Origin of the sequence: Blastococcus saxobsidens (assembly GCF_002938435.1) — a bacterium.
Lineage (GTDB): Bacteria > Actinomycetota > Actinomycetes > Mycobacteriales > Geodermatophilaceae > Blastococcus > Blastococcus saxobsidens.
Genome location: NZ_POQT01000008.1, coordinates 57672 through 114279 on the forward strand (window position 1 = coordinate 57672; position 56608 = coordinate 114279).

General features: G+C 73.6%; 54 protein-coding genes and 2 pseudogenes (2 of these 56 only partly in view). 27 read left to right on the forward strand and 29 right to left on the reverse strand.

Annotated elements, in window-relative coordinates:
- Positions 1 to 170, forward strand: the 3' end of a protein-coding gene (locus C5507_RS07065; protein ID WP_104527823.1) for an aromatic ring-hydroxylating oxygenase subunit alpha. Its footprint begins 952 nt before the window's first position; the window shows 170 of its 1122 coding nt (coding positions 953–1122); its start codon lies beyond the left edge, outside the window; it ends in the stop codon at positions 168 to 170.
- A 230-nt stretch (positions 171 to 400) separates the two neighbouring features.
- Here C5507_RS07065 and C5507_RS07070 read toward each other — a convergent pair whose 3' ends face one another.
- On the reverse strand, positions 401 to 1930 hold the full coding sequence (locus C5507_RS07070) for a M20/M25/M40 family metallo-hydrolase (protein ID WP_207225663.1): 1530 nt from the start codon (positions 1928 to 1930) through the stop codon (positions 401 to 403).
- Between the two features lie 429 nt (positions 1931 to 2359).
- Between C5507_RS07070 and C5507_RS07075 the strand changes: the two genes are divergently transcribed.
- The 3 genes and pseudogenes from C5507_RS07075 to C5507_RS23485 all read left to right on the forward strand — a co-directional run.
- Positions 2360 to 4051: a flavin monoamine oxidase family protein gene (locus tag C5507_RS07075; RefSeq protein WP_104527825.1), complete on the forward strand. Its 1692-nt coding sequence runs from the start codon at positions 2360 to 2362 to the stop codon at positions 4049 to 4051.
- A gap of 11 nt (positions 4052 to 4062) precedes the next feature.
- Complete coding sequence (locus C5507_RS07080) at positions 4063 to 4872, forward strand: carbon-nitrogen hydrolase family protein (protein ID WP_104527826.1); 810 nt, start codon at positions 4063 to 4065, stop codon at positions 4870 to 4872.
- Positions 4873 to 4890: 18 nt separating this feature from the next.
- Positions 4891 to 5084, forward strand: a pseudogene (locus tag C5507_RS23485) (transposase); the annotation flags it as partial.
- Between the two features lie 795 nt (positions 5085 to 5879).
- Here the strand turns inward: C5507_RS23485 and C5507_RS07085 are convergent.
- The gene (locus C5507_RS07085) at positions 5880 to 6956 is read right to left on the reverse strand and encodes an alkene reductase (RefSeq protein ID WP_104527827.1); all 1077 of its coding nucleotides are present in this window, start codon (positions 6954 to 6956) and stop codon (positions 5880 to 5882) included.
- A 195-nt stretch (positions 6957 to 7151) separates the two neighbouring features.
- Here C5507_RS07085 and C5507_RS07090 point away from each other — a divergent pair, with 195 nt between their 5' ends.
- From C5507_RS07090 to C5507_RS07100, 3 genes are all read left to right on the forward strand, one after another.
- Positions 7152 to 7796 carry a TetR/AcrR family transcriptional regulator gene (locus tag C5507_RS07090; protein ID WP_104527916.1) on the forward strand — a complete coding sequence of 215 codons (645 nt, stop codon included), beginning with the start codon at positions 7152 to 7154 and terminating at the stop codon, positions 7794 to 7796.
- A 568-nt stretch (positions 7797 to 8364) separates the two neighbouring features.
- Entirely contained in the window at positions 8365 to 9327 is a 963-nt protein-coding gene (locus tag C5507_RS07095) for a phospholipase D-like domain-containing protein (protein WP_242611355.1), read from the forward strand.
- A gap of 90 nt (positions 9328 to 9417) precedes the next feature.
- The gene (locus C5507_RS07100) at positions 9418 to 11007 is read left to right on the forward strand and encodes a molybdopterin-dependent oxidoreductase (RefSeq protein WP_207225664.1); all 1590 of its coding nucleotides are present in this window, start codon (positions 9418 to 9420) and stop codon (positions 11005 to 11007) included.
- On the opposite strand, the gene C5507_RS07105 is transcribed toward C5507_RS07100, so the two are convergent.
- Positions 10974 to 11900: an alpha/beta fold hydrolase gene (locus C5507_RS07105; protein ID WP_104527830.1), complete on the reverse strand. Its 927-nt coding sequence runs from the start codon at positions 11898 to 11900 to the stop codon at positions 10974 to 10976. The two genes, C5507_RS07100 and C5507_RS07105, sit on opposite strands and share 34 nt — an antisense overlap.
- Before the next feature lie 102 nt (positions 11901 to 12002).
- On the opposite strand from C5507_RS07105, the gene C5507_RS07110 reads away from it, so the two are divergent.
- Genes C5507_RS07110 through C5507_RS07120 form a run of 3 tightly spaced genes read left to right on the forward strand, consistent with a single transcriptional unit; the run spans position 12003 to position 14505 of the window.
- On the forward strand, positions 12003 to 13256 hold the full coding sequence (locus C5507_RS07110) for a cation:proton antiporter (RefSeq protein WP_242610955.1): 1254 nt from the start codon (positions 12003 to 12005) through the stop codon (positions 13254 to 13256).
- Positions 13253 to 14059, forward strand: a complete 807-nt coding sequence (locus tag C5507_RS07115) for a TIGR02587 family membrane protein (protein ID WP_104527832.1) — start codon at positions 13253 to 13255, stop codon at positions 14057 to 14059. Before C5507_RS07110 ends, C5507_RS07115 begins: the two co-directional genes overlap by 4 nt.
- Positions 14060 to 14070: 11 nt before the next feature.
- Positions 14071 to 14505 carry a hypothetical protein gene (locus C5507_RS07120; protein WP_104527833.1) on the forward strand — a complete coding sequence of 145 codons (435 nt, stop codon included), beginning with the start codon at positions 14071 to 14073 and terminating at the stop codon, positions 14503 to 14505.
- A gap of 213 nt (positions 14506 to 14718) precedes the next feature.
- Here the strand turns inward: C5507_RS07120 and C5507_RS07125 are convergent.
- Both C5507_RS07125 and C5507_RS07130 read right to left on the reverse strand, forming a co-directional pair.
- A pseudogene (locus C5507_RS07125) lies at positions 14719 to 14952 on the reverse strand (OsmC family protein); the annotation flags it as partial.
- Between the two features lie 21 nt (positions 14953 to 14973).
- Positions 14974 to 15174, reverse strand: coding sequence for a hypothetical protein (locus C5507_RS07130; protein ID WP_104527835.1), 201 nt, complete (start codon positions 15172 to 15174; stop codon positions 14974 to 14976).
- 143 nt (positions 15175 to 15317) lie between these two features.
- Here C5507_RS07130 and C5507_RS07135 point away from each other — a divergent pair, with 143 nt between their 5' ends.
- The 6 genes from C5507_RS07135 (at position 15318) to C5507_RS07160 (ending at position 21464) form a co-directional block, all read left to right on the forward strand.
- Positions 15318 to 16328 (forward strand): iron ABC transporter substrate-binding protein, encoded by a 1011-nt coding sequence (locus tag C5507_RS07135; RefSeq protein WP_104527836.1) that lies wholly within the window; start codon positions 15318 to 15320, stop codon positions 16326 to 16328.
- A 101-nt stretch (positions 16329 to 16429) separates the two neighbouring features.
- Positions 16430 to 17932 (forward strand): ABC transporter permease, encoded by a 1503-nt coding sequence (locus C5507_RS07140; protein ID WP_207225665.1) that lies wholly within the window; start codon positions 16430 to 16432, stop codon positions 17930 to 17932.
- Positions 17929 to 19002: an ABC transporter ATP-binding protein gene (locus C5507_RS07145; RefSeq protein WP_104527838.1), complete on the forward strand. Its 1074-nt coding sequence runs from the start codon at positions 17929 to 17931 to the stop codon at positions 19000 to 19002. Before C5507_RS07140 ends, C5507_RS07145 begins: the two co-directional genes overlap by 4 nt.
- Positions 19003 to 19123: 121 nt before the next feature.
- The gene (locus C5507_RS07150; protein WP_104527839.1) at positions 19124 to 19939 is read left to right on the forward strand and encodes an aldolase/citrate lyase family protein; all 816 of its coding nucleotides are present in this window, start codon (positions 19124 to 19126) and stop codon (positions 19937 to 19939) included.
- The gene (locus C5507_RS07155; RefSeq protein WP_104527840.1) at positions 19936 to 20787 is read left to right on the forward strand and encodes an NAD-dependent epimerase/dehydratase family protein; all 852 of its coding nucleotides are present in this window, start codon (positions 19936 to 19938) and stop codon (positions 20785 to 20787) included. Before C5507_RS07150 ends, C5507_RS07155 begins: the two co-directional genes overlap by 4 nt.
- Complete coding sequence (locus tag C5507_RS07160) at positions 20784 to 21464, forward strand: glycosyltransferase (protein WP_104527841.1); 681 nt, start codon at positions 20784 to 20786, stop codon at positions 21462 to 21464. The genes C5507_RS07155 and C5507_RS07160 overlap by 4 nt, the downstream gene beginning before the upstream one ends.
- A 10-nt stretch (positions 21465 to 21474) precedes the next feature.
- Here the strand turns inward: C5507_RS07160 and C5507_RS07165 are convergent, their stop codons facing one another.
- Positions 21475 to 22920, reverse strand: a complete 1446-nt coding sequence (locus C5507_RS07165; RefSeq protein WP_242610957.1) for a glycosyltransferase family 39 protein — start codon at positions 22918 to 22920, stop codon at positions 21475 to 21477.
- A 104-nt stretch (positions 22921 to 23024) separates the two neighbouring features.
- Between C5507_RS07165 and C5507_RS07170 the strand changes: the two genes are divergently transcribed.
- Positions 23025 to 23372, forward strand: coding sequence for an ArsR/SmtB family transcription factor (locus tag C5507_RS07170; protein WP_104527842.1), 348 nt, complete (start codon positions 23025 to 23027; stop codon positions 23370 to 23372).
- A complete protein-coding gene (locus tag C5507_RS07175; protein WP_104527843.1) occupies positions 23369 to 23860 on the forward strand; it encodes an SRPBCC family protein in 492 nt (163 codons plus the stop codon). Before C5507_RS07170 ends, C5507_RS07175 begins: the two co-directional genes overlap by 4 nt.
- A 46-nt stretch (positions 23861 to 23906) precedes the next feature.
- Here the strand turns inward: C5507_RS07175 and C5507_RS07180 are convergent, their stop codons facing one another.
- The 12 genes from C5507_RS07180 to C5507_RS07235 all read right to left on the reverse strand — a co-directional run bounded on the left by C5507_RS07180 (position 23907) and on the right by C5507_RS07235 (position 35516).
- Entirely contained in the window at positions 23907 to 24554 is a 648-nt protein-coding gene (locus tag C5507_RS07180; protein WP_242610958.1) for a cyclodeaminase/cyclohydrolase family protein, read from the reverse strand.
- A gap of 13 nt (positions 24555 to 24567) precedes the next feature.
- Entirely contained in the window at positions 24568 to 26499 is a 1932-nt protein-coding gene (pabB, locus tag C5507_RS07185) for an aminodeoxychorismate synthase component I (protein WP_104527845.1), read from the reverse strand.
- Complete coding sequence (folD, locus tag C5507_RS07190; protein WP_104527846.1) at positions 26499 to 27359, reverse strand: bifunctional methylenetetrahydrofolate dehydrogenase/methenyltetrahydrofolate cyclohydrolase FolD; 861 nt, start codon at positions 27357 to 27359, stop codon at positions 26499 to 26501. Before folD ends, pabB begins: the two co-directional genes overlap by 1 nt.
- Positions 27360 to 27370: 11 nt before the next feature.
- Positions 27371 to 28282 (reverse strand): formyltetrahydrofolate deformylase, encoded by a 912-nt coding sequence (purU, locus tag C5507_RS07195; protein ID WP_104527847.1) that lies wholly within the window; start codon positions 28280 to 28282, stop codon positions 27371 to 27373.
- 67 nt (positions 28283 to 28349) lie between these two features.
- Entirely contained in the window at positions 28350 to 29213 is an 864-nt protein-coding gene (locus C5507_RS07200) for a methylenetetrahydrofolate reductase (RefSeq protein WP_104527848.1), read from the reverse strand.
- A gap of 36 nt (positions 29214 to 29249) precedes the next feature.
- A complete protein-coding gene (locus tag C5507_RS07205) occupies positions 29250 to 30107 on the reverse strand; it encodes a class III extradiol dioxygenase subunit beta (protein ID WP_104527918.1) in 858 nt (285 codons plus the stop codon).
- A complete protein-coding gene (ligA, locus tag C5507_RS07210; RefSeq protein ID WP_104527919.1) occupies positions 30100 to 30465 on the reverse strand; it encodes a protocatechuate 4,5-dioxygenase subunit alpha in 366 nt (121 codons plus the stop codon). Before ligA ends, C5507_RS07205 begins: the two co-directional genes overlap by 8 nt.
- Positions 30466 to 30515: 50 nt before the next feature.
- Entirely contained in the window at positions 30516 to 30797 is a 282-nt protein-coding gene (locus C5507_RS07215) for a muconolactone Delta-isomerase family protein (protein WP_104527849.1), read from the reverse strand.
- 1 nt (position 30798) lies between these two features.
- The gene (locus C5507_RS07220) at positions 30799 to 31536 is read right to left on the reverse strand and encodes an alpha/beta fold hydrolase (RefSeq protein ID WP_104527850.1); all 738 of its coding nucleotides are present in this window, start codon (positions 31534 to 31536) and stop codon (positions 30799 to 30801) included.
- A gap of 176 nt (positions 31537 to 31712) precedes the next feature.
- Positions 31713 to 33074 carry an aminomethyltransferase family protein gene (locus C5507_RS07225; protein ID WP_104527851.1) on the reverse strand — a complete coding sequence of 454 codons (1362 nt, stop codon included), beginning with the start codon at positions 33072 to 33074 and terminating at the stop codon, positions 31713 to 31715.
- Between the two features lie 227 nt (positions 33075 to 33301).
- Positions 33302 to 34513 carry a cytochrome P450 gene (locus C5507_RS07230; RefSeq protein ID WP_104527852.1) on the reverse strand — a complete coding sequence of 404 codons (1212 nt, stop codon included), beginning with the start codon at positions 34511 to 34513 and terminating at the stop codon, positions 33302 to 33304.
- 25 nt (positions 34514 to 34538) lie between these two features.
- The gene (locus C5507_RS07235; RefSeq protein WP_104527853.1) at positions 34539 to 35516 is read right to left on the reverse strand and encodes a PDR/VanB family oxidoreductase; all 978 of its coding nucleotides are present in this window, start codon (positions 35514 to 35516) and stop codon (positions 34539 to 34541) included.
- 77 nt (positions 35517 to 35593) lie between these two features.
- Between C5507_RS07235 and C5507_RS07240 the strand changes: the two genes are divergently transcribed.
- From C5507_RS07240 to C5507_RS07250, 3 genes are read left to right on the forward strand one after another with little or no spacing between them, the layout of a single operon-like run.
- On the forward strand, positions 35594 to 36364 hold the full coding sequence (locus C5507_RS07240) for an IclR family transcriptional regulator (protein ID WP_104527854.1): 771 nt from the start codon (positions 35594 to 35596) through the stop codon (positions 36362 to 36364).
- 49 nt (positions 36365 to 36413) lie between these two features.
- Positions 36414 to 37283, forward strand: a complete 870-nt coding sequence (locus C5507_RS07245; protein WP_104527855.1) for a patatin-like phospholipase family protein — start codon at positions 36414 to 36416, stop codon at positions 37281 to 37283.
- A gap of 1 nt (position 37284) precedes the next feature.
- Complete coding sequence (locus tag C5507_RS07250; RefSeq protein ID WP_104527856.1) at positions 37285 to 38337, forward strand: lysophospholipid acyltransferase family protein; 1053 nt, start codon at positions 37285 to 37287, stop codon at positions 38335 to 38337.
- Here C5507_RS07250 and C5507_RS07255 read toward each other — a convergent pair.
- From C5507_RS07255 to C5507_RS07300, 10 genes are all read right to left on the reverse strand, one after another.
- Positions 38324 to 39190 carry an alpha/beta fold hydrolase gene (locus C5507_RS07255; RefSeq protein WP_104527857.1) on the reverse strand — a complete coding sequence of 289 codons (867 nt, stop codon included), beginning with the start codon at positions 39188 to 39190 and terminating at the stop codon, positions 38324 to 38326. The two genes, C5507_RS07250 and C5507_RS07255, sit on opposite strands and share 14 nt — an antisense overlap.
- 38 nt (positions 39191 to 39228) lie before the next feature.
- The gene (locus C5507_RS07260) at positions 39229 to 39516 is read right to left on the reverse strand and encodes a 2Fe-2S iron-sulfur cluster-binding protein (RefSeq protein WP_242610959.1); all 288 of its coding nucleotides are present in this window, start codon (positions 39514 to 39516) and stop codon (positions 39229 to 39231) included.
- Between the two features lie 156 nt (positions 39517 to 39672).
- A complete protein-coding gene (locus C5507_RS07265; protein ID WP_104527859.1) occupies positions 39673 to 40335 on the reverse strand; it encodes a response regulator in 663 nt (220 codons plus the stop codon).
- Positions 40332 to 41933, reverse strand: a complete 1602-nt coding sequence (locus C5507_RS07270; protein ID WP_242610960.1) for an ATP-binding protein — start codon at positions 41931 to 41933, stop codon at positions 40332 to 40334. The genes C5507_RS07265 and C5507_RS07270 overlap by 4 nt, the downstream gene beginning before the upstream one ends.
- Before the next feature lie 329 nt (positions 41934 to 42262).
- Entirely contained in the window at positions 42263 to 43951 is a 1689-nt protein-coding gene (locus C5507_RS07275; RefSeq protein WP_104527860.1) for a thiamine pyrophosphate-binding protein, read from the reverse strand.
- Between the two features lie 78 nt (positions 43952 to 44029).
- Positions 44030 to 45022, reverse strand: coding sequence for an ABC transporter substrate-binding protein (locus C5507_RS07280; protein WP_104527861.1), 993 nt, complete (start codon positions 45020 to 45022; stop codon positions 44030 to 44032).
- An 82-nt stretch (positions 45023 to 45104) separates the two neighbouring features.
- Entirely contained in the window at positions 45105 to 45887 is a 783-nt protein-coding gene (locus C5507_RS07285; protein ID WP_104527862.1) for an ABC transporter ATP-binding protein, read from the reverse strand.
- A gap of 21 nt (positions 45888 to 45908) precedes the next feature.
- The gene (locus C5507_RS07290) at positions 45909 to 46694 is read right to left on the reverse strand and encodes an ABC transporter permease (RefSeq protein ID WP_104527863.1); all 786 of its coding nucleotides are present in this window, start codon (positions 46692 to 46694) and stop codon (positions 45909 to 45911) included.
- Positions 46691 to 47632, reverse strand: a complete 942-nt coding sequence (locus C5507_RS07295; RefSeq protein WP_207225666.1) for an ABC transporter permease — start codon at positions 47630 to 47632, stop codon at positions 46691 to 46693. The genes C5507_RS07290 and C5507_RS07295 overlap by 4 nt, the downstream gene beginning before the upstream one ends.
- A gap of 282 nt (positions 47633 to 47914) precedes the next feature.
- A complete protein-coding gene (locus C5507_RS07300) occupies positions 47915 to 49051 on the reverse strand; it encodes an alpha-hydroxy acid oxidase (RefSeq protein WP_104527864.1) in 1137 nt (378 codons plus the stop codon).
- Between the two features lie 64 nt (positions 49052 to 49115).
- On the opposite strand from C5507_RS07300, the gene C5507_RS07305 reads away from it, so the two are divergent.
- Entirely contained in the window at positions 49116 to 50498 is a 1383-nt protein-coding gene (locus C5507_RS07305) for an FAD-binding oxidoreductase (RefSeq protein ID WP_104527865.1), read from the forward strand.
- Between the two features lie 78 nt (positions 50499 to 50576).
- On the opposite strand, the gene ligM is transcribed toward C5507_RS07305, so the two are convergent.
- Positions 50577 to 51977, reverse strand: coding sequence for a vanillate/3-O-methylgallate O-demethylase (gene ligM / locus C5507_RS07310; RefSeq protein ID WP_104527866.1), 1401 nt, complete (start codon positions 51975 to 51977; stop codon positions 50577 to 50579).
- Between the two features lie 389 nt (positions 51978 to 52366).
- On the opposite strand from ligM, the gene C5507_RS07315 reads away from it, so the two are divergent.
- The 5 genes from C5507_RS07315 to C5507_RS07335 form a co-directional block, all read left to right on the forward strand.
- Positions 52367 to 53587 carry an MFS transporter gene (locus tag C5507_RS07315; RefSeq protein ID WP_104527867.1) on the forward strand — a complete coding sequence of 407 codons (1221 nt, stop codon included), beginning with the start codon at positions 52367 to 52369 and terminating at the stop codon, positions 53585 to 53587.
- A 215-nt stretch (positions 53588 to 53802) separates the two neighbouring features.
- The gene (locus C5507_RS07320) at positions 53803 to 54558 is read left to right on the forward strand and encodes an ABC transporter ATP-binding protein (RefSeq protein ID WP_207225667.1); all 756 of its coding nucleotides are present in this window, start codon (positions 53803 to 53805) and stop codon (positions 54556 to 54558) included.
- The gene (locus C5507_RS07325) at positions 54545 to 55255 is read left to right on the forward strand and encodes an ABC transporter ATP-binding protein (protein WP_104527869.1); all 711 of its coding nucleotides are present in this window, start codon (positions 54545 to 54547) and stop codon (positions 55253 to 55255) included. The genes C5507_RS07320 and C5507_RS07325 overlap by 14 nt, the downstream gene beginning before the upstream one ends.
- A gap of 1 nt (position 55256) precedes the next feature.
- The gene (locus C5507_RS07330) at positions 55257 to 56138 is read left to right on the forward strand and encodes a branched-chain amino acid ABC transporter permease (protein ID WP_104527870.1); all 882 of its coding nucleotides are present in this window, start codon (positions 55257 to 55259) and stop codon (positions 56136 to 56138) included.
- A gap of 92 nt (positions 56139 to 56230) precedes the next feature.
- Positions 56231 to 56608, forward strand: the 5' end (the start) of a protein-coding gene (locus C5507_RS07335; RefSeq protein ID WP_207225949.1) for a branched-chain amino acid ABC transporter permease. 648 nt of this gene lie beyond the right edge of the window; the window shows 378 of its 1026 coding nt (coding positions 1–378); the start codon lies at positions 56231 to 56233; the stop codon falls past the right edge of the window.

Here is a 56608-nt window from a genome sequence, read left to right on the forward strand (position 1 = left end):
CGCGGTCCGTGGAGCTCTTCCACCGCGTCAACGAGCAGGACTTCGAGGCCTGCGAGCGGACCCAGCCGGCCATGTCCTCGCGGGCGTACGCGAGGGGCGGGGTGCTGGTGCCGTCGGAGCACCACATCAGCGCCTTCCACGAATGGGTGAGCGCGCGGATCTCCGGCTGACCCGCCGACCGTCCCGGACGCGACGAGACCCGGACCCCCGACTGGGGGCCCGGGTCTCGTCGCGTGCCGCGCGAGGACGTCCGGGGATCGGCCGAGCAGTACGACGAGCCGGGCGACGCGGTCGACACCGGCAAAGCGCCGCCGGCCGAGGTGGCCCCGGGCGCGCCGGGCCGGAGACGGAGGGTCACGGGGAGGGTGCCGGGCCGTGGCCAGCGCCCTCCCCGCGACAGTCAGCGCTGCAGCGCGTGGCCCAGGTGATCCCCGCGGCCGCCCGCGGTGCCCGACGCCTTGCCGGTGCCGTTCACCGCAGACGACGTCTGGGCGAAGACGAGCGTGGCGTGCGCCGCCGCGTCGCCCAGCTCGTCGAGCGCGGCCGTGCTGACGTTGTCCCGGTCGTCACACTCCGCGTGGTAGCACGGGTCGTAGGCCAACCCGGCCGTGCCGCCGTAGACGACGGCCTGCTCGTCGGTCTTCACGCCTTCCGCGCCCGAGAAGAGCCCCCCCGCCGGAATGCCGGCGGCGATGAACGGCCCGTAGTCCGACCGGCCGTCGAAGGCGGTCGGCTCGGTGGCCAAGTCTTCCGCCGCGAAGTGGTCGAGGAAGACCTGCTCGATGGTGCCGCTGCCGTTGGGACCGGCGACGGGCGTGTCCGAGCCGTCGCCGTCGTAGACGAAACGGACGTAGTTCGGGCTGCCGAGCATGTCGAAGTTGAGGTTGAGCGCGATGTCCTTCTTCTCCCGCGCGGTCAGCTGCGACACGTAGTACTCCGCGCCCAGCAGCCCGGACTCCTCCGCTCCCCAGAAGGCGAAGCGGACGGCGTTCCTGGGCTCGATGCCCTCGGCCGCCATGGTCTCGGCGATCTCGAGGACCGTGGCCGAGCCGCTGCCGTTGTCGTTGATCCCGGCGCCCTCGGGGACCGAGTCCAAGTGGGCGCCGACGACGACGACCCGGTCGGTGCGGCCGGTGGGGGTCTGTGCGAGGTAGTTCTGGGTCGTCCGGGTCTCCGATTGGGTGCTGGCGGTGATGCTGACCCGTGTTCCGGCGGCGGCGAGCTCCGCACCGACGGCGTAGGTCGTGCCGACGACCGGGATGCCGGCGCCCGGACCGCCCAGGGTGCCGTTCACGACCTCGGTGCGGCCCTCCTGGCCCTCGTTGAAGATGATGACCGCGGACGCGCCGGCGGCCTCGGCGTTCTCCGCCTTGACGCCGAATGGGCAGGTGCCGCGCTGGAGCAGTGCGACGTTCCCTTCGACGAACCCGGCGTCGGTGAAGTCGCTCGCCTCGCAGCCGGAGGTCGAGCTGTTCGCGGCGGCGCCCGGTGGCAGCTGCACGTCGACGGGCTGGACCGCGGCATCGCTGACACCCGAGCCCGAGTACTCCATGATCGCGAAGTCGACGCCGTCGGTGTAGGCCTTCGCGGTCGGAGCCGTCCGGCTCAACGTCGTCGGCGCCAGCTCCTCGAAGTACGGGAACTGGAAGGTCTGCACGTCCACCTGGTATCCGGCCGCCCCCAGCCGTTCGATCACGTACGCGCCGGACGCGTCGTAGCCGGTGCTCCCGCTCGCGCGGTGGCCGTCGTTGGCGGCTGCGATGGCCTGGAAGGCGTCGAGGTGCTCCACAATGCCGGCGACGGTGACCGCCTCGCGAAACGCGGTGGTGTCGGTGTCGACCGCGGCTCCGGCGGGCGAGGCGAGGAGAGCTGGTGAGGCGAGTGCCAGGAGGACCGGTGGCACGAGTCCACGCCGGAAGTGCTGTCGCACGGGGGGAACCTCTTCCTGTTGAGGAGCGAAGGGATTGCGGCTGTCGAGGTGATGTACGCCACAACGCATGTACCTTCCGTTACGGGACGACCACCCGTCAATACGTCACTCGGTCCCGTCGCGACGCAGGCGGCTCGGCCCCTCCGGCGCAGCGGCCCGTCCAATGGGCGGCACGGGTTCCGTGCCCGTGCCGGGCAGGGGGACGAGTGCGCCAAGACTCCGATCGGAGCAGGCTCAGGCCCTTGACCAGCGAAGACGTCGGTCGGGGGCCTTCGTCGTCCGTGCAGCGCGGTGCGCCCGCGGGTTCCGCCGGGGATGGCACCATCACATCCCGGACGCCCGGGCTCTGCCGGGAGGCCGGTTCCCGGGCTCGGCGAGCGAGCAGAGCCGCCCGGTCCCACGGGCAGCGCGCGAGGGAGAGGACGAGGCATGACCATCGGTCCGGGTTCCACGGCCGCCCAGGACGGGGACCGCCCTCCGGTCACCATCTTCGGCCCGGACTTCCCCTTCGCGTTCGACGACTGGATCACCCATCCGTCCGGTCTCGGGGCGATCCCGCCCGAGCGGCACGGCGAGGAGGTGGCCGTCGTCGGGGCGGGGATCTCGGGCCTGGTCGCGGCGTACGAGCTGATGAAGCTCGGGCTCAAGCCGGTCCTCTACGAGGCCTCGCAGATCGGCGGCCGGCTCCGGTCGGCGCACTTCGAGGGCGCCCCCGCCGAGATCGTCGCCGAACTGGGCGGCATGCGCTTCCCGGTGTCGTCGACGGCCTTCTACCGCTACGTCGACCTGCTCGGCCTGGACACCAGGCCCTTTCCCAACCCGCTGACGCCGGCGTCCGGGAGCACGGTCATCGACATCGAGGGCGAGACCCACTACGCCGAGTCCACCGAGGCGCTCCCGCCGCTGTTCCGGGAGGTCGCGTCGGCCTGGGCTGATGCCCTGGACACGGTCGGCTTCTCCGACATCCAGGACGCGATCCGCGCCCGCGACGTCACCAGGCTGAAGTCGCTGTGGGACGAGCTCGTCCCGCTGTGGGACGACCGCACCTTCTACGACTTCGTCGCCAGCTCCGAGGCCTTCTCGAAGCTCTCCTTCCACCACCGCGAGGTCTTCGGTCAGGTCGGCTTCGGCACCGGCGGCTGGGACTCCGACTTCCCGAACTCGATGCTGGAGATCTTCCGGGTCGTGATGACCAACTGCGACGAGGACCAGCGCTTCGTCGTCGGCGGCGTGGAGCAGGTGCCCTGGGGGCTGTGGAACCACGCGCCCGACCAGCTCGCCCACTGGCCGGCCGGGACGACGCTCGCGAAGCTGCACCACGGCGGGACGCGGGCCGGCGTCGCCGCCATCGCCCGGGACGACGACGGGAGCTTCGCCGTCACCGACGCCTGGGGTCACACCGCGCGCTACCCGGCGGTGCTCGTGACCTGCCAGAGCTGGCTGCTGACCACGCAGATCGACTGCGACGAGAGCCTCTTCTCGCAGAAGATGTGGACCGCCCTGGACCGGACCCGCTACATGCAGTCGTCCAAGACCTTCGTGATGGTCGACCGGCCGTTCTGGAAGGACAAGGACCCGGAGACCGGCCGCGACGTCATGAGCATGACGCTCACCGACCGGCTGACCCGGGGCACCTACCTGTTCGACCACGGCGACGACCAGCCCGGCGTCATCTGCCTGACGTACTCCTGGATGAGCGACGCCATGAAGATGCTGCCGTACCCGGTGGACCAGCGGGTCCGGCTGGCGCTCGGGGCGCTGAAGAAGATCTATCCCGACGTGGACATCGCGCAGCACATCATCGGCGACCCGATCACCGTCTCGTGGGAGGCCGACGAGCACTTCCTCGGCGCCTTCAAGGGCGCCCTGCCCGGGCACTACCGGTACAACCAGCGGATGTACGCACACTTCGTCCAGGACGCGCTGCCCGCCGGGGAGCGCGGGATCTTCCTGGCCGGTGACGACGTGTCCTGGACCCCGGCCTGGGTGGAAGGCGCCGTGCAGACGTCGCTCAATGCGGTCTGGGGCATCATGCGGCACTTCGGCGGCGGCACCTCCGCGGACAACCCCGGCCCCGGTGACGTGTTCGCCGAGCTCGGCCCGCTCGTGCTGCCGGACTAGGCGCGGCGGACATGCGCATCGCCCTCGCCCAGTGCGGGTCCCGGTCGCTGGACGCCGACGGGAACCTGGCCCGCCTGGCCGATGCCCTGGCCGCGGCGCGGGACCGCGGCGCGGACCTCCTGCTCACCCCGGAGATGTTCCTGACCGGGTACGCCATCGGCCCGGAGGCGGTGGGCCGCCTGGCCCAGCCGCGGGACGGCGCGTGGACGCGGGCGGTCTCCGACCTGGCCCGGTCGACCGGCGTCGCCGTCCTCTACGGCTATCCGGAGCGCGTGTCGGACGCGGTCTACAACTCCGTCCAGCTCGTGGGTGCCGACGGGGCACCGCTGGCCGGGTACCGGAAGACGCACCTGTTCGGCGAGCTCGACCGGTCGCAGTTCTCCCCGTCCGACGACGACTCCCCGGTGGTCGAGATCGCCGGCTGGAGGTGCGGGCTGCTGATCTGCTACGACGTGGAGTTCCCGGAGACCGCTCGTGCGCTCGCGCTGGCGGGCGTCGACGTCGTCCTGGCGCCGACGGCGAACATGGTCGCCTACGACGTGGTGGCCACCACGCTGGTGCCGGCGCGGGCCTACGAGAACCAGCTGTACGTCGCGTACGCCAACTACTCCGGCACGGAGGCGGGTCTGGAGTACGGCGGGCTCAGCTGCGTCGTGGGACCCGACGGCAGGGACCTGGCGCGGGCCGGCCGCGGCGAGGAGCTGCTCGTGGCCGACCTCGACCGCGACGCCCTGGCGGCGTCCCGCCGGGACACCACCTACCTGCGGGACCGGCGGCCCGGGCTGTACCGGTCGCTGGCCGAGGGCGCGCCGCCGCCCTGAGCCCCGCCCTGGCACGAAGGAGCCGACCCCGGCCGCCGTCGCCCCGAGGCGCGGACCGATGTGCGCAACGGCTACCGGCACCGGGAGGTGGACCCCCGCGGCCCCCTGGAGGTGGCGATTCCCAAGCTTCGGTCGGGCAGCTGCTTCGCGACTGGCTGTCTTAACGCCGCCGGCGGGCCGAACGCGCGCTGATCACCGTGGTCGCGACCTGCCGCCCATCCGATACGAGAGCATCGTGCCCACACTGGCCGCTCAGGCTGCCTGCCCCGACCTGTCACCGACCCGTGCGGCAGTCCCCACCGGGCTTCCCGCCCCCACCGAGGTCGAGCTCCGTCCACTCGTCGCCATGCCGTCTCCTCCGCCGGGGTTGATCGGTGGCGAACCTGCGCAGGCGTCCTCTACGCCCTCCTGCACGCCGACCTCCCGCCCAGCGCAGCCCTGTAGCCCCCGAGTGGACTGGCAGCCCCGGGAAGAGTCCGTACGCGCCTGACCTCCGCCGCCTGTCGCGTTGCCCAGGAGGGACTGCGCCATCGGGTCCACGCATGACTCTTCGGGTACCGCCGGCCCGCTGCGCCGCGCACTGGCGCGAGGGTCCGCAGTGGGTGCACCTGAGCAGGTCGTAGGGGAGGAGGTCATCGATCGAGGTCCAGGTGACCACCGCAATCGCGGGCGGGCTGGACGTCGTCACGTCGTCGCCAGACGCGTGGCTTCAGGCGTCCTCACCGGCATCCTCTGCGGCTACGTGCACGTCGGCGGCCGCAGCGACCTGGCCTCCTGATGAACTCGAGGGTGGCGACGACGAGATCGACGACATGTCGATGCACGGCGCGAGAACCAGCTGCGGGGCGGCTCGCCGCGCCCCCTTCCGGCCCCCTGGAGCAGGTCGGCCGGCGGCTGCTCGGCCGGCTCCCCGAACCGGCGGGAAGTCACGGCTCGATCGGCCCGGGTGGGGCTCAGGGCGCCCGTCCGTCCCCGCGGATGGCGGTTCACCCGCGGGGACGGGTGGATCAGGCGGTCTGGTCCAACGTCGGGTAGTCGATGTACCCGGCGTCGGTGCCGCCGTAGAAGCTGGACGGATCGCCGACGTTGAGCTCTGCGCCGCGCTCCAGCCGGTGGACCAGATCGGGATTGGCCAGGAAGGCCCGGCCGACCGCGGCCAGGTCGGCCCGCCCGTCGGCGAGCAGGGCCTCGAGGTTCCCCGTCGTCGTCTCCAGGCTGAACGCCGGGTTGACGATCAGCGTCTGCGACCAGTTGCTGCGGATCTTCTCGGTCACCGACGGCGGTCCCTCGACGACGTGCAGGTAGGTCAGCCCCAGCGGCTCCAGGCCGGACACGACGGCGGCGTAGACCTCTTCGGTCTCGTGCTCGACGATGTCGTTGAAGGTGTTGGCAGGCGACACGCGGACGCCGACCCGCTCGGCGCCCACGGCCTCGGCCACCGCGGCCGTGGCCTCGAGCAGGAACCGTGCCCGGTTGTCTGCGGAGCCGCCGTAGCGGTCGGAGCGCTGGTTGGTGCCTTCGGCGAGGAACTGGTGGGGCAGGTAGCCGTTGGCGCCGTGCACCTCCACGCCGTCGAAACCGGCCTGCTCGATGGCGAGCCGGGCGGCCTCGGCGAACTCGCGGACGATCTGCTCGACCTCTGCGGTCTCCAGCGCGCGCGGCTCGACGAAGTCCTGCAGGCCCTCGGCGGTGAAGACCTGCCCGGCGGGGCGGACGGCGGACGGTGCGACCGGCAGACCGGCGCCGGGCTGCAGCGACGGGTGGGAGATCCGCCCGGCGTGCATCAGCTGCAGGAAGATGCGGCCACCACGCTCGTGCACCGCGTCGGTGATCCGGCGCCACGCCGCAGCCTGTTCGGCGGTGTGGATGCCTGGGGTGTTCGGGTAGCCCTGCCCGACGGCGCTGGGCTGGGTCCCTTCGGTCACGATCAGTCCGGCCCCGGCGCGCTGGGCGTAGTAGGTGACCATCGAGTCGGTGGGGACGCCGTCGGCGCCGGCACGGTTGCGGGTCATCGGCGCCATCACGAGGCGGTTGGCCAGCTCGATGCGGCCGAGGCTGTACGGGGTGAAGAGGGTCGAAGTCATGAAGGGCGGTCGTCTCCTTGGGTCGGTCGGTTGCGGTCGTCACAAGCTGGAGTGGCCGCTGACGGCCTTCTCCAGTGCGGTCTTCCCTGCGGCGATCTGGCGGTCCAGGGCGCCGGGGCCGGTGCGGTTGGACTGCGCGGTCCAGTAGCTGGCAACTGTGGACTGTTGGGTCCAATTCCCCGTACGGTGATCACCATGCGCGAGGAGGGATCCCCGGTTCCGAAGCCGGTGTTGACCGCGCGGGGGCGCGCCACCCGCGAGCGGATCGTGACGGCTGCCGCGGACCTCATGCACCGGCGCGGTGTGGCCGGAACCAGCCTGGACGACGTCCGCGCCGCCACCGGTACCAGCAAGTCGCAGCTGTACCACTACTTCACCGACAAGTCCGCGCTCGTCGGCGCGGTCGTCCAGTGGCAGGTCGGTCGGGTGCTGATGGCCCAGCAACCCGAATTGGACGGCATCGACTCGATGGCCGACCTGTGCCGATGGCGTGACCGGGTCGTCGAGCTCAACCGCGACGCCCATGCTCTCGGTGGGTGCCCGCTCGGCCGGCTGGCAGCCGAGCTCGCCGAGGCCGACCGGTGCGCGCCGATCGAGCTCGTCGACGGGTTCGCCGCCTGGCAGCGACACCTGGCCCTGGGACTGGGTCGGATGCGCGACCGTGGTGAGCTCGATGCCGAACCGGACGTGCTGGCCGCCGGACTGCTCGCCGCCGTGCAGGGCGGGCTGCTGCTGGCTCAGGCGGCGCGCTCCGTCCAACCCCTGGAAGCGGCGCTCGATCTCGCGCTCAGCGGGGTTGCCGCGCAGCTCGCACCGTCGGCCGGCCCGGCACGCGTGTAGGTCGGTCCCCGACCGGGCGCGGCGAGGTGGCCCTGCGCCGACTCCGGCGTTGCGCCGGGTGTCGCGCCGGTGCACCGGCATGCCCCGGCCCACCACGGCGGGCCCTGGACCGCTCCGTGACGGAGACAGCCATGGTGCCGAACCGTGCACGTGCCGATCAGTCGAGAGCGCCGACGGGATCGTTTCCTCGCATGCCGCGAGGGACATCGTGCCTCTGACCGACGTGCCGACCGGGAGGAGGGTGCGTGCCTGCCGGACGAGCGGTGGTACCCGGGGACACCACGTCCGCCGCGCCCCGGAGCGGACGTGCTGACAGGCGCGACGGGCCGGCTGAGGTCGCAGGCCCTCGGCGGGTGCTCGAGGCGTTGGTCGGCGTCCCGTTCACCGAGGGCGACCGGGTCGAGGTGCTGAAGGACGGCGAGGAGACGTTCCACGCCTTGCGCGCAGCCATCGCCGCGTCCGAGCGGACCGTGGACCTGCTGTGGTTCTCCTGGCGCGGAGGTGATGTCTCCCACGGCATGGCCGCCGCGCTCGCCGACCGGGCCCGCCAGGGGTGCGGGTGCGCATCATGCTGGACGGCTACGGCGGCAAGCACATCGACCGGCACGACCTCCGCCGGATGCGGGACGCGGGCTGCGCGGTCCACTTCCACCGGCCGCTGCACACCGCTCGGGTGAGCGTCTGGAACTTCCGCGACCACCGACGGGTGCTGGTGTGCGACGAGACGGTCGCCTTCACCGGCGGTGCCGGTGTCGACGAGGCCTGGACCGGCGACGGTCACCATCCGGGCAGCTGGCGCGACACCGCCTTCCGGGTGGAGGGGCCCGCGGTCGCCGGGCTGCGGTCGCCTTTCGTGCAGGCATGGATGCAGGCCCGGGTCTGCCTCCCCGGACGCCTCGTGTCGGGACTGGACCGGTTCCCCGAGCTGGGGCGCGCCGGGAACACAGCGGTGCAGGTGCTCCGCACCCCGTCCCAGCCGGGTTGGAACGAGGCCGCCATCGCGGTCTCCGCGCTGCTCCGGTCCGCGCGGGACCACGTCGCGATCACCACCCCGTACATGCGCCTGCCCCGCTGGCTGCGGTTGCTCCTGCAGGACGCGGCCGGGCGGGGGGTGCGGATCCAGGTGCTGACCGGTGGCCCGCACGTCGAGCGGCGAGCGGTCCACCTGCAGGGCGAACTGGACTTCCAGCCCCTGCTGGACAGCGGGGTGGAGATCTGGCGCTACCAGCCGTCCCTGATGCACGCCAAGGTCATCACTGTCGACGGCGTCGTCGCGATGGTGGGCACGGCCAACGTCGACACCCGTTCGTTCGCACTGAACGACCAGGTGTGCCTGCTGCTCGACGATCCCGCCGTGACCGCCCTCCTGGACCAGCACTTCGCCGACGACCTGACGAGGAGCCGGCGCGTGGACCCGGAGGAGTGGCGGGGGAGAGGCCTCCGGCGCCGGGCCGTGGAGGTGGCCGCGGACGTCGTGGGCAGGCCGCTGCGGGGGTGGGGAGCCGTCGGGCTGGCCGGCCGCCGGCCCTGATGCCGGTACCGCGCTGCCCGTCCCATGACGATCCGGGGACGAAGCGCCGCCGCTGGTGTGCCCGGCGGGCGCAGCGGACACCGTGCGGGGGTGCCTGAGACAGCTCGATCCACCGAGGACAGGCCGGCCGGCGTCCGCCCCCTGAGCCGTGGCCCGGCTGCGCTGGCCGGGATCGCGGCGGTGGCCGTCGCGCTCGGTGTCGCCGAGCTGACCGCCGGGCTCCTCGCGCGCGCCCCCTCGCTGGTCATCGCGGTGGGGGACACCGTCGTCGACAGCGTGCCCGGGTGGCTGGAGCGGTGGGCCATCGCGACTCTCGGCACGGCCGACAAGCCGGTGCTCCTGGGCGGCATCGTGCTCGTCTCGATCCTCCTGGGCGCCGCCCTCGGGGTGCTCGCCCGCCGGCGGTTCGTCCCGGCCGCGGCGGGCATCGCGCTGTTCGCCGGCCTCGGGACGGCGGCCGCGCTGGCCGACGCCCGCAATGCCCTCGGCCTGACCCTGCTGGTCGGCGTGCTCGGGGCCGCGGCGGGGACCGGGGTGCTGTACGTGCTGGCCGTGGCCATGCCCCGCCGCGCGGAACCGCCCGCGCCTGTGAGAGGGGAGACACCGCTGAGCGCCCTCGACCGCCGCCGGTTCCTGGCGGTGACCGCGGGCACCACCCTGCTCGGCGTCCTGGCCGGCGTGGGGGGCTACCTGCTCTCCGGCCGCGAGCGCCTGGACGACCTGCGCGCCGCCATCCGGCTGCCGGCCCCCGCGCGGCCGGCCGGCCCGGTCCCGCCCGGCGCCGAGCTCGACGTCCCGGGGCTCACGCCGCTGTTCACGCCCAACGAGGACTTCTACCGGATCGACACCGCGCTCCGGGTGCCGGTCGTCGACCCCGGCACGTGGCGGCTCGAGGTGCGGGGCATGGTCGACGAGCCGTTCACCCTCACCTACGCCGAGCTCATGGAGCTGCCGCAGATCGAGGCCGACGTGACCCTCGCCTGCGTCTCCAACGAGGTCGGCGGGGACCTCGTCGGCAACGCGCGCTGGCAGGGGGTGCCGCTGAAGGCGCTGCTGGACCGGGCCCGGGTGCAGCGCGGCGCCACCCAGCTCCTGGGCCGCTCCGTCGACGGCTTCACCGCCGGCTTCCCGGTGCTGACGGCGCTGGACGTCGAGGAGGCCATGGTCGCCGTCGCCATGAACGGCGAGCCGCTCCCGGCCGACCACGGCTTCCCCGCCCGGCTCGTCGTGCCGGGCCTGTACGGCTACGTCTCGGCGACCAAGTGGCTCTCGGCCATCGAGCTCACCGGCTGGGACGTCGACGGCTACTGGATCCCGCGCGGCTGGGCGAAGGAGGGTCCCATCAAGACGCAGGCGCGCATCGACGTCCCCCGCGCCGGCGGCACCGTCGCCCCGGGGAGGCGGCCGATCGCCGGCGTCGCGTGGGCGCCGACGCGCGGCATCGAGCGGGTGGAGGTCCGCATCGACGACGGGCCGTGGCGGGAGGCCGAGCTCGCCGAGTCCCTCGACGTCGACTGCTGGCGCCAGTGGTACCTCCCGTGGGAGGCGACCGCGGGCCGGCACCGGATCGCCGCCCGTGCCACCGACGGGCGCGGTGAGGTGCAGACCGACCAGCGGACTCCCGTCGCCCCCGACGGCGCCTCCGGCTATCCGGTGGTGGAGGTCGTCGTCGGCAGCTGACGCCCCGGAGCGGCGCCGTCCGCACGGGCGCCGGTGATGCGGTCGGCCCACCGGGTGACCTGCTCCACCACGGCGTCGGGCCGGGTCCAGGCGAGCATGTGACCCGCCCCGGGCACGGTGACCAGCTCACCGTCGGGCAGCGCGGCCAGGAGCCGTTGCGCCTCCTCGACGGGAACCTCCGGGTCCCGGCTGCCGTGCACGACCAGCGTCGGGACGCGCAGGCCCGGGGCGAGGGCGACGCCGTCGTGGGCGAGGGCGGCCATGGTGGTGCCGGCGAGCGCCAGCGGCCGGGTGGTGAGGAAGGCGTCGCGCATCCGGCGGACCATCTCCTCCGGCTCGTCGGGCGCGAACGCGAAGTGCCGGACAGCGCGATCGGACAGGGCGTGGAGCGGCCGGAGCCGCCGGCCCAGCCGGACGCCGGTGCGCAGGAGCGCGAACCAGGCGGACCGCAGCCGGGCCTGCGCCCAGGGCGGCAGAACGCGGGCGGGCAGTCCGGGGGCGGTCACGCCTGCGCCACCCGATCCGGCGAGCACGGCGCCGGCGATGCGGTCGTCCCCCGAGCCGTGCACGTGCGCCAGCAGGATGCCGCCCCCGAGGCTGTGCGCCACGACCACGGCGGATCCGCCGTCCGGGACGACCGCGTCGAGCACAGCCGCCAGGTCCTGCGCGTGCGCGTCCAGGCCGTACCCGCCTGCGCGGGCGTCCCCGCTCTGCGCGTGGCCGCGGAGGTCGTAGCCGACGACCCGGAACCGGTCGCCGAGCCGCTCGGGGACCTCGCCCCACGACTCGGTGGACATGCCCAGCCCGTGCACCAGGACGAGGAGCGGTGCCTCCGGTGGCCCCCAGTCGTAGCGGGCCAGACGGGTGCCGTCGAAGGAGGTCACGTCGCTCATCGCGGGGGGCTACCCCGGGCCCGTTCGGCGATGTGTGTCGTTGCCGTGACACGGCGGGCCGGCGTGCGCTCGATCGCCGGCGGCCCGGGTAGGGAGCTCCTCGTGGCACTCCTGCTCGCCTTCGCCGTGCTGCTGTTCGTCGCCGTCCTGTTCTCCGGGCTGGCCCACCGCACCGTGCTCTCCACGGCCGTTCTCTTCCTGCTCGCCGGCTTCGTGCTCGGCGACGGTGTGACGGGGGTGCTGGACCTGCAGCCGGGCGACGAGATCGTCGTGGGCCTGGCCGAGCTGGCCCTGTTCTCGGTCCTCTACACCGATGGCATGCGCGTCGGCTTCTCCGACCTCCGCAACGCCTGGCGGTTGCCGGGCCGGGCCCTGGTCCTCGGCATGCCGCTCACCTTCGGCGTGACCGCACTCCTGGCCCACTACGTCGCCGGCCTGTCGTGGATCGAGGCGATGCTCGTCGGCGCGGTGCTCGCCCCCACGGACCCGGTGTTCGCCTCCGCGATCGTGGGCCGCCCGGAGGTCCCGGGGCGGCTGCGGTCGCTGCTGAACGTGGAGAGCGGCCTCAACGACGGTCTGGCGCTGCCCGTCGTCCTGGTGCTCCTCTCGGTGCTGTCCCGGGACGAGGCGGACTACGCGGCGCTGGCCGGCGAGCTCGCCCTCGGGGTCGCGTCGGGCTTCGTCGTCCCGGCGGTGGCGGTGCTGCTCATCCGCAGCCGCTTCACCTCGGCCACCCCGCTGTACGCCGCGCTCGGTGGCCTGGCGATCGGGCTGATGGTGCTGGCACTGGCCGACCTCACGCACGCCAACCTGTTCCTCGCCGCGTTCACCGCCGGCATCACGATCGCCACCTTCGCGCCCGACGTCGAGAAGTCGTTCTCGGAGTTCGGCGAGCTGGTCACCGAGCTGCTCAAGCTCGCCGCCATCCTGGTGTTCGGCGCCCTGATCTCGCCGGCCTTCCTCGGCGAGATCCCGCTGAGCGGGTCCCTGTTCGGACTCCTCGCGCTGCTGCTGGCCCGGCCGCTGGCGATCGTCGTGGCACTGGTGCGCAGCGGCCTGCCGGTCGCCGAGAAGGCTGTCGCGGCGTGGTTCGGGCCCAAGGGGTTCGCGTCGGTGGTCTACGGCCTGCTCATCCTCGATGCGGGGGTGCCCGGCGCGGATGCGATGTTCCACCTGGTGGCCCTGGTCATCGTCGCCTCGATCCTGGCGCACTCGTCGACCGACGTGCCGATCGCGCACGCCTTCGCCCGCGCCCGGGGGCGGCCGGAGCCGGACGCCCCCGGTCGGGCCGACGAGGAGGCGCCGGACGTGGCGACGGGAGCCGGGCCCGGCGGCCCCGCGACAGGTGCGCGGTGACCCGGACCGGCAGCATCGAGCTGGCCAGAGGCATCGGCCGGGCAGTCGCGGGCTCGCTGCTGTTCGCGCTGCCGTTGCTGATGACGATGGAGTTCTGGCGGCTCGCGCACAGCGTGGAGCGGTACCGGCTGGCCCTGCTGGTCGTGGCGGCGGTGGCGCTGGTGATCGGTCTGTCCCGAGCCTTCGGCGCCGGGCCCGGCGGGGTCGGGGTGCGTGGCTACCTGGCCGATGCGGGGGTCGCCATCGTGACCGCCGCCGTTGCCGCGACGGTCGTACTGACGGCGCTCGGGGTGGTGGATCCGCTCATGGACTGGCGTGCCGCGGTCTCGGTGGTGGCGATCGAGACCCTGCCGGCGGCCGTGGGGGCCTCGTACGCGCGCAGCCAACTGGGGGAGGGCAGCAGACGGCCCCGGATCACGGGGTACGGCCACGAGCTGTTCCTGATGACCGCCGGAGCCGTCGTCTTCGCGGCGAACATCGCGCCCACCGAAGAGGTCGTCCTGCTCGCCGCCGAGGCCGGCACGGTCAGCATCGCGGTGCTCGCCGTGCTCAGCCTCCTGCTGATGCACGGCTTCGTGTACGGAGTCGGCTTCGGAGGGCAGGAGAGGTCCACCAACGGGTTCGTGCGGTCGTTCCTGACCCTGACCGTGGTCGGGTACGCCATCGCGCTCATCGTCTCGGCCTTCCTGCTCTGGACCTTCGGCCGGTTCGACGGGATCGGCCTGGCGACGGCGATCGACGAGACCGTCGTGCTCGCATTCCCGGGCAGCATCGGCGCTGCGGCAGCCCGGCTCATCCTGTGACGGAGGACCACGTGGACGAGGACCAGCACGCCGACACCTCGCAGGACGGACAGCAGCAGGACGACTCCGGGGAACGCACCACGCCCGGTGAGTACGTGCTCGGTGCGCTCGGGGGTCTGGTGGTCCTCCTGCTCCTCGGCTTCCTGACCTACCAGGCCGTGGCCGTACGGGAGTCGGATCCGGCGCTGTCGGTCAGCGTCACCTCGATCGAGGCGGCCGGGGACGGCTACGCGGTGCACTTCGAACTCAGGAACAGCGGCGGCCGGACGGCCGAACAGGTGCAGATCTCCGGCACCCTGACCCGGGACGGCGCCGAGGTCGGGCAGGCCTCGACGTCGATTCCCTACCTCCCGCCGAACAGCCGGCACAGCGGTGCCCTCCTGTTCTCCGAGGACCCGCGCGACGGCCGGCTGCAGGTTCGGCCGGCGGGCTTCGTCACGCCATGAGCCGCCCGGCCGCGGGCGGGCTCGCCGACGTCGCCGAGGAGCTCTACGGACTGCCACCGGAGGAGTTCATCGGGGCCCGCGACGCCCGGGACACCTGGTGAGCCCGGTGGCCGGCACGACCGCGGTCTGCGTGCGCCGGCCGGGACACCACGTCGCCTCCCCGGGCCCCGGGCTCCCTGGAGCCGGCCGACCCGACCGGACTGCCGGCGGTCCTCAGCCCAGCTGCGTGGTGATCTCGATGGCACCCCTCAGGCTGCGGGCGACCGGGCATCCGTCGGCGTGCACGGCCAGCACCCGCTGCACCTTCTCGGCGTCCTGCGCGGCGACGTCCAGTCCGGCGTAGGTGACCTGGATCCGCTTGAGCACCAGCACCTTGCCCTCGAGCTCGACCTCTCCGCGTGCGTGCCCCACCAGACCGGTGGGGTCGATCCGCCGTGCCGCGAGGGCACCGGCGAACGTCCCGGTGAGCTAACCGAGGGCGGCACCCACCAGGTGGTCGATCGTGCTGGCATGGCTGGGGGCGGTGCCCGGTTCCATCCCGTAGTGCTCGGCGATCGCGCCGTGCATGCCGTAGACGGTCGGCTCCTCCTCCCCGGGCAGGTAGGCCGCGCGCAGCGGCCCGCCCAGTCGCTCGACCCGGACCTCGGACACGTACGCGATCTCGCTCACCGTCTGCTCCCTCGCCGTCGGACGTCCGGCGGTACTTCCCAGCCGTCGCCTCGTCGACACCCTGCCGGCCGCTGAAGGACCTGGTGCACCATGGTTAGGTGTGCCTGGCCTGTGCCCGGGCCCCGTTCGACTGGAGGACCCCCGTGACCAGGCCCCGCCGGGTGATCGCCGCGCTCGTCTCGACCCTGGGGGCCGGCGTCGTCCTCGCCGGCTGCGGCTCCGACGACGACGTGCTCACCGTCTACAGCGCCCAGCACGAGAGCCTGGTCCGCACGATGCTCGAGGGCTTCACCGAGGAGACCGGCATCGAGCTGGAGTTCCGCGACGCCAACGACTCCGAGCTGGCCAACCAGATCGTGCAGGAGGGCGACGCCTCGCCGGCCGACGTCTTCCTCACCGAGAACAGCCCCGCCATCGACGTCGTCGACCAGGCCGGTCTGCTCGCGCCGCTGGACCAGGCGACGCTCGACCAGGTGGGCGAGGCCTACCGCCCGTCGTCGGGCAACTGGGTCGGCTTCGCCGCCCGTTCCACCGCGCTGATCTACAACCCGTCGGAGATCGCGGAGGAGGAGCTGCCCGCCTCGATGCTCGACCTGGCCGACCCGGCGTGGCAGGGGCGGGTCGGCATCGCCGCCGGTGGCGCCGACTTCCAGGCGATCGTCAGCGCGGTCCTGGCGCTCGAGGGCGAGGACGCCACCCGCGAGTGGCTGACCGGCCTGCAGCGCAACGCCGAGATCTACGCGAGCAACACCGCGATCATGAAGGCGGTCGACGAGGGGGAGGTGCCGGTCGGCATCACCTACCACTACTACTGGTTCCGCGACCAGGCGCAGAACGGACTCATCGGTGACGACGCCGCGCTGCACTACTTCCGCAACCAGGACCCGGGCGCGTTCGTGAGCGTCTCCGGTGCCGGGGTGCTCGCCTCCTCCGACCAGAAGGAGCAGGCGCAGCGGCTGGTCGAGTACCTGACCGGTGCCGCCGCGCAGGAGCGCCTGGCCGACAGCAGTGCGCTGGAGTACGCGGTCGGCACCGGGATCGCCTCCGCCGACGCGCTGCCCCCGCTGCAGGAGCTGCAGGCCCCCGAGGTCGACCCCGGCGACCTGGACGCGCCGCTGGTCACCGAGCTGATGCAGGAGGTCGGGCTGCTCTGACCGTTCCCGCGCTGCAGGCCGACAGCCCCGGTGCGCCGAGCGAGCAGGCGGACCGGGGCTCCCGCGCGCCGTCGCGAGGGAGGCGGCTGCGCCGGACGCCGGTGACCCTGGCCCTGGCGGTCGCCGTCGCCGCGCTGGCGCTGCTGCCGCTGGGCTACATCGCCTGGTACACCGCCGACATCGGCTGGACCGGGGTTCGCGAGCTGGTCTTCCGGCCGCGCGTGGGCGAGCTGCTCTGGAACACCACCCGCCTGGTCGTGGGCACCGTCGCCTGCTGCGCCGTCCTCGGCCTGGCCGCCGCCTGGCTGGTGGCGCGCTCCTCGGTGCCGGGCCGCCGCGTCTGGCACGTGCTGCTCGTGGCGCCGCTGGCGGTGCCGGCGTTCGTCAACAGCTACGCCTGGATCTCGCTGCTGCCGGGCCTGGACACCTACGCCGGCGCGCTGCTGGTCGTGACGCTGTCCTACTTCCCGTTCGTCTACCTCCCGCTGGCCGCCGCCTTCCGGGGGCTGGACCCGGCGCTGGAGGAGACCGCCCGCGGCCTGGGCCTCTCCGGCTGGGCGGTGTTCCTGCGCGTGCAGCTGCCGCAGCTGCGGGTGGCGCTGCTGGGCGGCAGCCTGCTGGTCGCGCTGCACCTGCTGGCCGAGTTCGGCGCGCTGCAGATGCTGCGGTACCCGACCTTCACCACGGCGATCTACGACCAGTACCGCGCCACGTTCAACGGCCCGGGCGCCACCATGCTGGCCGGTGTCCTCGTGCTGCTGTGCCTGGTGCTCCTGGTGGCGGAGCTGCGGCTGCGCGGTCGGCGCGGGTACGCGCGCACCGGTCGAGGCGCCGCCCGGCCGGTGCGGCCGGTGGCGCTGCGGGCGTTCACCGGGCCCGTGCTGCTGGGTCTCGCCGTGCTCGTCGCCCTCGCCCTGCTCGTGCCGCTGGGCAGCCTCGGCTACTGGATGGTCGCCGGCGCCGACGCCGCCCTCGACTGGGCGGCCCTGGCCGGGACCACCGGGACGACGCTGGCGCTGGCCGCGGCGGCCGCCGCGGCGACGACGGCCCTCGCCCTGCCCACCGGATGGCTCGCGGTGCGCGCCCGCGGCCGGCTGAGCACCCTGCTCGAGCGCAGCACCTACCTGGGCAGCGCCGTGCCCGGCATCGTGGTCGCCCTCGCGCTGGTGACCCTGAGCGTCCGGGTCACCCCGTGGCTCTACCAGACCATGCCGGTGCTGCTGGCGGCGTACGCGATCCTGTTCCTGCCGCGGGCCATCGTCACGGTCCGCGCCGCGGTGGAGCAGACGGCGCCGCTCTACGACGACGTCGCCGCCTCCCTGGGGTCCTCGGCCGGCGACCGGCTACGCCGCGTCACGCTGCCGCTGCTGGCCCCGGGCATCGGTGCCGGGGCCGCGCTGGTCTTCCTCGCCGTCGTCACCGAGCTGACCGCCACCCTGCTGCTGGCCCCCACCGGGACGACGACGCTGGCGACGGCGTTCTGGTCGGCGAGCAGCGCGCTGGACTACGGCGCCGCCGCCCCCTACGCCGTCGTCATGGTGCTGCTGTCGGCACCCGCTACGGTCCTGCTGTCCTCCGACGCCCGACGAGGTCTGACCACATGAGCTCCCTGACCGTGCGAGGCCTCACCAAGTCCTTCGCCGCCGCCATCCCGGTGCTGACCGGGGTGGACCTGCACGTGCCCGAGGGCAGCTTCACCGCGCTCCTCGGGCCCTCCGGCTGCGGCAAGACCACCCTGCTGCGCCTCATCGCCGGTTTCGAGGAGCCGGACTCCGGCACGGTGGCGCTGGGGGAGCGGGTGGTGACCGGTGCGGGGCGCAGCGTCCCCGCGCGGCGGCGCGGGATCGGGTTCGTGCCCCAGGAGGGCGGGCTGTTCCCGCACCTGACCGTGGCCGGCAACATCAGCTTCGGGCTGCCCCGTCGCCAGCGCCGCGACGGTGCCCGGGTCGCCGAGCTGCTGCGCCTGGTCGGCCTCGACCCCGCCCTGGCCGACCGTTCCCCGCACCAGCTCTCCGGCGGGCAGCAGCAGCGGGTGGCGCTCGCCCGCGCCCTGGCGCCGGAGCCGTCCCTGGTGCTGCTCGACGAGCCCTTCTCCTCCCTCGACGCCGCCCTGCGGGAGGAGACCCGCGTCGCGGTGTCGGCGGCGCTGAGCGCTTCCGGGGCCACCGCCGTGCTGGTCACCCACGACCAGGCCGAGGCGCTGTCGATGGCCGACCAGGTGGCGGTGCTGCGCGGCGGCCGGCTCGTGCAGCTCACCGATCCCCGCACGCTCTACCGCCGTCCCGGGGACCTGGACGTGGCCACCTTCGTCGGCGAGGCGGTGGTGCTGGAGGCCGAGCTGCGCGGCGGCCTCGCGCTCTGCGCCCTCGGCGAGCTGCCCTACGAGCCGGCCGCGGACGGCGTCCTCGAGGGTGCGGCGCGCATCCTGCTCCGTCCCGAGCAGCTGCGGCTGTCCGCGCCCCGCCCGGCGGCGCCGACGGCCCGGGTGAGCAGCGTGGACTACTACGGCCACGACTCGCGGGTGTGGCTGGACCTCCCCGACGGCCTGCGGGTGAGCGCCCGGCTGGACGGCGCGGACCTGCCGGTCGCCGGCACCGACGTGTCGATCACCGTGCGCGGCACCGCGCTGGCCTTCCCGGCCCGGGCGTCGCGCGACGCGGCAGCCGCGCTCTGACGGTGTTCCTCCCCCTCCCGGGGGAACGCAGGGCCTCGCAGCTCCGGGAACGGTTCCGATGTGGTGCCGGCGTCGGCGGGGGGTGCCGACCACCCGGTTAGGAAAGCCTAAGCTCCGCGGCGTGGACCTTCTCCTCTTCACCATCGACCCCCGCTGGGGCGCCGACGTCGTGAGCGCCGGTGCGGCCGGGATCGTCGTCGACTGGGAGCGCCGCGGGAAGGCGCGCCGGCAGGAGGGCGAGGGCACCCAGATCAACGCCGACACCCCGGACGACCTGAGCCGCATGCGGGCGGCCACCGACGGGCGGGTGGTGTGCCGGATCAACGGCTACGGCCCGTGGACCGCCGACGAGGTCGACGACGCGATCGCGCGCGGCGCGGACGAGCTCCTGCTGCCGATGGTCCGCACCCCGGAGGAGGTCGACCGCACCCTCGACCTCGTCGCCGGACGCTGCGGGCTGGGCATCCTGATCGAGACCCAGGGCGCCGTCGACCAGGCCGCCGAGCTGGCGGCGCGGCCGCTGTCGCGGATCTACGTGGGCCTCAACGACCTGCGCATCGACCGCGGCTCCCGCGAGCTGTTCCGGCCGCTGGTCGACGGCACCGTCGACGAGGTGCGCAGCCACGTCCGCGGGCAGTTCGGCGTCGGCGGCCTGACGCTGCCGGGCCGGGGCTTCCCGGTCTCCAGCGATCTGCTGGCCGCCGAGCTGGTGCGCCTCGGCACGGACTTCACCTTCCTGCGGCGGTCCTTCACCGCGGACATGGCCGGCCGGGACCCCTTCGTCGAGGTGCCGCTGCTACTGGCGAGCGTGGCCGGGCTGCGCCGGGCGCACCCGGGGGAGGCGGCCGGGCTGCGGCAGGAGTTCGTGGCCGCCGTGACGGAGGCGGGGGGGCAGGTCCCGGTGCGGGAGCCGGCGGTCGCCGCGCAGCCGGCGTGAGAGCCGTCGTCACCGGCGCCGGCGGGTTCGTCGGCCGGCACCTGGTCGTCCGGCTGCTCGCCGACGGCTGGGACGTCGTCGGCCTGACGCGGGCCGACGTCGACCTGACCGACCCGGTGGCCGCCGCGGACGCGGTCCGGGCGGCCGACCCCGACGTCGTCTTCTCCCTCGCCGCGGGCCGGGCCAAGGCGACCGCGCGGGACCGGGCGGCCACGGTGCTGGTCAACACCAGCCCCTGGCTGGTCGACGCGCTGCCCGACCGCTGCCGCGCGGTGGTGCGGCTGGGCTCCTCGACCGAGTACGCGGCTGGACCGCACCCGCTGACCGAGGACGCCGCCCTGCACCCGCGCGGCTTCTTCGGCGCCACCAAGGCGGCCGGATCGATGCTGCTGCAGGCCGCGGCCGCAGAGCGCGGCGTGCGGTCCGCCGTGCTGCGCGCCTTCCAGGTGTACGGCCCCGGCGACCACCCGACCCGGCTGGTGCCGGTCGTCCTCGCCGCCGCCCGCACGGGCGCCACCGTGCCCCTGCCCGGGGCGGTCAGCCGGCGCGACTGGGTGTGGGTCGGGGACGTCGTCGACGCCTGCGTCCGCGCGGCCGCCGACGACTCGCTGCCGGCCGGCACGGTGCTCAACATCGGCACCGGCGTGCAGACGAGCACCGAGGAGCTGGTCGCCGTCGCCGAGCGGGTCACCGGCCGGCGCATCGCGACGGCCCCGGGCGCGCACCCCGGGCGGGACTGGGACACCGCGGACTGGGTGGCCGACCCCTCCGCCGCGTGCCGGCTGCTCGGCTGGCAACCGACCGTCGACCTCGTGGCAGGCCTGGCCCGCACCTGGGAGCGGTCGTGACCGCGCGGGTAGCGGTGGTCGTGCCCGTGTACCGGAACGCGGACACCCTGCCGCTGCTGTCCGAGCGGCTGTCGGCCGCGCTGGACGGCCGCGACTGGCGGCTGCGCCTGGTCATCGACGCCTCGCCCGACGACAGCGCCGCCGTCGCCGGCGAGCTGGCTGCCGGCAACCCCCGGATCGCGGTCACCGAGCTTCCCGTCAACGGTGGTCAGCACGCGGCGATCGCCGAGGGGCTGGCCGCCGAACCCTCCGCCGAGGTCTGGGTGTGCCTGGACGCCGACCTGCAGGACCCGCCCGAGGCGGTGCCCCTCCTCGTCGACCGGTTGGCCCTGGGGGACGTCGGTGCGGTGTTCGCCGGCCGCCGGGGTGCCTACGAGTCGCTGTCCCGGCGGCTCACCGGCACCGTCCACCGGCGGCTGGCCGCCCGCCTCACCGGCCTGCCCCCGGACGCCGGCGCGTTCTTCGCCATGGACGCCGCCGTCCGGGCCGCGGTCCTCACCGCGGTCACCGACGAGGGCGCGCCCAGCGTGGTCCTCGGCGTGGCCCGGGCCGGCGTGCCCGTCGCCAGCCTTCCCGTGGTGCGGGACCAGCGGCCCACGGGGACGTCGGCGTGGAGCGGCCGGGCCCGGCTGAGCCAGTCGGCGCGCTCGCTGTACTGGGCCGTGCGCCGCCACTGATCCGGCGTGCTCAGCGCTCCCAGCGCTGGAGCGCCAGGTCGGTCTTGTCCCCGCCGAAGAAGTGCTCGGCGACCTGCCGGAAGCCGCCCTCGGCGAGGATCTGGTCGTCGTCGGTGGGCGTGGGCCTGCCGTCGATGATCCGGCGCACCAGCCACACCTCCTCGGCGTCGGCGGGTGCGTCCTCCGGCGGCAGGACGACGTCCGGTCGCAGCTCCGGTGCCAGCGTGCGGACGTAGTGGTCGAGGGCGAGCGCCGAGCGCATGTCCGCGGCCACGACCGGCTCGCCGGGGCGGTGCAGCTCGGCCAGGAGGCGCACCAGGTCATCGGCCCGCTCCCGCGGCTCGCGGTCGAACAGCGGCGTCGACGCCAGCAGCGAGCACGCCACGAGCAGGGCGCCGAGGGGGGCGCGGGCGGCGCGCGGGGCGCTTCCGGCCCCGGCGGCGGCGAGGACGCCCAGCCCGAGCAGCCCGGCCAGCAGGTAGCGGGGGAGGAACACCGGGCGCACGAGCTCGGCGACGACGAGCAGCAGCAGCGGCACCACGACCCACGCCGCCGCGACGACCCGCAGCCCGGTGGCGCGGGCCGCGCCGAGCGCCGCGAAGCCGATCGTCAGGAGGAGCAGCGGGCCCGACGTGGCCGTCCACGCCTCCAGCGCCATGACGACCAGGCGCCCGCCCGTGTCGTTCAGGTGCTCGGCGTTGCGGCCGCCGGTGCCGTTGAGCAGGTTCACCGCGACGAGGCCGACGACGGGCAGCGCGGCCGCGGCGCCGGTGAGCAGCAGCGGCCACGCCCGCTGCCGGCGCAGCAGGATGCCCGCGGCGACGAACGCGGCAAGCACCGTGACGGCGTACCAGTGGGCCAGGCCCATACCGGCGCCGGCCAGGCCGAAGAGGAGGAGTCCGCGCGGGGGTTCCTGCAGCCACCGGGCCAGGCCCAGCACGGCGCCGCCAGTGGCGAGGACGGCCAGGCCGTAGCTGCGCGCCTCCACCGCCTGCTCCAGCAGCAGCGGGCTGCAGGCCAGGACGACGCCGGCCAGGACCCCCGTCGCGCGGTCGGTCAGCCGGCTCACGGCGCGGGTGACCAGTGCCAGCCCGCCGGCCGTGGCGAGCAGGGAGAGCACGCGCAGCGAGGTGTCGCCGCCGAGCCCCGGCAGCGACACCCAGGCGTGGGTCACGACGTAGTAGGGCGCGTTGTACGACGGCGGCACCCCGGCCAGGTAGCTCGTCGTGCCGGTGCCCTCGGAGATCGCCGTCAGGATGTCGGCCAGGGGCAGCCGCGCCACCTCGGCGGTGAACAGCTCGTCGAACCACAGCCCGTGCCCCGCCAGCAGGAGCCCGGTGCCCAGCAGCAGCACGAGCAGCGGCGGCATCAGCTCGGGCCACGCCCACCGGCGGTGGCGGGCGGCCTCCTCCGTCGTCGACGACGGCGGATCCTCGCGCAGCGCCGTCGTCGTCACCCCGCCAGGTTAGGCGAGCCTTCCTCCGCGGCCCCGCGCCGCACGGTGCGGGCCCCGGCGGGGCCCTTGCGGCGAGGTCGCGACTGCCGCTAACGTACAACCTTGTGGTTGTAGATCAGCTGGATCAGCAGAGCGTCGATCGGGTCTTCGCCGCGCTCGCCGACGCCACCCGGCGCGACATCGTCACGCGGGTGATGGCCGGGGAGTCGTCGGTCTCGGCGCTCGCGCGGAACTACGAGATGAGCTTCGCCGCGGTCCAGAAGCACGTGGCCGTGCTCGAGCGGGCCCGGCTCGTCAGCAAGGAACGTCGCGGCCGCGAGCAGATCGTGCGCGGCGACGTCGGCACGGTCCGAGCGGCCGCCCGGCTGCTCGGTGGGTTCGAGGAGCTCTGGCGCGCCCGCATCGGCCGCATCGACGACCTCCTCGCCGCAGCCCCGGGAGATGCACGATGACCGTCGTCAGCACGCAGTCCGACCAGGAGAACCTCACCTTCACGATCGTCGCCGAGTTCCCGGCCCCGCCGTCCAGGGTGTGGCAGGTCTGGGCCGACCCGCGGCAGCTCGAGCGCTGGTGGGGGCCGCCGACCTGGCCGGCCACCTTCACCGACCACGATCTGTCCGTGGGCGGCGGAGCTGCCTACTTCATGACCGGCCCCGAGGGGGAGAAGGCGCACGGCTGGTGGCGGATCACCGCGGTCGAGGAGCCGACCCGGCTGGAGTTCGAGGACGGGTTCGCCGACGAGCACGGCACGCCCGCGGCCGACATGCCGGTGACGACCGCGCGCGTCGACCTCCAGGAGACCGACGGCGGCACGCGCATGACCGTGCAGTCCCGGTTCCCGTCCACCGAGGCGATGGAGCAGATGGTGGCCATGGGCATGGCCGAGGGCATGCAGCAGGCCATGGGTCAGATCGACCAGCTCCTGCTCACCAGCGTCTGAGGTTCCCGGCGGGCCCGTGGGTCGAGCCGGGCCCGCCGGTCACGGATCACCCGGCGATCAACCGCCGGACCTCCGCCTCCACCGCATCGGCCCGGCCGGCCAGCTCGTCGACCACCGTGACCGCCTTCGTCAGCTCGTCCCGCGCCCCGTCGTCGTCGATGCCGGCCAGGTTGGTCTCGACGGCGAGCCGCGCGGTGGACGCCGCGGCGCGGGCGGCGGCGGTCGCCGCCGCGACGTCGCTGATCAGATTGCGGTTGGCGAGCGGGAGGATCCGCTCCGCGAGCGAGGTGAGCACCACCGCGATGTCGATGATGGTCCGCGGCGGTCGGGCGGCGTCCAGCTGGGCGGCGCCGAGCGCCTGCCGCCGCGCCTCCTTCTCCTCGTCGGAGCCGCGCGGCAACTTCATGGCCGCGGCGACCGCGGAGAAGGCCGCCTCGTCGTCGGCCGCGGCGGCCAGGCAGGCGTCGCGCTGGCGATCGGCCTCGGCGACGATCTCGCCCACGACGCCGGCGTGCTCCTCGTCGGTGGTGAACCGGCCGACCATCGCGACGAGCGAGGCCGCGAGCGCCGCCTCGATGCCGGCGGTCGCACCGGCGCCCGGTGCGGCCAGGCGGGCGGCGAGCTGGCCGAGGAACCCGCCGAGGGACTGGCGGTCGACGTCGTCGGGGGAGGGCGCTCCGGTCGGGGGTGTCACGGTGGTGGCCTCGCTAGGGGGTGGGGGAGGGGGCTGACCCCCCTGTGCCCGCGGAGCTGCGGTGTCGAACCGGGGCGCCTGCATCCGGGGGCCGGGCGAGCGGGCGGTCGGCGTCCGCGCCCGGGCCGGCCGGCAGCAGCCGGGCGCTCCGCCAGCCGCGCAGCGAGCTCACCACGGCCAGCTCCTCGGCGGCCCGCAGGTCCGCCACGGTCAGCACCCGCTCGTGCAGCCGGCCGAGCTCCAGCAGCCGGCCCCGCTCCACGCCCGGCAGGCAGCCCACGTCGGTGGGCGGCGTCCACCAGCGCCCGCCCAACCGCACGGCCAGCGACGCGATGGTGGTCTCGGTCAGCTCACCGCGCTGGTTGACCAGCACGACGTCGTCGGCCTCCGGGTGCCGGAGCGCACGGGACCGGTAGACGTCGCGCCGGGTGGTCTTGTGCTGCAGCCAGGGGCTGGTCGCGTCCACCGGCTCGTCGTCGACGGCCAGCCGGACCGGCCGGTCGAGCGGCTCGGGCAGCGGGCCGGTCCCGACCTCCACCCGGCCGTCGCGGAACAGCAGCGCGCGCACCCGGGCCGGCTCCCCGAGCCCCGCGACGGCGCTGCGCAGGGACCCGAGGACGGCGTCCCGCTCGAACCGGAACCCGGACCAGTCGGCCGAGTCGGCCATCCGGGTGAGGTGGCGGTCCAGGTTGCGCAACCCCTCGCCGGGCACGAACGCCAGCGTCTCCAGCAGCTGGTGGTCGGTGGCCGGATGGCCGAGGACCGCCGCCTTGGCGTGCAGCTCCGCGCGCTCGCGGGCGGGGTCGGAGCCCCAGGTGATCCCGCCGCCGGCGCCGTAGACGCCCGCCCCGGTCGAGCGGTCGACGACGGCGGTGCGGATGGCGACGCTGAACCGCGCCCGGAACGGGGCGGTCGGCGGGGCGACCAGGCCGATGGCGCCGCAGTAGAGGCCGCGCGGGGTGGGTTCGAGCTCGTCGATCAGCTGCATGGTCCGCTGCTTGGGGGCACCGGTCACCGAACCGCAGGGGAACAGCGCCCGGAAGATCTCGGCCAGCCCGGTCCCGGGCCGCAGCCGGGCGCTCACCTGCGAGGTCATCTGCCACACCGTCGGGTACCGCTCGAGGGCGAACAGCTCGTCGACGGTCACGCTGCCCACTTCGGCGATGCGACCGAGGTCGTTGCGCAGCAGGTCGACGATCATCAGGTTCTCCGCCTGCTCCTTGCTGCTGGCGCGCAGCCGGCGGCTCTGCTCCCGGTCCTCGGCCGTCGTCCGCCCCCGCGCGGCGGTGCCCTTCATGGGGCGGGTGCGCACCCGGGAGCCCACCCACTCGAAGAACAGCTCCGGGCTGGCGCTGGCGACGGCGAACCGGCCGAGGTCCAGGTAGGCGTTGTGGGCCCCGCGCTGCGCCAGCGCCAGGCGGGCGTAGAGCTCCTCGGGGTCCCCGGCGTCCGGGCACCGCAGCCGGTCGGTGAGGTTGCACTGGTAGGTCTCGCCGGCGGCGATGTGCTCGCGGACGGTGGTGACCGCGCGGGCGTGCTGGTCGTCGGACCAGTCGGGTCGCCAGGCGGCCGCCGGCACCGGGGGACCGGCGGGCGGGCCCACCGGCGGCACCGGCGCGGGTTCGGCGCACAGCCCGAACCAGATCAGCGGCGGCTCGCCCGCCCGGTGCCCGCCGGGCAGGCCGGCGTCCAGCCCCGACGCCGCCTCGTAGGACACGTAGCCGAACGCCCAGGCCCCGGCCTCGGTGGCGTCGTGCAGCTCGCGCAGCACGTCGGCCACCTCGTCGGACCGGGTCGTGGTGAGCACCCGGTCCGGCGGAGGGCACAGCAGCGCCGACCCGGTGCGCAGGTCGTCGAAGCGCGCCCACGGACCTCCCGCAGGCGGCTCCGCGGCCCCGGGCACCCGTGGGGAGGCCGGCCCCGGCGCGGCCGGGGACGGGTCCATCAGTCGCCGCGCCCCTGCTGCACCTTGGCCGCCTCCAGCGTGTTGGCCAGCAGCATGGCGATCGTCATCGGACCGACCCCGCCCGGCACGGGCGTGATGCTGCCGGCCACCTCGGCCACCGCCGCGGTGTCGACGTCGCCGTGCAGCCCGTTCTCGCCCCGGTGGATGCCGACGTCGATCACGGTGGCGCCCGGCTTCACCGCGTCGGCACCGACCAGCCCGGGGATGCCGGCGGCGACGACGAGCACGTCGGCGCGGCGGCACACCTCGGCGAGGTCCCGGGTCCGGGAGTGGCAGATGGTCACGGTGGCGTTCCGCTCGAGCAGCAGCTGCGCCATCGGCTTGCCGACCAGCACCGACCGGCCGACGACGACCGCCTCGGCGCCCTGCAGGGACACCCCGGCCTCGTCGAGCAGCACCATGACGCCCGACGGCGTGCACGGCCGCAGCCCCGGCCGGCCCTGCGCCAGCAGGCCCGCGTTGGCGGCCGTCAGCCCGTCGACGTCCTTCTCGGCCGGGATCCGGGCCAGCAGCGCCTCGGAGTCCAGATGCTTCGGCACCGGCAGCTGCAGCAGGATGCCGGAGACGGCGGGGTCGGCGGCGAGCTCGTCGATCAGCGCGGCCGCCTCCTCCTGGCCGACGTCGCCGGGCAGGTGCCGGTGCAGGTCCTGCATGCCGGCGGCCACGCACAGCTTGCGCTTGTTGCGGACGTAGACCTCCGACGCCGGGTCGTCCCCGATGAGCACCGTGGCCAGCCCCGGCGCGGTGCCGCCCGCGGCCAGCAGCTCCTGGACGCCCTTGGCCACGTCCTCGCGGACCTGGCGCGCCACCGCCGTCCCGTCGATCACCTGTGCTGTCACTGCGGCGCTCCTCAGAAGACGATCGTCGTGTTGTCGTGGCGGGCGACCCGGTCCTCGAGGTGCCACCGCACCGCCCGCGACAGCACCGCCCGCTCGACGTCGGCGCCGAGGCGGACCAGGTCCGCGGTCTCGTGCCGGTGGTCCACCCGCACGACGTCCTGCTCGATGATCGGCCCCTCGTCCAGGTCCTGGGTCACGTAGTGCGCGGTGGCCCCGATCAGCTTCACCCCCCGGTCCTTGGCCTTCTGGTACGGGCCGGCGCCGATGAAGGCGGGCAGGAACGAGTGGTGGATGTTGATCAGCGGGCAGCCGACGCCCTCGAGGAAGTCGCCGCTGATGATCTGCATGTAGCGGGCGAGGACCACCAGGTCCACGTTGCCGCGCAGCAGCTCCAGCATCCGCTGCTCGGCCTCCGGCCGGTTGTCCCGCGTGGCCGGGATGTGGAAGTACGGCACCCCGAACGGGCGGACCTGGTCGGCGAGGTCGGGGTGGTTGGAGATCACCATCGCCACGTTCATGTCCAGCTCGCCGCGGCGGTTGCGCCACAGCAGGTCCAGCACGCAGTGGTCGGTCTTGGACACCATGATCGCGACCCGCTTCGGCCTGGCCGCCTCGCTGAGCCGGAACTGCATCCCGAACTTCTCCGCGACCTCGGCGGCGAACGCCCGCTCCAGGTCCTCGCGGGCGGCGGCCAGCCCGGGCAGGTGGAACTCGGTGCGCTGGAAGAAGGCGCCCCCCTCCGCGGCGGTGGAGTGCTGGTCGAGCGTGACGATGTTCGCGCCCGCGTCGGTGAGGAACGTGCTCACCGCGGAGACGATCCCCGGCTGGTCGGAGCACTGGACGAGCAGCCGGCCGTGGTCGGCGTCCTCCCGTCCGTGGTGCGTCGAGCGGGGGAGGGCGGGAGCGTTCGGCACTGCGGTCATGGCTTCTCCGGGTTCGGGCCGGCCACCGGGCCGGGCAGGTGTGGATGTGGAGCGGCGACCGCGGGCCTCAGGCGAGGGCCTGGATCGTCTGCTTCCGCCACTCCTCGGTGGGCTCGAGGTCGTTGAAGGTGAACACGTGGAAGCCGGTGATGGTGTTGTCCGGCTTCCCCATGTGCGGGGCGAGCCCCTTGATGATCTTGGCCGGGTTGTAGCCGCCGGGCACGAAGAACCGCCAGAGCAGGGTCTGCTGCTTCTTCAGGAACTTCGCCGACTCCCCGATGCCCAGACCGCCGGAGACCCGCAGCAGCTTCTGCCGGTGGACCGCACCGGGGACGCCGACGTGCACCGGCAGGTCGATGCCGCGGCGCTTCAGCTCCCGCGCCCAGCGCAGGATGACGGCCGGGTCGAACACGATCTGGGTCTTGATGTGGTGGGCCAGGGCCGCCTTGTCCTTGAGCGCCTGGAACAGCACGTCCTCGCTGACCGACGGGTGCCCCTCCGGGTGGCCGCCGATGCCGATGTCGGTGAAGCCGTGGTCCAGCTCGTGCAGCGCGACCAGGAGGGCGTGGGCGTCCTTGAACTCCGTGGGCGTCTCCGTCGGGTCCCCGCCGACGACGAACACGTCGGTGATCCCCGCCTCGCGGCACCGCGCCACGATGTCGGCGAGGTGCGCGCGGTCCTGGACCTGCTGGGCCGAGAGGTGCGGGGCCACCTCGTACCCGTGGCCGGCCAGGGCGACGGTCAGGTCGATCGTCGCGTCCTGGCCCTTCGCCGGGGAGGCGGTGACGGTCAGCCGCACGTCCTTGGGCACGTGCCGGAGCACCTGCTCCTGGGTCTTCTTGAACGGGATGACCTCGTAGCCGAGCGTCTCGAAGCTGCGCCGCAGGGTGGCGCGGGTGTTCGGGTCCCGGACGGTGAGAACTCGGTTCACGGTGGCCTTTCCTCGGGCAGCTCGTGGGGGCGGTGCTCAGGCGGGCTGGGGAGCCCGGTTGTCGAAGAGTGCGATGCCGGCCGCGGTGTTCGACGCCGGCAGGAAGTAGTGCGAGTGGACCTTGGTGACCTCGTCGGCCATGGCCCCGCGCATGATCAGCCACATGATCAGCTCGATCCCCTCGGAGCCCGCCTCGCGGATGAGCTCCTCGCGGCTGAGCGCGGCCAGCGCCGCCGGATCGGTGTGGATCTTCTCCAGCCACATCGCGTCGAACTCGGGGTTGATGAAGCCGGCGCGGGCGCCGGCGAGCTGGTGGGACATGCCGCCGGTCCCGAGGATGCCGACGGTCACGTCCTCGCCGTAGGAGCGGATCGCCCGGCCCAGCGCCTGCCCCAGGGCGTAGCACCGGGCCGCGGTGGGCTGCGGGTACTGGATGACGTTGACCAGGATCGGCACCACCGGGCAGGGCCAGGCGTCGCCGGGGTCCGGGGTCCAGACCGACAGCGGCACGGTGAGCCCGTGGTCGACCTCCAGCTCCTGGAACACGGTGAGGTCGAAGTTCTCGTCGACCAGGCTCTCGAGCAGGTGCAGCGACAGGTCCGGGTCGCCGATCACGTCCGGGACCTGGCGGGGGCCGTAGCCCTCGTCGGCCACCCGGTAGTGGTCGGCCGTGCCGATCCCGAACGTCGGGACGATGTCCAGGTCGAGGCCGTTGGCGTGGTCGTTGTAGACGACGATCGCCACGTCCGGCTCGTGCTGCGCCAGCCACTGGCGGGCCGGCGCGTAGCCGTCGAAGAGGTCCTTCCAGTTCGGGTCCTCGGTCTTGCCGCGGTCCATCGCCGCGCCGATGGACGGCACGTGCGAGGTCGCCAGACCCCAGATCACCTCAGCCACGCCGGCCACCCGCCCGCAGCTCCGCGAGGAACTCCTCCTCGGTCATGCCGGTGAACACGCCACCGAGGTACTGCATCGAGCGGCCGTCCATCATGGCCAGCTTGTAGACGTAGAAGATGCTCCCGCCGAGGTCGATCATCGCCGTCCAGTCGCGGTCGAGGACGGCCTGCGTCTGCTCGGGCGCGAGCTGGAACTCCGCACAGTAGGCGGCCTCGTCGGCGGAGAAGCGCTCGCGGTTCTCCGCCGAGCGGAAGCTCATCAGCATCTTGTTCAGCCGCAGACCGCGCCGGCTGGTCTGCCCGTCGAAGATCGGCGTCCCCGGCACGTTCAGCCGGCCGCCCGTCTCGTTCGTGCTCATCGGGGATCCCTTGATCGGAGGGGAGGGCGGGGCGACCGCCACGGCCGTCGTCACGACGTCCGCTCCTGCGGGTGGGTGGCCAGCGCCTCGACGTGGACGTCCAGCCACGGTGCCATGGGCAGCGACATGAGGGCGTCGTGCAGCGCGGCCGGGTCCTCGGCCTCGTAGAGGCCGACCGTCGCATTGCGGCCGGGCACCCGCCAGAGGCGCTTGAGCACACCCTCGGCGCGCAGCTCCATGGCCCGCGTCCGCTCCCCGGCGCGCAGCTCCTCGCGGCGCTCCGCGGGGGTGTCGGCCGGCAGCCGGTTCTCCGACCGGACCAGGAACTCCACGTCAGACCCCCGTCTCACGCCGCGTGGCCGACGATCGGCCGGCGATGTCGAGCAGTGCGGCGGCCAGCTCCGCCGGCGCGGTGACCATCGCCTCGTGCCCGGTGTCCAGCTCGTGCACCGGCCAGCCCCTCTCCCGGGCGCGGTCGGCCTGCGCGGCGAACACCCGCATCCAGCTCACGCACTCGATGAACGCCGCGGGCACCTGGTCGACGGCGCCGGTGAGGCGCAGGGCGTCGGTGTAGGTCTTCCACGGGTGTGCGGTGAGCTTCGGCGTGAGCCAGTCGACGTCGGCCTGCTCGGTCACCCCGAGCACCGACAGCTTCCGCACCGCCACCAGCCAGCCGAAGCCCTGCTCGGCGGCGGACCCGGCCCAGTGGTGCTCCACGGTCTCGGGCAGCAGGTCGCGCGCCGCCTCGCCGTCGGCACCGACGAAGGCGTCCAGGTAGACGCGCTGCGCCACGGCCGCCGGGCGGCGATCGGCCACGGCGGTGACGACCTGGCCGGCGTAGGAGTGCCCGACCAGGACGACGTCCTCCAGACCCAGGACGTCGATCAGCCGGACGACGTCCTCGACGTGGGTCTCCAGGCCGACCGTCGGCGACAGCAGGTGCGCCCGCTCGGACAGGCCGGTGAGCGTCGGGGCGTGCACGGCGTGCCCGGCCTCGCGGAGGAGGGGGGTCACGCGGTCCCAGCACCAGCCGCCGTGCCAGGCCCCGTGGACCAGGACGAAGGTGCTCATGCGGCTGCGCCCTCCAGGGGGTCGGTCATCGCGGACGTGGGGTGGCTCACGTCCACGCTACGGACGGCGGCCTGACGGCGGATCGGCGCGATGTCAGGGCCACCGCCGCCGTTGCCGCCCGGCCCGCGTACGTCATCTGTCGTGGATGCGGACGCGGGACCGGGCGGGCCGCCGGCTCAGCGTGCCCGGTAGTTCTCCCGGGCGAAGTCCACGAACGGCACGGGTGCCACCGTGGCCCGGATCTCCACCTGGCGGTGATCCTCGACGGCCGGCTTGGCCGACACCGGGTGCTCGCCCCACAGCACGGTCACCTCGGTGCCGGGCTCGGCGAGCTCCGCCTCGACGACGGCCAGGGAGACCAGCGCGCGCTCGTTGGCCAGGTAGCCGCAGTCCAGCGACAGACCCACCCGCCGGCCGTCCACGAGCACCTTGTCCTCGTGGTGGGTGGCGTACCGGATCTTCGGCAGGTCCATGAACTTCGCGCCCGGACCCGGGAGGAACAGCGAACCGAGCGCCTCGGCGACGTCGTCGGCGTTCCACACGAGGGTCACCTTCGTGCGCGACGGCGCCTGCGCCAGCTGCTCGAGGGCCTCCCGGCCGACGAACTCGTGGTCGAAGCGGACGGTCTTGCCGTACCCGACCTCGTACGGGGTGAGGCAGTAGTCGCGGATGTCGGCGGAGTCCATGCTGCCGCCGATGGAACCGACCTTCGCGGCCGGCAGCCACTCCCGGTACTCCTTCATGAGCGGGTCGTCGGAGAAGAGCGCCGCCATGGGTGCGGGCACCCACCCGGACTCCAGGTTGGCCGTGGAGTAGGCCTTGGCGCCGACGCGCACCAGGCCGTGCGCCTTCCCGGCCTCCAGCAGCGCCGAGAGGACGGCGTCCCCGTCCTCCCAGGGGCCGAAGAGCTCGAAGCCGGGCTGCCCGGCCATGCCGTGCCGCAGCGCGCGCACGCGGCGACCCGCGATCGTGAACTCGGCCATGTGGAAGAACTTCACGTCGGGGAGGGGGGCGCCGGTCACCTGCTCGACCAGCGCGGCGGCGGTCGGCCCCTGCAGCTCGTAGCGGTAGAGCCTCGGCGGCCCCGACCTGCGGACCGCGGAGTTGTCGTCGCGCTCCGCGGTGGCGTCGTAGTCCCCGCGCGCCAGGTGGAAGGTCACCCAGTCGATGACCATCGGGTGCCCGACGAGGTCGAAGAGCTCGTCCTCGAGGTGGAAGAGGATGGCGTCCCCGATGAGGTGCCCCTCCGGGTTCACCGCGACGAACTGCTTGGCCTTCCCGACGCCGAAGTTCGCGAAGGAGTTGACGCCGACGTCGCTGAGCAGGCGCAGTGCGTCGGGGCCGGAGATGAACAGGTCGGTCATGTGGTGGGACTGGTCGAGCAGGGCGCAGCTCTCCACCCAGGAGCGCTGCTCGGAGCGCCAGTTGGTGAACTCCGGCTGCACCGGGAAGGTGCTCGGCGGGAAGCTCAGGTTGCGGAGCAGCTCGACCGGGCTCCCGGCACGGGCGAGGGCGGCGGCAAGACAATCGGGCGACATGGGCGGGACCTTCCGTCGGACGGGGACCGGACGACGCCGGCCGCGGATGCGCCGGGGCCTGTGCCGCGCCCGGCCTTGCTGATCGACAAGCTAGGGAGTCCCGCCGGCCGCGGGATCCCGCGAATGACGCATCCGGGGAGCGACGAGTCGTGATCTCCGTGCGACATCCGACGTAGCGGGGGGCGCACTCCCGGAGCGGACCGGCCGGGCGGGACGCGCTCGCGCGATCAGTCGAGGGCCACCCGCACCGGCAGGCGCTCGAACGCGCGCAGCGTGTTGTTGTGGTGCCGCACGGGAGGCCCGTCGAGCTCGATGGTGGAGACCCGTCGGGCCAGCGCCGTCAGGATCGACTCGGCCTCCAGGCGGGCGACGTGCTGGCCGACGCACTGGTGGATGCCCATGCCGAAGCCGACGTGGCCCGAGGGGTCGCGCGACAGGTCGAAGCGGTCCGGGTCCGCCCACCGGCGCGGATCGCGGTTCGCCGCGGCCAGGAACATGAGGATCTTGCGGCCCTCGGGGATGACGACGTCGCCGATCCGCACCTCGGTGGTCGCCGTCCGGAAGAAGGTCTGGACCGGCGACTCCAGGCGCACCGCCTCGTCGAACGCGACGCGGGCGAGCGACGGCTCCTCGCGCAGCCGCCGCCACTGGTCCGGGTGGGTGGCGAAGGAGTGCAGGATCGCGGAGATGCCGTGCACGGTCGTGTCGACGCCGGCCGTCAGCAGCGACCGGACCACGAGCGGAGCCTGCTCGGGGGTGATGTCGCCGCGGTCGCTGGCGGCCCAGATGTCCGCGCCGAAGCCCGTCGGTGCCAGCACGTCCCGCTGGCACTGGGCGTTCACCCAGGCCGACAGCTCGGCCACCCGGGGCGCTCCCCTGGCGACCAGGTCGTTGGCCGGGCCGAACGCGTTGAACGCGTGGTCGCCGTAGGGGAGCAGCTTCTCCCGCCCGTCCTGCGGGATGCCGACGGCGTCGGGGAACACCCGCAGCGGGAAGGTGGCGGCCAGGTCCGCGACGGCGTCGAAGGAGGTCCCACGGGAGAGGACCTCGTCGACGAGCGCGTCGGCGTCGGCCGCCCAGCCGTCGCGCAGCCGGCGCAGCGCCCGGGGACCGAGCACCTTCTGCAGCACCCGGCGAGGGGCGTCGTGCCGCGGCGGGTCGGCCTCCAGCAGCAGGCTCGGCGGCCGCCACGGCTCCTCGTACCGGAAGTTCGACAACCCCACGCCGGCCGAGGACTGGAAGTCCTGCCAGTTCACCAGGGCGGCGTGCACGTCGTCGTAGCGGGCCAGCGCGAAGACGTCGTACCTGCTGAGGAAGACCACCGGCCCGGCCTCGCGCAGGGCCGCGTGCATCGGCAGCGGGTCCTCCAGCACGTCGTGGGAGAACGGGTCGACGTCGCTGGTCGGTGCGGTGGTGCCGGTGGGGACGGTGGCGGTCACGGGGAGCTCCTCGGGTGCCGGGGGGTCAGAGGTCGAGGACGAGGCGGTCGTCCCGGGAGCGGGAGACGCAGACGTACATGCAGTCGTCGGCCGCGCGCTCGTCGTCGTCGAGCAGGGCGTCACGGTGGTCGGGCCGGCCGGCCAGCACCGTGACCTCGCAGGTGCCGCACACCCCGCGCCGACAGGAGGACAGCACCTCGACGCCGACCCGGCCGAGCGCCTCGAGCACCGTCACGTCCGGTGTCACGGTCACCGTCGTGCCGGTGCGGGCGAGCTCCACCTCGAACGGCGCGACGCGCGCCGGCGCGCCCGCGTCGTCGGCGACGAACCGCTCGACCCGCAGGCTGTGCGGCGGCCAGTAGGCGCAGGTCCGCTCCATGGCTGCGAGCAGGGGGGCCGGTCCGCAGGAGTAGATCCGGACGCCCGCGCGCGGCTCGTCCAGGAAGCCGGGGAGGTCGAGCAGGCCGTACTCGTCCTGGGGCCGGACCAGGACCTTGTCGCCGTAGGGGGCCAGCTCGTCGAGGAAGGCCATCGAGCTGCGGTGCCGGCCCCCGTAGAGCAGTCGCCAGCCGGCGCCGAGCAGCTCGGCCTGGTGCACCATCGGCAGGATCGGGGTGATCCCGATGCCGCCCGCGACGAAGAGGTACTCCTCCGACGGCACGAGCGGGAAGTTGTTGCGCGGGCCGCCCACCCCCACCAGGTCGCCCACCCGCAGCTGGTCGTGCACGTAGGCGGAGCCGCCCCGGCTCTCCGGCTCGAGCAGCACGCCCACCCGATAGCTGCCGGCGTCCCACCGGTCACCGCAGAGCGAGTACTGCCGGGTCAGCCCGTTCGGCAGGATCAGGTCGATGTGCGAGCCGGGCGTCCAGTCGCGCAGCCGGTCGCCGGACGGCGAGGCGAGCTCCAGGGTCAGGACGCCGTCGGCCTGCAGCTGCTTGCCGGTCACCCGCAGGCTGGCCACGGCATCGGCCACGGCCGCGGGAGCCGGGGAGGTGGCGGTCATGGGGGCAGCGTGCTCCGGAAGGGTGTGACGTGCGAAACAGTCTCTCAATGGTCGAGACGCTGTGCCACGATGCGCCCATGCCGCGCACGCCGACCGGTGAGTCCTCCCTGGCGCGGGCGGTCCGGGTGCTCGACGCCTTCACCGCCGACCAGCCGGCGCTCCGGGTCTCCGAGATCGCCCGGCGGTCGGGGCTGCACATCGCCACCGCATCACGGATCGTCGGCCACCTCGTGGCGGAGGGGCTGCTCGCGCGGGGCTCGGACGGCAGCGTGCGGGTGGGCATGCGGCTGTGGGAGCTGGCCTCGCGCGCTGCCCCTGCCCGCTCGTTCCGGGACGCCGCGATGCCGTTCCTCGAGGACCTGCACGCCGTCGTCGGCCACCACGCGCAGCTGGCCGTCCGGAACGGCGAGGAGGTCCTCTTCGTCGAGCGGCTCTCCGCGCGCGACGCCGTCGTCAACTTCTCCCGCATCGCCGGCCGGCTCCCGCTGCACCTCTCCTCCTCCGGCGTGGTGCTCCTCGCCTACGGCCCGCCCGACGTGCGGGAGCGCGTGCTGAGCCGGCCGCTGGAGGCGGCCACCCCGGCGACCATCACCTCGCCCGAGCGGCTGCGGGCGGTGCTGGCGCAGGTGCGCCAGCAGGGCTACGCGCTCCTCCCGGGGCACGTCCACGAGGATGCGACGGGGATCGCCGTGCCGGTGCGCAACGGGATGGGCGAGGTGGTGGCGGCCCTGTCGGTCATCGTCCCGAACGACGACCGGGCCGCCTCGGCGGTCCCCGTCCTGCTGGCCACCGCCCGGGGGATCAGCCGGGTCCTGGGCGAGGCGCCGGAACCGTTCGAGGCCTCCTGACGCCGCGAGCGCTCCTGCTGCGGCACCCGGTGGATGGCACGATGCGGCCATGGCCGTGCCAGAGGGAACTGCCCGGCGGGGCGGCACGGCCTTCGTCCTCGGTGGCGGCGGCGTCCTCGGCGCGGCCGAGGTCGGGATGCTGCAGGCGCTGGCCGAGCGCGGGATCCGCCCCGACCTGGTCGTCGGCACGTCCGTGGGGGCGATCAACGGCGCACTCGTCGCCGCCGATCCCGGCCCGGACGCGGTGCGGCGGCTGCGCGCCGTGTGGGCGGAGCTGACCTCGCAGAACATCTTCGCCGGATCGCTGCTCGGCCGGGTGGGCACCCTGGTCCGGACCCGCACGCACGTGCACCCCTCCGGGCCGCTGCGGGACCTGCTCGACGCGCACCTGCCGGCGCGGACCTTCGCCGACCTGGCCGTTCCGTTCCAGTGCGTCGCGGCGAGCGTCGAGCGGGCCGCCGAGCACTGGTTCACCGACGGTGCGCTGGTCGACGCCGTCCTCGCTTCCTGCGCGGTGCCCGGCCTGCTGCCGCCGGTGCGGCTCGGGGGCGAGCACTTCCTCGACGGCGGGCTGGTCCACAGCATCCCGGTCGGCCGGGCCGTCGCCCTCGGGGCCGGCACCGTCTACGTGCTGCACGTCGGCCGGATCGATCGTCCGCTCCGGGCACCGACCCGGCCCTGGGAGGTGGCGACGGTCGCCTTCGAGATCGCCCGCCGCCACCGCTACGCCGCCGACCTGGCCGCGCTGCCGCCGGGTGTCACGGTGCACGTCCTGCCCGCGGGGGACGCGGCACCGCCCGGCACCGCCAACCTGCGGTACCGCGACTTCTCCGGCGTCGCCGACCGCATCGACCGGGCCCACGCCGCGGCCGCCGGCTACCTGGAGCAGGTGGCCACGGCGACGGACGGGGAGGCCTGAGGTGCTCCCCCCGCGCCCGGTGCGCCGGCTCGGCGGACTGCTCCTGCTCGGCACCCTCGTGGCCGCGGTGCTCGCCCTGCCCGTCCTCGTCGTCGGAGCGGCGATCTCCTCGGCGTTCCTGCCCGGCCGGTGGCGGGCGCTGCGGCTGCTGTGCTTCGCGCTGGTGTACCTCGCGGTGGAGGTCCTCGCGCTCGTGGCGGCGGGGGTGCTGTGGGTGCTCGCCGGCTTCGGCCGCCGGCTGGGCACGGCGCGGTCCCGGCGGGCGCACTACACCGTGCTGCGACTCGTCCTCGACGCGGTCATGGCTGCGGCGCAGCGGCTGTTCGCGCTCCGGATCGTGACCGACGGGACGTCCTGGTCACCGCTCGACGACGGGGTGCCCGGCTCGACGAACGCCATGGTGGTGCTGTCCCGGCACGCCGGCCCGGGCGACTCGCTGCTGCTGGTGCACACCCTGATGAACCGCGACCACCTGCGGCAGCCGCGGATCGTGCTCAAGGACGTCCTGCAGCTGGACCCGCTGATCGACGTCTACCTCAACCGGCTGCCGAACTCCTTCGTCGCGTCCGACCCCGCCGGACGAGCGCGGGCCGCGGAGGCGGTCGCGGACCTCGCCCGCGACCTGGGCGAGGAGGACGCGCTGCTGATCTTCCCAGAGGGTGCGAACTTCACCCCGCAGCGCCGGTTCCGGGCCATCCAGCGGCTGCGGGACCGGTCCCTCGCATCGGCGGTGCGCCGGGCGGAGGCCCTGCAGCACCTGCTGCCACCGCGGCCGGCGGGCGTCACCGCGGCCCTGCGGGCGGCTCCGCACGCCGACGTCGTGTTCGTCGCGCACACCGGGCTGGAGCACCTGAGCACGGCACGGGACCTGTGGCGGGGCCTGCCCATGGACAAGACCCTGCACCTGCGGTGGTGGTTCGTGCCGGCCGCGGACGTGCCCGCGGACGACGCCGAGCTCCGGGAGTGGCTGTACTCCTGGTGGGACACCGTCGACTGCTGGATCCGGACCACGCAGCAGCAGCGAGCGGAGGACCCGCCGGTCAGCCTCCGCTGACGGCGGCGCGGATGGCGGCGGCGTACGGCTCGGGTGCCTCCAGCGGGAGGAAGTGCCCGGAGTCGGGCACGGCCGTCAGCGTGACGTCGGCGAAGAACTCGTCGAGCCGGTCACCCCACGCCGCCGGGAACAGCGGGTCGTGCGCCGGCCAGAGGGCGTGGACCGGTGTGGCGAGGCGATCGGCGCGGTCGGGCGCCTGCTCGGCGAGACCGCGGGTCAGGATGCCCGGCCCGACCCGGTACCAGCCGATCGAGGCCGTGAACGCCCCGGGCCGGCCGTAGCCGTCGGCGAGCCGGTCGAGGTCGGCCGGGGCCGGGGTGAACCCGGGCCCGGACCAGTGCGTCCAGAAGTGCTCGAGGTAGGTGCGGACGGCACCGCGGTCGCCGTCCAGCAGCCGCTCGGCCAGTTCCAGCCGGTGGAAGGACTGGTACCAGAACTCCCGCACGACGTCCGCGGAGAGCAGGCGCTGCCCGGCGCCGGGCAGCGGGGGAGCGACGACCAGCGCGCGGACGCGCTCGGGGTGCAGCCGGGCGAAGGTCTGCGCGATGCGGCTGCCGATGTCGTACCCGGCCAGGACGACCGGCCCGAGCCCGAGCTCGTCCAGGAGCCCGGCCAGGCTGCGTGCCTGGGCATCGGCGGTGTAGGCCACCTCGGGGTCGGCCACGTGCGCGTCCGACTCGCCGAAGCCGCGCAGGTCGGGCACCACGACGTCGGCGACGTCGGTCAGCAGCGGCACGACCAGCCGGTGGTCGGTCCGGTCGCCGGGCCAGCCGTGGAGGAGCAGGACGGGGGCTCCGCTCCCGGAGCGGTCGTAGGCCAGGGAGAACCCGTCGACGGGGTGGCTGCGGGGCACCGGCCCAACCTAGCGAAGCCGACGGCGCGGCCGCGCGGTCAGAGGTCCAGCACCAGCCGGGTCGAGGCCCGCGAGACGCAGATGAGCATGGTGTCGCCGAAGGTCCGGTCCTCCGGGCCGAGGAGCGTGTCGCGGTGGTCCGGCCGGCCCTCGAGCACCCAGGTCTCGCACGCCCCGCACAGCCCGTCCGCGCACTGGGCCGTCACCTCCAGGCCGGCCTGCCGTGCCGCCTCCAGGATCGACGTGCCCGGTGGGACCTCCAGCACGGTCCCGGTGGTCTCGCAGACCACCTCCAGGTGGTCGCGCTGCTCGGCCGGGTCGGTCACGCGGTCCTCCCTGCGTGCGGGCAGGAGGCGCGGGCGGGAAGTGACGGCCTCCTGGCCGAGACGCTACGAGCGCCGCACGAGGTGCGGATCGCGCAGGTGACGCGGCTTCCCGGTCGCCAGACGTCGCGCCGACGGTAGGACATCTGACGCGGTGCGTCACCGGGGCTGGACGAGTCCCTCCTTGACGGCGAGGAGCGCTGCCTGGGTCCGCGAGGTGAGCCCCATCTTGGTGAGCAGGTGGCTCACGTGGGTCCGGGCGGTGCGCTCGCTGATGACCAGGTGCCGGGCGATGTCCTTGTTCGACCTGCCTTCGGCGATCAGCACCAGGACCTCCTTCTCCCGTGCCGTCAGCACGCCGAGCCCGGTGCGGGGCGACCGGATCTCCTGCGTCAACCGACGGGTCACGGCCGCGTCGAGGAAGACCTCGTCGCGGACGGCAGCGCGCAGGGCCGCGTGCACCTCGGCCGGGCCGGCGTCCTTGAGCAGGTAGCCCGACGCGCCCCGCTCGAGCGCCGCGTGCACCCGCTCGACCTCGCCGAAGCTGGTCAGGATCACCACCCGCACGCCGGGGAACCGGCGGAGGACCTCCTGGGTCGCCGTGACGCCGTCCATCCCCGGCATCTGCAGGTCCATGAGGGCGACGTCCGGCAGTTCACCGTGCGAGGCGGCCCGCCCCAGGAAGTCCAGGGCCTCCTGGCCGTTGCCCGCCTCGCCGGCCACCTCCACGTCCTCGAGCGCCTCGAGGTAGGCGACCACGCCGCGGCGCACGACCGCGTGGTCGTCCACCACGAGCACCCGGATCGGCTGCGGTCCGGTCATGGGGTGGGCTCCTCGTCGTCGGGGGTGTTCGTGGGCAGGGAGGCGAGCAGCGGGAGGGTCAGGTGGACCCGTGTCCCGCCGGAGGGCAGCTCGCGCACCCGCACCACGCCGCCCCAGCGGGCGGCCCGCTCGCGCATCGCGGTCATGCCGAAGCCGCCCGCCGGCGAGCTGCCGTCGCGGGCGCCCGCCTGCTCGCCGATCCCGCAGCCGTCGTCGCGCACCTCGGCGACCAGGCGCCGCCGGCTGCCGTGCGTTGTCACCGCCACCCGGACGCGCATCGTGCTCGCGGAAGCGTGCTTGACGCTGTTGTGCACGGCCTCGGCGACGATCCGGTAGACGTCCTCCAGCAGGTCGGCGTCCAGCCCGGTCAGCTCCCCGGCGGGGTCCTCGACCTCGAGGGAGGCCGCCACGCCGGTCCGGGCGCCGGTGGTCTCGACCAGGCTGCGCAGGGCGGAGGTGAGCCCGCGCCCGGTGCCGGTCGCCGGGCGCAGCTCGACCACCATGCCGCGGAGGTCGGCCAGCACGTCCTCGGCGCTGCTGCTCAGGTCGTCGGCCACCTGGGCGATCCTCTCCGGCGCCGGTGGCAGCCCGCGTTCCACCAGCACACCCAGCGATCGCGCCTGCATCATCATCGAGAAGACCTGCTGGACGACCGAGTCGTGCAGGTCGCGGGCGAGCTGCTGGCGGGCCTCTCGACTGGCGACGTCCCGTTCGCGCTCCAGCAGCGCGGCGTGGTCGACGGCCATCGCGGCCTGCTCGGCCATGGCGAGCAGGAACTCCAGCTCGCTGTCGCCGACCGTCTGCCCCGGGGCGAAGAAGGCGTTCAGGATGCCGACCGGCTCGCCGCGGGCCAGCAGCGGGACGCTGGCGAACCAGTCCCACTTGGGATTGCCCATCATCTCGTGCAGCGGGGCCCAGGCCGGGTCCTGCATCACCGCGTCGTACCGGTCGGCCAGCACCAGCGGCTTGCGGCTCTGCAGCGCGTCCAGCATCACCAGCCGGGCACCGCGGGCGCGGCACGCCACGAGCTTGTCGAAGAAGTCCGGCGTCCGGACGAACCCGGCCGCGCCCATGACGTGCAGCCGGTCGCCCGTCGAGTTCACCGTGAGCACCTGGACCCCGGCGAGCGAGTCGGTCCGCGCCACCTCGCGGGCCAGGGCCTCGAGCGTGCCGACGAGGGAGCGCTTGGTCGCCACGCTGGACGCCGCTTTGGCGATCGCGGTCAGGCGCCGCTGGCGCTGCCGGCTGAGCGTGACGTCCCGGAAGGACACCACCCACTCGTCCCGGCCGGGGATCCGGTTGACCAGGTAGGCGAACTCGCGACGGACGCCCGGTCCGGCCGGCCACTCGACGGTGGCCTCGCCGAGGCCGGAGGAACCCGCCGGGGGAGTGGAGGCAGGCGCCGGGAACGGCGAGCGGATCCCGGCGACGGTGCCGGCCGGCAACCCGCACAGCGCGCGGGCGGCGGGGTTCGCCTCGACGAACCGGGCCTCGGCGTCGATGACCGCCAGCCCCTCCAGCACGTGCTCGAACACGTCGCCGGGAGCGGCGCCCGCGGACGTGGCCCCGGGGGTGGACCGCACGTCGAGCTGCATCATCGCCTCCTCTCCGCCGCGGATCACACGGTGATCGGCGCCGTCATTGTGACCCACGGCCCGGGGACTCCGGCCCGATCAGGGGGGACGCATCCCTCGCACGGGCCGGAGGACGCGACGAAGGACGGCGTCACGACCGCGGGATGTGTCGTGGTCGGCCCGGGCCGGTGCCACATCGTGCCGCGAGGCTCGGCTCGACGGTGGCGCGGACATGGAGCTGCTCGTTCGGCTCGGGCTCCCACCACACCACGCAGACGCCGGCGCAGTGCGGCACGCCGGGCTGCTGGTGGCCAGGGACGGGCGTTCGTCGGATCCCGTCGGTGGTGCCGAGGTCAGTGCGCCGGGTCGTCGTCGCGGCCGGTGTCCTCCGCGCTCTCGCCGGCGAACGAGTGCGCGATCATCCACGAGGCGAAGTCGGTGATCCGGGCGTCGATCACCAGCGGTCGCCGGCGGGAGCCCTCCACCCAGTCGCGCACCGCCTTGAGGTCGTCGACGGTCCGCACCGTGACCGCCTCGCAGCCGTAACCGCGCGCGATCGCGGCGATGTCGGTCTCGGGGAACTCGACGAGGTGGAGCGGGTGACCCTCCGGGCCGAAGTGGTGGACCTCCGCGCCGTAGGCGTGGTCGTTGTAGACGAGCACCACCAGGGGCACCTCGGTGCGGACGGCGGTGTCCAGCTCGACGTGGCTCATCATGAAGCCCCCGTCGCCGACGCCGGCGACGGCGACCCGGCCCGGGGACGCCAACCCTCCGCCGATCGCGGTGGAGATGCCCAGTCCGATGGACTGGAACGCCAGCGTCAGGAGGTATCCGCGCTCGTCCGGCACATCGAGGAACATCGCCGGGTAGCCGTTGAAGTTGCCGCCGTCGATGGCGACCACCCGCTCCCGGGGCAGGATCTCGTTCAGCGCGGTGGTGAGCGTCCGCGGGTCGATGAGCTCGTCGGTGCTGGTGTCCGTGTAGGGCTCGTCGCGCCAGCGGTACCCGGCGCGGATCCGCTCCTGCACCTCCGTCGTCCGCCACCCCGGGGACGTACGGGGCCGGGCACGCAGGCTCTCGACGGTTGCCGCGGCGGTGGTCCGGACGTCGCCGACGATCCCGAGGTCGACCCGCACGTGCGTGCCGATCGCGGCCGGGTCCTCGTCGATCTGGACCACCGTGGCGTCGGGGTTCAGCAGCTCGCCTGCCCGCAGCGTCCAGACGTTGAGCGAGGCGCCCCAGGCGACGACGAGATCCGCGGAGCTGATCAGGTCGGCGGCCATCGGCGTGGAGAACCCGCCGGAGACGTCGACGGACCACTCGAGACCCTCGAACAGTCCCCGAGCGACGCCCGAGGTCGCGAGGAGGGCCCCGCTGACGTCGCCCAGCTCGGCGAGCACCTCCCGGGCACCCGACAACCGGGCGCCCCGGCCGGCGATGAGCACCGGCCGCGACGCGGTGCGCAGCAGGTCGGCCAGGGCCTCGATCGAGCGCGGGCCGGCGACGGCCGGCTCCAGCACCGGGGGCGTCAGCGGCGGGAGCGCGTCGGTGGGCACCTCGGCGTCCTGGATGTCCAGGGGCAGGTTGAGCACGACGGTCCGGCGGTCCACCGCAGCACGCCGGAAGGCCCGCACGGCCTCCTGCACGGCGGTGCGCGGAGAGGTGATCGTCTCGGAATGGACGCCCAGCCCGCGCAGCACGGCCGGCTGGTCGATGTTGAAGTTCGAGAGCGTGTTCCAGCCGGCGGTGTCCGCGGCCAGCACCAGCAGCGGGGTGCGGCTCTTGGCCGCCTCGGTGATGCCGGTCAGCGCGTTGGTCAGGCCGCACCCCTGGTGGACGGTCACGGCCGCCACGCGCTGGGTGGTGCGGGCGTACGCGTCGGCCATGATCGCGGCGCCGGCCTCGTGACGCGTGGCCACGAACCGGGCCCCGGAGCTGACGAGGGCGTTGGTCACGTGGAAGTTGCCGCTACCGACCACGCCGAACACCTGGTCCAGGCCCAGACGTCCCAGTTCTCGGCCGATCGCTTCGGCTACGCGCACGGTGGAGGTCCTCTCGATGGGGTGGGTGGTGCGGTCGGCCCGCCGCGCCCGGGCCGGGCCCGGGTGCGGCGGAACCGGTCAGTCGCCGCAGATGAGCTCGTCGGCGGAGGGCGCCTCGTCGACGATCTCGTACTCCTCAAGGAAGCCCATCTGCTCGTCGATCTCGTCGACCTTCAGCTCCGACTGGTACACCGGCAGGCGCATCCGGTCGGCGACGTCAGCGGGGATCTTCGTGTAGGTCGGGATGATCTCCCGGATCGCGTCCGGGTTCTCCCGCGCGAAGTCGAGCGACCGCGTCATGGCCGCCTCGAACCGCTCCATCAGCTCCGGGTCCTCCTGGAAGGCCTGCTGACTGGTCGCGTAGGACCCGTTCGGGTATTCTGGAGCAATGGCCGACTGCGGGGCGAAGGCCACCTTGCCCCCCTGGTCCAGCACGGTCGTCACGAACGGCTCGGAGGTGTAGCCGGCGTCGATCCGCCCGGCCTGGACGGCTGCGGGCACCTCCGGGAACGGCACCTCGATGAGCTCGACGGTCCGCCAGTCGGCGCCCTCCTGGTCCATGGCGGCCTTGAGCATCACCTCGGCGACACCGCCCAGGCCGTTGACGCTGATGGTCTTGCCCTCCAGGTCCGCGGCGCTCTGGATGGGGCTGTCGCCGGCGGCGACCAGGACCTGCCAGTCGTCCTCGGGCGTGGTGCCCGTGGCGTCGCTCGCGGTGGCCACGCAGACCGGCACGCCGCGGGCCGCGGCGATGCCGGCGGAGATGTAGCCGACGAAGCCGAAGTCGTAGTCGCCGGCCACCATCCCGGTGATGATCTCGTTGCCGCTCTGCAGGACGGTCTGCTCGACCTCGAGGCCCTCCTCCTCGAAGAAGCCCTCCTGGATGCCCAGGTACATGGCGGCGGCGTTGGCGATGGGGAGAGTGCCGACCCGGATCGTCGCCGTCTCGGCTGCGCCGCCCCCTCCTCCGGTGTCGGCGTCGTCGCCGCCGCAGCCGGTGGCCGCGAGGGCGACCACGGCCAGACCGGCGACCGCGGAGGTGGTGCGGCGGGTGAACGGACGGTGGCTCATCGGCTCTCCTTCTCAGAGGGGTGGTGCGGCAGGTGTGGCACCGGATCGGCGCGTTCGGCGGACCGACGAGCCGTACGGCGGTCTATGCGGGGACGTCGGCGGTCTCGGGGCGCTTGATGGAACGCCAGACGTAGGCCCGCAGGTGGGAGAACTCGGCCAGCTCCTTGGTCTCCACCTGGTCGCGCGGCCGGGGGAGCGGGACGTCCACGATCTCCTGGACGCGCGTGGGGGAGGGCGTCAGGACGATCACCCGGTCGCTGAGGTACACCGACTCGTCGATGTCGTGGGTGACGAAGACCACCGTGACGCCGTACCGGGCCCGCAGCTCCAGCACCAGGTCCTCGAGATCCGCGCGGGTCTGCGCGTCGACGGAGGCGAACGGCTCGTCCATCAGCAGGATCTCGGGCTGGTAGGCGAGCGCGCGGGCAATGGCCACGCGCTGCTGCATGCCGCCCGACAGCTGCCAGGGGTACTTCTTGCCCGCACCGGCCAGGCCCACCGACTGCAGCGTGTCCCGGATCAGCTCGGAGGTCTCGGCCTTGCCGAGCTTGCGGTGCTTGAGCGGGAAGGCGACGTTCTCCTCGACGGTCATCCAGGGGTACAGCGACCGCGAGTAGTCCTGGAAGACCAGGGCCATCTTCTCCGGGGGACCGGTCACCTTCTCGTCGTCGAGGTAGACAACGCCCGACGTGGGCGTCAGCAGCCCGGCGATCATCTTGAGCAGAGTCGTCTTGCCGGCACCCGACGGGCCGACGATGCAGACGAGCTCACGCTCCTTGACCTCGAAGGTCAGGTCGGCGCACGCCTCGAAGGCCCGCTTGGTGCCCTCCTGGTAGACCTTCCGGAGGTTCTCGACACGCAGCATTTCTGGACTACCTCCGCGGGGTCAGCCGGCGCCCGCGCGGGCACCGCGGTGCCAGCGGAGGACTCGACGCTCGACGAGCAGGAACAGGACGTTGAGCACGTAGCCGAGGATGGCCAGCAGGAAGATCCCGGCCCACATCTCGGTGATGGCGTAGGTGCGCTGGGACTGCAGCACGAAGTAGCCGATGCCGTTGGTGCTGCCCACCATCTCGGAGACGACCATCATGATCACGGCCAGGGAGAGGCTGATCCGCGCGCCGGCGAAGATCTGCGGCGATGCCGAGGGCAGCACGACGCGGAACAGCCGCTCGCGCCAGGGGATCTGGAAGCTGCGGGCCGTCTCCCGGAGGGACGGGTCGACGCCCGCCACGCCGTCGATCGTGTTGAGCAGGACGGGGAACACGCAGACGAAGGCGATCAGCGCCACCTTCATCCCCGAGCCGACCCCCAGGAGCAGGATGCCGGCCGGGATGAGGACCGGGGCCGGGATCGCCCGCAGGAACTGCACGACCGGGTCGACCATCCGGCCGAGCGTCCGGGACGAGCCGAGCGCCACCCCGATCACCACTGCGGACACCACGGCGATCGCGTAGCCGGTGAAGAGCCGGCCCAGGCTGGGCAGCACGTCGGTGCCGACCCGCTCGAAGAGCCACGTGTCGCCGAACGCGCGGAAGATGTCGACGAGCGGAGGGAAGTAGAAGTTCGTGCTCTCGGCCGACAACAGCGCCCACACCGCCAGGACGGCGATCGGCACGGCGATTTCGAGGCCGACTCCGAGCACGCGGATCGGCCGGCTGGTCTCGTTCATCGGTTGCGCTCCCGCTGGGACGCGTGCCAGTGCAGCAGCCGTCGCTCGACGGCGGACAGGGCGATGTTGAGGACCCAGCCGATGAGGCCGGTCACGATGATCAGCGCGTACATGCTGGCCACGGCACCGCTCTGCCGGGCGATGTTGATCTCCTGGCCGAGGCCGGGTGCGCCCAGGACCAGCTCGACGGTCACCGCCAGGATCAGAGCGACCGCCGAGGAGATGCGGATCCCGGTGACGACGTACGGGAGGGCGCTGGGCAGTACCACCCGCCACAGCCGCTCGGGCGTCCTGATGCCGAAGGAGCGGGCCGTCTCCATGGCGACCGGGTCGACGTCCCGGACGCCGTAGAGGGTCTGCAGCAGGATCGGCCAGGTAGCGGCGAAGGCGGCGAGGAACCACTTGCCCTCGAGGCCGGCGCCGAAGACCAGAGCGGTGAGCGGGATCAGCGCCACGGACGGGATCGGCCGGAGGAACTCCACGATCGTCCGGGTGGACATGAACAGCAGGAACACCGACCCGATGAGGATGCCCAGCGGCAGCGCTATCAGCATCGCGGTGCCCAGGCCGAGGCTCCAGCCCTGGAGGGTCTGGCCGATCGGCTGCCACAGGCTGCCGTCGGCGACCCGCGCCCAGAGGGCGGTGAACATCTCCGACGCGGGTGGCAGGAAGCGCTGGTCGACGAACCCCGTCCGGGGCGCGAGCTCGAAGATCAGGATGGCGACCGCGACTCCGGTCAGCGGCAGCAGCCAGTCCGATGGGCGTCGGCGTCCCTGGTTCGCACCGGCGCGCCGGGTGTCGGCGGGCCCCGGCGCCGCCGCATCCGCCGTCGCCTGCCCGACGGCCGCTCCCGGCGGACCGTCGTCAGCGGTCGCGGACCTGGCCGCACCGCGGCCTGACGACTGTGCTGGGTCGACTTCCCGGCTGGACCTGGTCACAAGCCTCCCGTCGCGAGCCCTCAGACGCTCCCACGGTGGTGAACGGCGTCACTGTCGGGCCCAGCGTAGGGGCGGGGAGTGTGCCACGACACAGTCTTCCGACGGCCTTTCGTGGTCGGTCCGGTGCTACGGAGTGCGTCTCCTGGGGCGGGGCGTCCGGGTCATTTGACGCACGTGCCCCCGGCGAGGCGCGTCTCACGGGTTCGTGCCGGGTGGAGCGGTGGCATTCTGGGGATGCGTCGTACGGTGCCCCGGACCGACCCGCCGGGCGCGGGAGGGCGGTCAGCCCCGAGCGCGTGTCACCAGGCGCCGGTCGATGTCCTCCACGGTGGCACACCCGGCGAGAGCCATGGCGCGATCCAGCTCGAGATGCAGCAGGTCGAGCACCTTCTCGACGCCGGCCTGCCCTCCGGCGGCGAGCCCGAAGAGGTAGGGACGGCCGACCAGTACCGCCCTGGCGCCCAGGGCCAGTGCCTTCAGGACGTCGGTGCCGCGGCGCACGCCACCGTCGAGGAGCACCTCGGCGCGCCCGGCCACGGCGTCGACGACGGCCGGCAGCGCCTCGATCGTCGCCGGCACGCCGTCCAGCTGGCGGCCGCCGTGGTTGGAGACGATCACGGCGTCGACGCCCTCGTCCATCATCCTGCCGCACGATTCCGGGCCGAGGACGCCCTTGACCACCAGCGGGCCGTGCCACAGCGCGCGCACCTGCCGGAGATCGGCCCACGTGACGGGGGAGGGGGAGGCCAGGATCTGCTCCTGGGTGGCCCGCACCGGCAGTCCGCGGATCTGCTGCCACGGTCCGGGCACCGCGCCCCGGATGAAGTCCAGCGCCCACCCCGGCCGGGCAGCGCCCTCCAGCGCGAGTCGTGGACGGATGCGGACGGGGAGCGCCGTGCCGTTGCGCCGGTCCCGCTCCCGACCTCCGAAGACGGCGGTGTCGACGGTGAGCACCAGGGCCTGGTAGCCGGCGGCGGCGACGCGGTCGATCATGGCGGCCGTCTGCGCCCTGTGCTCGGGAAGGTAGAGCTGATACCAGGCCCGGCCGTCCGCGACCGAGGCGACGTCCTCCAGGGCGTAGCTGGTCACCGTGCTCTGCACGTAGACCGTGTCCCGGGTGGCGGCTGCGGCGGCCACCGCCAGCTCGGCATGCCGGTGAGCCACCCGGGCGCCCCCGGTCGGGGCGAGCAGCACGGGGGTCGACACCGACCGGCCCAGGACGGTCGTGGCCGTGCTCCGGGTGGCGACGTCGGCGAACGGTCGCGGACTGATCAGCAGGTCCTCGAAGGCGGCCTCGTTCCGCCGCATGGTCCTCTCGTCGTCCGCGCCCCCGTCGATCGTGTCGAACACGGGACGGGGCAGCCGCCGGCGCGCGGCCTCGCGGACGTCCGCCAGGTTCACCGCTCGGTTCAGACCCACGCGAGCATCCTGCCCCGGCGCACCGTCGCTTGCGCCAGGCGGGCCGGGGCTGGTTCCGTGAGGCATGAGCTCCCCGGTGACCGGCGGTCCTGGCATCGAGTCGTTGGGGACGATGCTCACGGCGGGAGCGCTGCTGTCCGATCCGGCGTCGACGGAGGCCTATCGGCACGACTGGACCCGGTTGCCGGACGCGGGGACCCCGCTGGCCGTCGTGCGGGCCGGCTCGGCCGCGGACGTGCAGGCCACGATCCGCTGGGCCGCGGAGCACCGGGTGCCGGTCGTGCCGCGCGGGGCGGGGACCAGCCTGGCCGGGGGGGCGACGGCGGTGGACGGCTGCCTGGTGCTGAGCACCGAGCGGATGACCGGGATCGAGATCGACCCGACGACCCGCACCGCCGTCGTCGAGCCGGGAGCCTTCAACGCTGCCGTCAAGGATGCCGCCGCCCCACACGGGCTCTGGTACCCCCCGGACCCGGGTTCGTTCCGGATCTCCTCGATCGGGGGCAACGTGGCCACCGATGCCGGGGGCATCTGCTGTGTGAAGTACGGGGTGACGAGCGACTACGTGCTGGGTCTCGACGTCGTGCTGGCCGACGGACGCCTGGTCACGCTCGGCGGCCGCACCGTCAAGGACGTCGCCGGACTGCCGCTGCTGAAGCTCTTCGTCGGCAGCGAAGGCACCCTCGGCGTGATCACCCGGGTGGTCCTGCGGCTGCTCCCGTCACCGAGCCCGGCGGCGACCCTGGTGGCCTACTTCGACGACCTCCGGGACGCGGCGTGGGCCGTGGTCGCCATGGGAGCGCGCGTACGCCCGGCGATGCTGGAGCTCATGGACGCCGCCTCGATCGGTGCGGTGGAGGACTTCCAGCCCATGGGCCTGGACCGCGAGGCCGGCGCACTCCTGGTGGCGCAGTCCGATGCGCCCGGCGCGGCGCGGACGGACGAGATCACCGTCATGGCGGGGTGCTGCGAGGAGGCCGGGGCGCGCAGCGTGTTCGCCACCGACGACCCGGCCGAGGGGGACATGTTCCTGGAGGCGCGCCGCGCCGCGGGGCCGGCGATCGACGCCCGCGGCTCGGTCCTGGCCGAGGACATCTGCGTGCCGGTGGACCGGCTGCCCACCGCGATGGAGCGGATCGGGGCCATCGCGCGCGAGCACCAGGTGGAGATCCCGGTCTTCGCGCATGCAGGGGACGGCAACCTGCACCCGGCCATCGTCCACGTGCCGGGCGACCAGGAGGGCCGCCGACGTGCGGAGGCGGCGTTCGCCGCGATCCTGCAGGTGGCGCTCGACTGCGGCGGCACCATCACCGGGGAGCACGGGGTCGGGCGGACCAAGCGCTCGGCGCTGCCCGCCCAGCTGGGACCGGACGTCATGGAGCTCGGGCAGCGGGTCCGCAACGCCCTGGACCCGCTGGGCATCCTCAACCCCGGCGTGCTCTGGTAGCCCGTCGGAGGTGCAAGGAGGGCCGGGCCCCGACCGCAGGACGTCCTGCGGTCGGGACCCGGCCCGAAGCCTGAGGGATCAGGCCTTGCCGACGGTGCGCCAGCCGCCCTGGTAGGTCTCCCGCGCCATCTTGGCGTAGGGGACCGGGCTGACGATCGCGCGGACCTCGAACTGCTCGTGCGGCTCGACGGTGGTCTTCTCGCTGCCGCCGCCGGGCTCGCCCCAGACCACCTTGACCTCGGCGCCGTGCGGCACGTCGGGGCTGATGGTGGCCAGCGACAGCCCCTTCTGCTCGTTCGCCGAGATGCCGGTGAACATGGAGACGCCGAGGTCGGTGCCGTCGGCGTCGATCACCCGGTCGAAGTTCGACGACCCGTAGTTGGCGTTCGGCAGGTCGAAGAACTGGTACTTGGCGCCCTCGACCGGGGAGGCGAGCAGCGTGGCGAGGTCCTCGGAGTTCCACTCCAGGGTGACCTTGCGGCGCTGGGCGTCCTTGTCCAGGGCCTCGAGGGCGTCCCGGCCGATGAAGTCGTGGTCGAACTTCACGAAGGAGCCGTAACCGAGCTCCCACGGGTTGGTGTAGTAGTCCTCGATGTCGTCGGACACGAAGCTGCCGGCGATGGCGTTGGTGGCCTCGTAGCTGTCGGCGCCGAGCCACTCGCGGTAGGGGCGCAGCTCCTCCCCGGTGTAGATGGCGGGCAGCGGCGAGGGGATCCAGCCGGACTCGAGGGTGTTGGTGGAGTAGGCGCGGGAGCCGACGGGCTCCATGCCGAACTCGCGACCGGCCTCGAGGATGGCCTCCCGGATCCGGTCGTAGCTCTCGTACGGGCCCCAGATCTCCAGGCCCGGCGCGCCGGCCATGCCGTGGCGCAGCGTGCGCACGCGCTCGCCGGCGATCGTCATCTCGCCCATGCGGAAGAACTTGAGCTGCTCGACCGTGCCGCCGTTGAGCTTCTCGATGATCTCCCAGGCGCGGGGGCCCTGGATCTGGAAGCGCCACAGGTCGCGGGTGACGGCCTTGCCGTAGGGCCGCGACGGCGAACGGGGGTCGTTGCGGATCTCGACGTCGTACCCGCCGGTCTCACCCTGGAACTGCAGCCAGCTGGCGCCGGGCGCGCGGCCGACGTAGACGTACTCGTCCTCGTCGAGGTGGAAGAGGATGCCGTCACCGATGACGTTGCCGGCGGGGGTGACCGGGACGAACTGCTTGGCCATGTTCACCGGGAAGTTGGCCACGCTGTTGATGCCGGTGTCGGAGATCAGCTTGAGGGCGTCCGGGCCCTTCATGAACAGGTTGAACATGTGGTGCGACTGGTCGAAGAGCACGGCGGTCTGCTGCCACGCCTTCTGCTCGCGGCGCCAGTTGGTGAACTCCGAGGGGACCACCGGGTAGATGTAGGTGCCCAGCTGGGAGTTGCGCAGCAGGCCGACGGTGTCGCCCTTCTGGTCGAGGAGCTCCTGCAGGTTCTTCGCGGTCATGTCCGTCCGTTCTCGTCGGGTGTCACTTCTGCGGGCCGGGAGGGCCGGCCCATGGCCTGGTGGCCGGTGGTCGGCTCGCGGGGGCGATCCGGCCGGGGAGCGTCGAGCTCCGGAGTCGGTGGAGGCTCCCCTCGTCCGGGATGTGGTCCGCCTATCCACCGGCGGACGAGTGCGTGTCATCCGGTCTCCTGCAGCGTAGGGCCGCAGAGGTGTGCCAGGACACATGCATCCGTCACCCTGCCCCGGCCGATACGGCCGCTCGGCCTGAGTCGGATGACGGGGCGCCCGGGTCATTTGACGTATTAGTCAGGCCCTCCGCGGTTCCCGCAGCGACGACGGCGCTCGGATCGGCGACATTGGCCGCGTCCGGACCACGGAGGAGGTAGGCGATGACGCGACGGCCGGTCGGCCCGGGGGGTCGGCTCGCGGCCGGGACGGACCCTGCGCCGACGTCGTGGAGCGCCGTGGCCGGCCTCATGGGCGCCGGGGTGGTCGCCGCCGCGCAGATCGGTGGCGCCGCGGCGGCGCTCCCGGTGCTCCAGGACGAGTTCGGGCTCAGCTCGACCACCGCGGCCTGGTACCTCTCCACGGTGAGCCTGCTGAGCGCGGCCGCCGGTGTCCTCCTGGGTTGGCTGGGGCAGACGGTGGGGTTCGGCCGGCAGGTACGGCTGGGCCTGCTCGCGATCGTCGTCGCCGACCTGGGCGGTGCTGCGGTCGACTCGCTGGCGGGCCTGCTGGTGGCCCGGGTGGGGGAGGGTCTCGGGCTCGTGATGGTGATCCTCGCGGCGCCGCCCCTCCTCGCGGAGGTGTCCGGCCCGGCGCACCGGCGGCTCGTCGCCGGCGGGTGGGGTGCCTACATGCCGGTGGGTTCAGGACTGGCCGCGCTCCTCATCCCTCCCGCGATCGGCCTGGTGGGCTGGCGGGGGGCGTCGGTCGCCGACGCCTGCCTGGCGGCGGTCGTGCTGCTGGCCGTGGTGCGCTGGGTGCCGTCCTCCGCGGAGCGCCGGCGGCCGTCGCTGGGCGGGCTGCTGGGGGCGATCCGCTCGCCGTCGGTCGTGATCATCACCGTCGCCTTCGGCCTCTACGCCGCGCAGTACCTGGCCGTGGTCGGGCTGCTGCCGAGCGCGCTCGTCGCCGACGAGGGGCTCTCCGTGGCCGCCGCGGGTGTGCTGGGGGCCGTCGTCTTCCTGGTGAACGCACCCGCCAACCTCCTCGGCGCGTACCTGCTGCACCGGGGAGCCCCGCTGCGATGGGTCATTCTCACCGGGTGCGTCGGCATGGCCGTGACCGTGTGGGGGGCGCTCGACCCGGCGCTGCCGCCGGCCCTGCGGGTCGCCTCGGCGATGGCGTTCTCGTTCGTCGCGGGCCTGGTGCCCTCGGCCCTCTTCGCCGGCCTGGCCGCCGTCTCCGCGGGTACCGGCTCGGCCGGTGCGGCCATCGGCCTGGTGACCCAGGGGTCGGGCGTGGGGCAGCTGCTCGGTCCGCCGCTGGTCGTGGCGGTGGGAACGGCCCTCGGTCAGGGGGCTGCCCAGTCCGCCGTCCTGGTCGGCCTGGCGGGTCTCGTGGCGGTGGGAGCCCTGGGGCTGCCACGGGGCGAGCGGACCCCGTGACGAGCGTGGCGACGGTGTACCGGGAGCTCGGTGCTGCACCGTCGTGCGGAGCCGGCGTCCGGACATCCGTTGGTGACGGCCCTGCAACTTTCCCGCCAAAATCGTTGTCAATCTCACGTCGGGTCCGTAGGTTCCCCGGCGGGCTGGGACCCACCCGGAACATCGCGGCGACGGCGGGAGAGACGTCAATGGCGGCTGAGCTGACCCTGCAGGACGTGAGCCTGCAATTCGGCGGCATCAAAGTGCTGCAGGAGGTGAGCTTCACCGTCGAGCCGGGCCAGATCTTCGGGCTGGTCGGCCCCAACGGGGCGGGGAAGACGTCGCTGTTCAACTGCATCAGCGGGCACTACAAGCCGACCTCGGGCGTCGTGCGGATCGACGGCGCGGAGGTGCAGGGCGCGCGCCCGGCCACCCTCGCCGGCCACGGCCTGGCCCGCACGTTCCAGCACCCTGCGCTGCAGCTGCACGAGACGGTGCTGGAGAACGTGCTGCTCGGTGCGCACTCCCGGCTGCCCGGCGGAGCGCTGGAGTGGGCGGTGCGGACGCCGCGCACCCGGCGTGCGGAGAAGGAGCTGCGCGCCGAGGCGCTCGAGCTCCTGGAACGCAACGACCTGGGATGGGCCGCCCACCTGCCGGCCGACGAGCTGTCCCACGGCCTCCACAAGGGCGTCGAGCTGTGCCGCGCGCTGCTCATGAAGCCGAAGCTGCTCCTCCTCGACGAGCCCGCCGCCGGCCTCCCGCACACCGAGGTGGAGACGCTGATCGCGACGGTCCGGCGGCTGCGCGCGGAGGACGACATCACCGTCGTCATCGTCGAGCACCACATGGGCCTGATCGCCGCCCTCACCGACCGCGTCGTCGTGCTCGACCACGGCGCGAAGCTCATGGAGGGGTCGGCCGCCGAGGCGCAGTCCGACCCCCGGGTCATCGAGGCCTACATCGGAAAGGACGCCGCGGATGACGCTGCTTGAGCTGGAGGACGTGACCGCGTCCTACGGCCCCGTCCAGGTGCTGGAGGGGGTATCGCTGAGCGTTCCGGAGAACGGCGCGTTCGGGATCCTCGGCGCGAACGGCGCCGGCAAGACCACGACCCTCCGCGCGATCAGTGCCACCGTCCGCACCGGCGGCCGCATCACCTTCGACGGCAAGGACATCCGCGGTCTGCGGCCCGACCAGGTCGCTGCCCTCGGCATCGCGCACGTGCCCGAGGGGCGCGGCACGTTCGGTGACCTGTCCGTCCGGGAGAACCTGCGGGTCGGCGCGTACCTGCGCAACGACCGCAAGGGCATCGACGAGGACATCGACTACTGCCTCGACCTGTTCCCCAACCTGCAGGAACGCATCGGGTCGAACGCGTCGGCGCTGTCCGGCGGCGAGCAGCAGATGCTCGCGGTGGCCCGGGCCATCATGTCCAAGCCCCGGTTGCTGCTGCTCGACGAGGCCTCGCTCGGCCTCGCGCCGAGCACGGCGAAGAACGTCTACGACGCCATCCGGCGCCTGCGCAGCGAGTCCGGCATCGCGATGCTCGTGGTCGAGCAGAACGCCAATCTCGCCTTCACCCTCGTCGACGGCGCCACGGTCCTGGAGACCGGGCGGAACGTGCTCACCGGCACGACTGCCGAGCTCAAGGGCATGGACGAGATCCGTCGCGCCTACCTGGGAGGGTGACATGGGGACCTTCATCCAACTCGTCATCGACGGCCTGTCCACCGGCTCCGTCTACGCGGCCCTCGCCCTCGCGATCGTGCTCGTCCACTCGGCGACGGGGCTGATCAACTTCGCGCAGGGCGGCATGGCGGTCCTCGCGGCGTACTTCGCGTGGTACCTGACGAACCAGGGCGTGCCGCTGATCGTCGCGATCCTGCTGTCGATCGTCTTCTCCTTCGCCCTCGGTGCGGTCGTCGAGCGCTGGCTGATGCGGCGCTTCGAGCGTGGCGACCCCGACACCGCCGTCGTGGTCACGATCGGCCTGCTCACGCTGATCACCGGTATCGCCGGGTGGCTCTGGACGTACAACAACCAGCAGTTCCCGTCGCTGTTCCCCCTCGACACCGTGTCGTTCCTGGGGGTCTCGGTCAGCATCCGGTCGATCGGGACGACGGTCGTCATCGTCGTGGCCATGGTCCTGCTGCAGGCGCTCTTCGTGGGCACCAAGCTCGGCCTGGCGCTGCGGGCGGTCGCGATCAACCCGCAGTCCGCGGCCTTCTCCGGACTGCCCGTCGGCCGTCTCCTGATGGTCGGCTGGGGCCTGGCGGCGGTGCTGGGGGCCGTGGCCGGGGCGCTCGTCGCACCGCAGCTCACGCTGACGCCGGGCATGCTCGACAACGCCCTCGTGTACGCGCTGGCCGCCGTCATCCTGGGCGGCCTCACCAGCCCCGTCGGCGTCGTCGTCGCGGCCTGGATCATCGGCATCCTGGAGAACCTGGCCGCGGTGTACGTGCCGTTCATCGGGCACGACCTGAAGATCGCCGTGCCGTTCATCCTCCTCTTCGTCGTGCTCATCGTCCGACCTCAGGGCCTGTTCGGCCGGAAAACCGTGGTGCGCGTGTGATGGCCTCCGCCTCGTCCCTCTCCACCTCGTCCCGGTCCGCGGCCGCCCCCGCCGCGGCGGCTCCGTCCTTCCGGCAGCGTCGGTGGGTGCGCATGGCGGCCCCGCTGGTGCTCGCCCTCGTGCTCGCCGTGCTGCCCCTGGTGCTGCCGGAGTTCGCCAACGAGACGATCGCCCGCATCGGCGTCTTCGCCGTCGCGGTGCTCGGTCTCAACGTCGTGATGGGTTACACGGGGCAGGTGTCGCTGGGGCAGATCTTCTTCCTCGGCGTCGGCGCGTACGTCACGGCGTACGGCGTCCAGAACGACTGGAACATCGTCCTGGTCTTCGTGCTCGCCTGCCTGATCCCCGCCGTCGCGGGGCTGATCGTGGCGCTCGCCGCGGCACGCCTGGGCGGGCTGGCGATCGCGATGGTCACCGTCGCGCTGCCCATCGTCGGCGTCCCGCTCGCCAAGCGGCTGAGCGAGTTCACC

What these genes read in the sequence shown, in the direction of transcription:
- C5507_RS07075 (WP_104527825.1), top strand. Translation starts at nt 2,360, where the DNA reads ATGACCATCGGTCCGGGTTCCACGGCCGCCCAGGACGGGGACCGCCCT.
- C5507_RS07080 (WP_104527826.1), top strand. Translation starts at nt 4,063, where the DNA reads ATGCGCATCGCCCTCGCCCAGTGCGGGTCCCGGTCGCTGGACGCCGAC.
- C5507_RS07085 (WP_104527827.1), bottom strand. Translation starts at nt 6,956, where the DNA reads ATGACTTCGACCCTCTTCACCCCGTACAGCCTCGGCCGCATCGAGCTG.
- C5507_RS07090 (WP_104527916.1), top strand. Translation starts at nt 7,152, where the DNA reads ATGCGCGAGGAGGGATCCCCGGTTCCGAAGCCGGTGTTGACCGCGCGG.
- C5507_RS07095 (WP_242611355.1), top strand. Translation starts at nt 8,365, where the DNA reads ATGCTGGACGGCTACGGCGGCAAGCACATCGACCGGCACGACCTCCGC.
- C5507_RS07105 (WP_104527830.1), bottom strand. Translation starts at nt 11,900, where the DNA reads ATGAGCGACGTGACCTCCTTCGACGGCACCCGTCTGGCCCGCTACGAC.
- C5507_RS07145 (WP_104527838.1), top strand. Translation starts at nt 17,929, where the DNA reads ATGAGCTCCCTGACCGTGCGAGGCCTCACCAAGTCCTTCGCCGCCGCC.
- C5507_RS07175 (WP_104527843.1), top strand. Translation starts at nt 23,369, where the DNA reads ATGACCGTCGTCAGCACGCAGTCCGACCAGGAGAACCTCACCTTCACG.
- pabB (WP_104527845.1), bottom strand. Translation starts at nt 26,499, where the DNA reads ATGGACCCGTCCCCGGCCGCGCCGGGGCCGGCCTCCCCACGGGTGCCC.
- purU (WP_104527847.1), bottom strand. Translation starts at nt 28,282, where the DNA reads ATGACCGCAGTGCCGAACGCTCCCGCCCTCCCCCGCTCGACGCACCAC.
- ligA (WP_104527919.1), bottom strand. Translation starts at nt 30,465, where the DNA reads ATGAGCACGAACGAGACGGGCGGCCGGCTGAACGTGCCGGGGACGCCG.
- C5507_RS07220 (WP_104527850.1), bottom strand. Translation starts at nt 31,536, where the DNA reads ATGAGCACCTTCGTCCTGGTCCACGGGGCCTGGCACGGCGGCTGGTGC.
- C5507_RS07225 (WP_104527851.1), bottom strand. Translation starts at nt 33,074, where the DNA reads ATGTCGCCCGATTGTCTTGCCGCCGCCCTCGCCCGTGCCGGGAGCCCG.
- C5507_RS07235 (WP_104527853.1), bottom strand. Translation starts at nt 35,516, where the DNA reads ATGACCGCCACCTCCCCGGCTCCCGCGGCCGTGGCCGATGCCGTGGCC.
- C5507_RS07240 (WP_104527854.1), top strand. Translation starts at nt 35,594, where the DNA reads ATGCCGCGCACGCCGACCGGTGAGTCCTCCCTGGCGCGGGCGGTCCGG.
- C5507_RS07245 (WP_104527855.1), top strand. Translation starts at nt 36,414, where the DNA reads ATGGCCGTGCCAGAGGGAACTGCCCGGCGGGGCGGCACGGCCTTCGTC.
- C5507_RS07265 (WP_104527859.1), bottom strand. Translation starts at nt 40,335, where the DNA reads ATGACCGGACCGCAGCCGATCCGGGTGCTCGTGGTGGACGACCACGCG.
- C5507_RS07270 (WP_242610960.1), bottom strand. Translation starts at nt 41,933, where the DNA reads ATGATGCAGCTCGACGTGCGGTCCACCCCCGGGGCCACGTCCGCGGGC.
- C5507_RS07280 (WP_104527861.1), bottom strand. Translation starts at nt 45,022, where the DNA reads ATGAGCCACCGTCCGTTCACCCGCCGCACCACCTCCGCGGTCGCCGGT.
- C5507_RS07285 (WP_104527862.1), bottom strand. Translation starts at nt 45,887, where the DNA reads ATGCTGCGTGTCGAGAACCTCCGGAAGGTCTACCAGGAGGGCACCAAG.
- C5507_RS07290 (WP_104527863.1), bottom strand. Translation starts at nt 46,694, where the DNA reads ATGAACGAGACCAGCCGGCCGATCCGCGTGCTCGGAGTCGGCCTCGAA.
- C5507_RS07305 (WP_104527865.1), top strand. Translation starts at nt 49,116, where the DNA reads ATGAGCTCCCCGGTGACCGGCGGTCCTGGCATCGAGTCGTTGGGGACG.
- ligM (WP_104527866.1), bottom strand. Translation starts at nt 51,977, where the DNA reads ATGACCGCGAAGAACCTGCAGGAGCTCCTCGACCAGAAGGGCGACACC.
- C5507_RS07315 (WP_104527867.1), top strand. Translation starts at nt 52,367, where the DNA reads ATGACGCGACGGCCGGTCGGCCCGGGGGGTCGGCTCGCGGCCGGGACG.
- C5507_RS07325 (WP_104527869.1), top strand. Translation starts at nt 54,545, where the DNA reads ATGACGCTGCTTGAGCTGGAGGACGTGACCGCGTCCTACGGCCCCGTC.
- C5507_RS07330 (WP_104527870.1), top strand. Translation starts at nt 55,257, where the DNA reads ATGGGGACCTTCATCCAACTCGTCATCGACGGCCTGTCCACCGGCTCC.